This is a genomic window from Cerasicoccus frondis, from assembly GCA_031296915.1.
Classification (GTDB): domain Bacteria; phylum Verrucomicrobiota; class Verrucomicrobiia; order Opitutales; family Cerasicoccaceae; genus Cerasicoccus; species Cerasicoccus frondis.
Genome location: JAVDPC010000037.1, coordinates 1 through 50,494 on the forward strand (window position 1 = coordinate 1; position 50,494 = coordinate 50,494).

Sequence of the window (50,494 nt, forward strand, 5' to 3'; positions counted from 1 at the left end):
CCTGCGACGCTCAAGCCGCCTTGCTGGACACGAAAAATCACTGCGGCCTGATCGGCCAATCTAGATGAAAAGTGCTCCAGCGGGACGCTGGTGGATTGTCGCAGTGAGGTGAAATCTGGATTTGCGGGCGCGTTGGGAATTGCGCTTGCGGGCGGCTGCGGTTGGAATTTGGGTGGAGCATGCACCTTTACTTTATGGGAATTTGCGGGACGGCGATGGGAAACGTCGCCCTGATGATGCGAGAGCTCGGCCATGAGGTCAGCGGCAGCGACACCGGTATTTACCCGCCCATGAGCGACTTGCTCCGCGATGCGGGCGTCGAGATTTTAGATGGCTGGGACCCCGAACGCCTCGCCGCGCTGAAGCCCGATCAGGTGGTTGTGGGCAACGCCATTTCCCGGGGGAATCCCGAGATCGAATGGCTGCTCGCCACACGGGCTTTGCCGATTGTGTCGCTACCCGCGCTGCTCTCAGAAACGACCCTTTCGACGCGGCAACCGATCGTGATCACCGGCACGCATGGCAAGACGACCACTTCTGCGCTGACGGCCTACATCCTGCGCGAGCACCGCGCCGAGCCGGGTTGGCTGGTGGGCGGCGTGCCACGGGATCTGCCCAACGGCGCTCATGCTGGCGAGTCGGGCCGCCCGTTTGTGATCGAGGGCGACGAGTATGACTCGGCCTTTTTCGACAAGCGTAGCAAGTTCGTGCATTACCAGCCGCGCATTTTGGCGGTCAACAACCTGGAGTTCGATCATGGCGATATTTTCCGGGACTTGGCGGACATCCAGCGCAGCTTCAGCCACGTGATCCGGCTCGTGCCGCGCAACGGCTTCATCTTGTATAATGGCGACGAGGAAAACCTGCGAGCGCTGCTGCCAGTGGACTGGTGCGCGTGCTACTCGGTCGGCGTGGGCAAGGGGTGTGATCTGCGGATCGAAAACTTCAGCGAGGACGTCAACGGCGCCTCATTCACCCTGCGCTGGCGGGGCACAATCTGGCAAAAAATTCAGTGGCCAATGCATGGGCTTTACAACGCCCGCAACGCGGCGATTGCACTGTTGGCGGCGGGGCTGGCGATGAAGCCGGATGACCCGTTTTGCCCGCTCAACGTGGGCGTGCTGGCGAATTATCAAGGCGTCAAACGGCGGCAGGAGTGTCTGCGTAGTGATGAGCAACTCGTTGTTTTGGAAGACTTTGGACATCACCCAACGGCGGTTGCGCAGGTGCTGGAGTCGCTGCGGCGGCGTTACCCGGAGCACCGGATCACGGCGTGCTTTGAGCCGCGCAGCAATACCGGAGCGACCAATGTTTTCCAGGATCGCTTTACGGACGCCCTGGCGCTGGCGGACGCGGTTTACCTGGGGCCGGTGTTTCGCGGTGAGCGCTATGCCGAAGACCGCCGCCTGAACACCGCCGCCATGGCCGACGAGCTCAACCAGCGCGGCGTGTGCAGTGGGGCGTTTGCGGACTTCGATTCGCTGCTGGCGGAATTATTTGAGGCCACACGCACGAAAAACGACCGTCCACGCTGCGTCGTCTTCTTTTCCAATGGCGGATTTGGCGGTATTCATCGCCGTTTCGCAGATGAAATGAGCACATTTAACATTCCCGTAACATAAATGGCATATTGACACTTGATCTGTTACGATTGTTACAAAAGCGTGCGTGTCTGTTACAAAAATCCCAAGATGAAATCCTACGCTAACATTTTCGCAGCAGCCTTGTTCATGGCGGCGCCTCTTTTTGCCGAGGAGACGCCCGTCCCGGAATTATCCGGGGTGATCCCGCTTTCTGAGCTGGTCAGGCAGGGCGTAATCACGCAGGCGCAAGCCGATCAAATCCAGGGCGCCGCGGTGGGCATCGAGCCGCGCGTGGTGTCGAAGTCGCACGTGAAGAAGCTGACTGTATCCGGGTATGGCCAGTTCGCCTTTGCATATGCGACGGGCCATGACGACGCCCTGCCGAACCCGGCCGCGAACAGCGAATTCTACCTGCCGAACTTCATTTTTGGCGTGTCGGCGGATATCGGATCGGGCTTCAGCACGACGATTCAAGCCAACATGGGCGACGGTTTTGCCGCGCGCAACTACCTGGAAAAAGCCTACGTGGAAAAGGAGTTCGAGGACTACGGCAATGTGCAGGCCGGTTTTAAGAAGGCGCACTTTGGCTTCGAGCAATACACCAGCTCGCGCTATATTCCGGCGCCCAATCGCTCGATCGCGACGAACTACTTCACCGGCGGCTTCAGCCGCAGTGGCGCGGGCACCTTTGCCGCGAGCAACACGGGCCTCGGCACGACGCGTCTGGGCCTCGGCGCCCGCCGACTGGGCGTTTACTGGGCGGGCGAAGTGCCGCAGGTGAAGGGCTTTGAATATTTTGCCGAAGTGACGCAGGGCTACCAGAATTTCGCGGCTCCCTCCAACACCGCTTCCCAAAACCACATGGGCTACTCCGGCGGCGTGCAGTATGGCGACAAGTTTTCGAACGGCAAATATGAGTTTGGCGTGAACGGCACCTACATGCCCGAGGGCAACAGCTGGAACAGCAGCTCAGGCCCCCGGATCACGCAGTCCAACTCCATTGGCGCGGTCAACCCCTTTGCGAAGCTGGACTACGGCAATTTCCGCGTGATGGGTGAGTTTTTTGCAGCCAGTGTGGAAAACGGCAAAGCGTCGTTCGTTAATGGACCGGGATCAATCTCCGGCTTGAACAGCGGCGACACGACGCCTTGGGGCGGCACGCTTTACCTGACCTATCTCTGGGGCAAGCTTGAGCCGGTTTTCCGTTTTTCAGCCGTGGATTCCAATGGCGGCGGGGTGAACCCGAGCGTGGTGAAAGCTGGTGTGGCCTTCGGTGGCGCGCAGCCTGGCACGACGACGCTCACGTCCAACGGGCAGGGCTTCTTCGATGCGGCGCAGTCTTACTATGTCGGCCTGAACTATTACTTCCTGGGCACGGACGCCAAGATCGGCGCGGGCTGGGAGCACATCCAGTTCGGCGGTCGTTTCAACGGCACGAGCTTTGGCGGCGCCGACGCGAGCGAAGATGTTATCCGCATCGCGGCGCAGGTGGTTTTCTAGGCCACTGCCGAGTCTGAATTTTCGCAAACTCCGCAGCTTACGTTGCGGAGTTTTTTTATGCCGTAATTTTGTATCATTTTTTATTGAGTCAGCGTGGGGGGCATCCTTTTAATCGACGGACTCCTACGGACCATACATGAAGAACGAGATACCCAAACTGCCGCGCTTCGACCGAAATCATCCGCTTGTTTCTGTGGATCCAACCACGGTCAGCCAGATCGAAGATTGCGCCAACAACGGGCAGTTCATGGATGGCCACGCGCTACTGCAGGAGCTGCCCTCGCCGGTGTTTTGGGAGCAGTCCGATGCACGGTTGTCGGGCTCGTTCATCATCGGGCGACTGGGGGGAGACCGGCTGAGCGACTTGATCGACATCACCACCTACCGGCGGCATGCGGAGGACTCGCGCGCGATCATCCGCATGAACCACATTTGGGCTGACCGCAAGGGCGCGTTTGCCGCGTATTGTAAGCTCCGGGAGGTCGATCCGCTGCAATACGAGGGCGAGGACCGGGCCCGGATTTACCGCGCCCTGTGCTGGCGGAGTTTGGCGTTTAACGACGTTGCCCAGGCCGAAGCTTTGGTGGATCTGGCCTACGAAGCCGATCCGGCGGACGAACGGCATTGGTACGCCAAAGCCTGTATTTCCCACGCCGATGAACAATACGAGCGCACGCTGGAGGAGTCCCAACGCGCCCTGGAGGCTGATGCGCTTTATTTGCCCGCGCGTCATCTGATGGCGACCGCCTATGAGCGTCTGGAAAAGCCCGAGCTGATGGAGTCCGTGCTGCGCGAGGGGCTGAAATTGCACCAGGACGGCCAGCTCGCGATTCGTCTGCTGCGCTTTGTGCGGGAGCTGGATCGCCACGAGGAGGCGCTGGAGCTGGCGCAACAAGTCGACGCCTGGATGCCGCTTCAGGACAAGAATTTCACGCAGTGGCTGCACGGCGAATATGCCGATGTTTACTACGATTTGGGCCGCTATGAGGAGGCGCGCGAGCACGCCGCCCAGGGCAATGAGCATTATTATCAGAAGTTCGCCGAGCGGCTGGGGGCAATGTCCGCGCCGCCGCGCAAAAAGCGATTGCCGGTGGCTTCGGTCCGTCAACTCCGGCGCACCTGCGGCCCGGCGACCTTGGCCAGCATTGCCCGGTATTGGGGCCAGGCAGTGGAGCAATCTGCGATCATCGAGGAGATCTGGCACGATGGCACCTTTGATTGGAAGGAGCGTCGCTGGGCCGAGGACCAGGGGTTTGTGGTCCGCGAATTTCGCGTGACGTGGGAGAGCGCGCAGCAACTCATCGATGCGGGCTATCCGTTTGCGGTGATGACGGCGGGCGCGGATTTTTCCCACCTGCAGGCGATCATTGGCTACGACGCCTTGCGCGAATGCGTCGAGGTCCGCGAGCCTGGCTCGTTCACGCATGTGGATTACATCCAGGAAAAATTCTTTGAAAACAATGCTTGGGTGGGCCCGCGCGGGTTGGTCTTTGCGCCGCCGGAAGAGGCCGACGCCCTCCGGGCGCTGGAGCTGCCCGATGAGGCGCTATACGACCTGTGTTACGCCCTCAACCGCGCCCTGGAGCAGCACGACCGCGGGCGCGCCGTCCAGCTGTTTGCCCAACTGGAAGAGCAGGCGCCGGAGTCCTTCCTCACGCATTCGGCCAGCCGCCTGCTTGCGAATTACGACGCCGACACGCCGCGCGGTCTGGCGGCGGTGCGCGCGCTGCGCAAGGAGTTTCCCGACGCAACGCGTCTGCAGTTATCCGAGCTTTACTACATGCAGAATGAGTGCTCGTGGGCGGAGCGTGTCGAGTTCCTGCAGGCGCTGACCAAGGGCGAAGAGGTCCACCCGACGGTGCGCATGGAGCTCGGTCGTTTGCTAATGGACGACGTGCGTCGCTCGGCCGAAGCGGAAAAAGTCCTTTGGAAATGCCACAGTGAGCACCACGGTTCGTCGGCCGTGATGCAAAGCCTGGCGGACTTGCTCTGGGGGCGCCGCGCGCGTGAAACCGCGTTTCATGCCTACCGGTTCGCCTTTACGCAGGATTATTTGCACGAAGGCCGGGCGCGGTCATTTTTTCAGGCGGCGCGCTTTTTCAAGCGGGGCGAGGAAGCCCTGGAGTTGCTCAAGCAGCGGGTGGAGCGACATGGAAATTCCTCCGGCGAGCCTGCGGTGACGCTGGCCGACATGCTGCGCCTGCTCGATCGTGATGGCGAGGCCATGAGTGTGCTGGAAGACGCCGTGGCCAAGCGCCCGGATGACGCCGATTTGCTGGCCTCGTTTGCCTCGCGCTGCATCGACCGAAACCAGCTTGATCGCGCGGCGCAGCTGTTAGACCGCGCCAAAGGAAAGATTCACGAGATCGGCTGGCTGGAGCTGTCGGCGCGCTTGGCGTCCACCCGCGGCGATCACGAAGATGCGCTCAAGCTTTATGCGGACGCCGTTTCGCGCGATGAGCGCAACGTCAACCTGCAGCGCGCCTACCTCGCCACGATGCACCGCATCGACGGCAAGCAGCAGGTCATCGATTACCTGGACGAGCTGTGTGAACGCTTCCCCTACCACAACGACCTGAACGAGCTGTTCATCAGCTGGCTCAAGGAAACGGACCACGTGAAGGGCGAGGCCGTGTGCCGCCGTCTGTTAGAATTCCACCCGAACAACCACTGGGCGCGGCGGGAGCTGGCGATTGCGCTGGAATTTCAGGGAAAGATTGCCGACGCCATCGTCGTTGCCGAGGAAGCACGGGACAAGGACCGCCTCGCTTCGTCGTCCTACAATGTGTTGGGCGACCTTTACGAAAAGGACGCACGCTTTGCGGACGCCATGGGCGCCTTTCGTCACGCCATCGAATTGGAGGCGGATAACCGGTTCGCCATTGGCCGCTTGGGCGATCTGGCCATTAACCTGGGGCAGGCGCCGGAGACGGTGGAGTTTGTCTGGGAGCAGATCAAAACGCAGACGCTGTTCGGCGACGGCATTTTGGAATTCCGCGCTTATGCCCGGCAAATCCTTCCGCCGGAGGACGTGTTGGCTCGGCTGGAAGATGCGCTCAGCGAGCGCGAAGACTTCTGGCACTGCCATGCGGCGCTGTGCTACCAACTGATCGATATGGGGCGCCTGGATGAAGCGCTCGCCGCTGCGGAGCGTTGTTGCGAACGCTTTCCGCTGGTGCCGGGATCGTTTGGCAACCTGGCCCGGATTGCGAGCGTGCAGGGCAACGCCACGCGTGAAATTGAAGCGCTTGAAAAGGCGCTGGAGATCAACCCGCACTGGGTCGACATGGTTGAGCACCTGGCTGACGCCTACAACACCGCCCATCGCGGAGACGATGAGCTCGCGCTGCTGGAGCGGTCTTTGCGTCTCATGCCCACGGCGCACACGTTGTATGGTTACCTGGCGGCGTGGCATGCGCGAAGGGGCAATACCCAGGCTGCGATTGAGCAGGTGGAAAAAGCGCTCTCGCTTGAACCGACATACCAGTATGGCTGGTCGAGCCTCAACGATTGGGGCGCGCACGACGAATGCGTCCGCAAGGCGCGGGAGTTGACGGAAGAGCGTCCGGGCCAGGCAAATACCTGGCAGATGTTGGCCAATGTGTTGAACCGCGAAGAAGACCGGGCAGAGCGCGAAAAAGCGTTGCAACAAGCGCTCGAGCTGGAGCCCTGGAATATGAACATCGTCGACGACCTGGCGATGCATTTTGCCGAAGTGGGGGATTATGAGCGGGCCATGGCCGTCGCCACGCCAGAGACGCATCGGGACGCCATGCCGTACAACATGATTGGGCGTCAGGCTTGGGTGCTTTGGGAGAGCGGCAAGCGCACCGAGGCGATCGCGAAGATGCGTGAGGTGGTTACGCAAAACCCGAGCTATTGGTGGGGCACGTCCCGACTGGCCGAATGGCTTTCCACGGACAAGCGGGGCGAAGAGGCGCTCGAAGTCGCCCAGGCGATGACCGCGCGGTGGCCCAACAATTACGTATCCTGGGGTTACCTGGGCAAGGTGCGGGGCGAACTCGACCAGACCGAGGAGGCCGTCGCCGCGCTCAAGCAAGCGCTGACGATGGAGCCCAATTACTCCTGGGGCTGGGATACGCTGGAGTCCTACGCCAAGGCCGAGGAGACCGAGGCGCTCGCGCTGGAAATGGCCGAGCGTTGCCCGGGTGAATCGCGCCCCTGGATGATGCTTGCCCGTGCGATGGATGAGCAAAACCGGATCAATGAATGTCTTGAGGCCATTGACCAGGCCTTGCTTCGCGACGCTCGGCTCACCGACGCCATTGACTACAAGGCGGTGCTGCTGACGCGCGCTGGCAAGTTTGACGAAGCCCGCGAGGCTTGTGTGCCGCCCGCATTTGGGGAGGACACGCCTTTTAATTTGCTGGGGCGGCGCGCCTGGGTGCTCGCACAAGAGGGCAAGCTGGAAGACGCCCTCAAGGAAATGCGGGAGATTTGGAACAACTATCCCAACTACTACTGGGGCGGCGAACGCGTGCTGGAATGGCTGCGCGAGCTGGAGCGCTGGGGCGATCTCAGCCGGGAGTCCAACGTCTTTTTTGAACGCTTTCCAGACGACTCGGTGGGCAAGGGCTACGGCGCGATTGCCGCGCAGGAGAAGGAGGCATACGGCGAAGCCAAACGCTTGTTGCGCGAGGCGCTGGAGATCGACGAAGACTATACTTTTGCCGCGAACCGGCTGTTTTTCCTGCACTTCGACTCCGAAGAAACCGTGAAGGCCGAGGAGGTCGCCAACCGTTTCAGCGACGCCTTGGGCGAAGCGCGCGGCATGCTCTTTCAAGCGCTGATCGAAACGCAGCGCAAGCGCTGGAAAGATCTTAAGCAGCAGTTGCCCAAGCTCGCCGTGGAAGAGGACATTCCGCAGGAGCACTTGCGCTACCTTTACGATGCCATGCGTCGGCGCTCCAAAGGCGGCATGCTCATTAAGGCGTTTTCCCGGCGGGCGACCGAAGGCGATATATCGGAGCCTGCGCTGCGGTTGTTGATCGAGGTGAAAGTCGAGCTGAAGCAGCTTGGTTTAGCTTCATTGATCGAGCCGCAGAGTGAAGCATTACAGACTGCCGCGATGCAGGCGCTGTTCTACCACGTGAATGACAGTAATTTAACGTATCGCCAATTCCGCAGGCTGTTCAAAAAGTTTAAGGATCTGGCGGAGCGGGATGGCGTGGCCTGGGGGAATATCGGGCAGTGCTTCGTGGGGCATCGTCGTTACCGGGACGCCGTTGCGTGGATGAGTAATTGGCGTGAACGAGAGATCGAGCTTTGGATGTTGAACAACCTGCTCTTCGCCTACGTAGCGCTTAAAGATTGGCAGTCGGCGGATGAATTAGCGCAGGCGCAGATCCAGAATCGCTCGATTCAATTTGGCTCCGATCACCCGTTTGGCTACCTCGCCTTCCGTTGCGCGCAGGCTGGCAATGTCGATCAGGCCAAGGCGTTGCAGCGCTGCATGTCGGACCCTGATTCCGATTTCTTCCGCTGCCTGACCTGGACGGGGGCCAACGCCCTGATAGCCGTGCATGGTGAAGGATCACGCAAAGAGAAGCGTTCGCAGGCGCGACCCATGCTCAAGGAATTGTTCGATATATCGGCTGATCATCGCTGGTCTCGGGATGAGGCCGCGAACATGATGAGTCTCCTGTTGGATTCTCTGAAACAGCTGGAGCCGAAAACGCGATCTGTCTTCGATGGTTATTACCCGGCGATGATTCGTTTTCGCAGCTTTCTGAAGAAAATAAACTACACCGGATAAACCTTACTTTGCGATGCAAAGTATTTCCGCGTGGCTTTACCGGAGGCAGTCTCGACCGAGAAGCCACAGGGCGTCGGCCAACCGATTTAAATATTGTAAGAGCAGGGGGCGCACAACGCCGCCTTTGGATTGCAAAGTAACAACCATGCGCTCGGCGCGGCGACAGGTGGTGCGCGCTTGGTCAAAGAAGGCCTGAGCAGCGTTTTCCCCAGGCAGTATCCAGCCTTCGAATCCGCCGGCTTCGCTTTCGAGCGAAGTAATCAGCTCGTCGATTCGGGCCAGGTTTTCCTTGGTTATAGGATGTTTGGATTTTTCCTGATAGCGCTGTTGGTCGGCGTTGTCGGTGGCCAGCTCGGCCATGAGGCTGATCAGCTCGTGTTGGGTAGCGAGAATAAACTCACGTGCTCGGCTGCCGGCTGCATGAGCGCGGCAGAGCCCGAGCGCGGAGTTTAACTCATCCACCGTTCCATAGGAGACGACTCGCGGGTGGTCTTTCGCCACTCGCCTTCCAAAGACCAATGATGTGGTTCCCTGGTCGCCTCTTTTGGTTGCGATGGACATCTCTTTCTTACTACTGCTACTACTACTGTTATACTACTACTACTTTATTCGGGGATATCTTCGAGGGGAAGACGGCTAGAAAATTATAATTCTTCAACGGCTACTTCGAGGCGCTTTCCGTCGATGGTGAGCGCGTATTGGCGGGCGTTGGCGGAAGGCGCTACAGCGGGTTTGGCGGGCGCCGGTTCACTTGGCGCGGCTGCCTGAGTTGTCGCTGGGGGTGCAGTTTCCTTGGGCTGGTTTTTGTTTTTATAATGCGTGGCGAGCTGCGCGGGGAACATTGCCTGGATGACGCAGTGTTCGTCGTCGTCGGGGATGCCGGCGTCTTGCAGTTGCTTGCGCAGATCAGCCATCATGGTGTGGTTGGAGCCGGGGGCGTCGACTGGGCGGCAGGTAATGGGGTCCTTGCCCGCTTGCTTGGCGGCCAGCTTTTGAATCTCGGGATTCACCGGCGCGGGGGTGACGCCGTAATAGCCAAGTGCGATGTCCGCCGCCTGCGGGGAAATTTGTTTCCAGCGGCCGAACTTCACGTTGAGGAACGCCTGCATGCCGACGATCTGTGAGGTCGGCGTGACGAGTGGAATCCAGCCCAACGCTTCGCGGACAACGGGGATTTCGGCGAAGACTTCATCGAACTTGTCCTCCATCTTTTGCTGCTTTAGCTGGTCGCGGAAATTGGACAACATGCCGCCAGGCACTTGGTAAAGCAAGGTGTCGCTGTCGACGATTTCGTTGGCGTGCGAAGTGAAGGCGGACAGTTCTTTATACACGCCGTTGAGGTGCGCGCGGATGCGGCCCAGGCGTTCGTAATCTTCCTTGGAAAAGTCCGGGCAGCGCGCATGTTCTTTCAGCAGCGCGAGCATGCGCACAGTGTCAGGCTGGCCGGTGCCATTGGCGAAGGGAACCACGGAGCAGTCGATGGCGTCGACGCCGGCGTCGACTGCTGCTAGGTAAGTCGGCGCGCCAAGGCCGGCGGTGTCGTGTGTGTGAATCCACACCGGAATTTTGATCTGCTTTTTCAGGCCTTTGATGATTGCCTGGGCGTGGATGGGCGGGATGAGGCCGGCCATGTCCTTGATGACGATGGCGTCACAGCCCATTTCCTCCAGCTGGCAACCAAGCTCGATGAACTTAGCCGTCGTGTGGACGGGGCTGGTGGTGTAGCAAATCGTACCATGCGCCTGCTTGCCCGCAGCCTTGGTGGCCTGGATCGCGGTCTGCATGTTGCGCGGGTCGTTCAGCGCGTCAAAGATGCGGAAGATGTCCATGCCGTGCTTGGCGGACATGTTGATGAACGCCGTGACGACCTCATCGGGAAAGTGCGCGTATTGGACAATGTTTTGCCCGCGCAGCAGCATCATGTGCGGGGTCTTCGGGCAGGCTTTTTTCAGGGCGTCAAGGCGGTCGAAGGGAAACTCATCCAGAAAACGGAGTCCGGAGTCGATGGTGGCGCCGCCCCAGGTCTCGAGCGCGCCAAAACCGATGGCGTCGAGGTCCTCGCAAACCGGCAGCATCTGCTCGGTCTTCATGCGTGTTGCGGCGAGGCTTTGGTGGCCGTCGCGCAAGACGTTGTTGTTAAAGATTACTTTTTCCATCGCGGTAGGTGTATTAGGAAATCGAATATTAAGCGCCGCGATGATTCAAGTAAATTATAAAGAAAAATGCGCGTATTACGGGTGCTTATTAGCTACTTAACCAACGCCATGGCACGAGCAGCGTGACGATGGAGCTGAGCGGCATGAGGATTGCGGCGAGCAGCGGATGCATGGCGCCCGCCAGACACAGCGAAACCGCGATGACATTGTAAACGATCGCCAGGGCGAAGATCGCGCTGACTGCTTGCTTCCGCTGATGGGCGACGCGCAGGAGGTTTGGCAGGCAACTGATGCTGCGGCCAAAGAAGAAAAAGTCCGCCGAGGCTTCGAGCAAACTGCGGTCGACAATCGGCGCGCCGCGGCAGATCGCGCGGTCGAACGCCAGGCGATCATTGGCGCCGTCGCCGATCATCATGGCGGAGTCGGGCGCGTACTGGCCAATCCAGTCTGCCTTTTGATCGGGCGTGCATTGAGCGCGCGCCCGTGGGGAATCGATGCCGAGCAGGTGCGCGATGCGACCAACGCTGTCTTGCGCGTCGCCGCTGAGGATTGCGATGTCGTACTGCTTCCGTTTCAACCAGTCAATGGCCTCGCGGGCGTCGTCGCGGATGTCTTCCTCGAATTCAAAAGCGGTGATGATTGTCCCGTTGCAGCGGAACTCCACGGTGCTTACTTTGCGTTGCAAAGTTTCTGGCTGATCGTTTGTCGGATGCCAGCCGGGCTTGCCCAAGCTCCAGTGCTCGCCAGTGTCCGAGCAGAAATAAACGCCTTGTCCGACAACTTCTTTGACGGCGTGGGATGCGCCTTGCAACTGCAGCGAGGGATAACGCAACAGCAGACTTTCGCGAATGGAGCGCGCCACGGGGTGCAGGTTGTTTTCCACCAGTTGATACAGCGAAAGCGCGGCGTTTGCACTAAGCCGATCCAGGATGTAGGCGTTGAGGAGGCGCGGTGTTTCCAGCGTCAGCGTTCCAGTTTTATCAAAAACGATAGTGCGCACCTGGCGCAACCGCTCCCAGATGCTGTGGTTGCGAACAAAGAGCCCGTCGCGTCTTAACTTTGTCTGGCAAAGTTCATCCGTCATGGGCAGCGCAACGCCGAGTGCGCAGGGGCAGGATACGATGAGGACTGAGATGAAGACCTGTAGCGCGTTGATCATACCGCCGCCCGCGATGAGCCAACCCAGACCGCCAAGAACGGCAATGCCCAAGACTAGCCCGATGTAAATTGTGAGCACGCGTTGCAGGCGCTTGGTGTGGAAGTTATCTTGTGGCGCTTCCAACAGACGGGCGAGAAGGCTGTCTTTCCAAGACTCTTCGGCGGTCATCGCCACGGCAGCCAGGCCAACGTTGATCGCGCCAGCGGGGGCGGTTTGTTGCGCCTTCCAGGCGACCGGTTCAGGTTCGCCATTGATCCATTCGAGGCTGAGGGATGCGTCGGTGTGCAGGCGTGAGCTGACGGGGTTTAACTCGCCGGGGGCCACCATATACGCGTCACCGCGTTTGACGTTTTCAATGGGCTTGCGGGCTCCGTCTTCGGCGCCACCGTAGATCGTGACGTATTGGTTCTCAGCGTGGCGCTTGTTGAGGTGCTGGCGATTTTTCTCCAGAGCAAACTCTTGTAGCCAGCGCCCCACCAGCATCAGGAAGACGAACGTGGCGACGAAATCGAAATAGATCAAGTTAGCGGCGCCAGCCAGCCATCCGAGCATGGAGCCGAGGTAGGCCACGCCCAAGCCCAGTGCAATGGGGAAGTCGATTGACAATACTTTGTGTCGCAAAGCTTGCGTAGCGCGCTTGAAGAAATAACTGCCGCCAAAGGTCAGGCTGAGTGTCGCAAAGAGCGCGCCGAGCAGGTTAAACAAAGGCGCGAGAAAGTAATCAGGCTCCATGCCGAGATAACCCGGCAGCGTGAACAGCATGGTGTTGAGCAGAAAGAATCCGCAGATGCCGATGCGGTAGGCGACATCACGCGAGACGTTGGCTTTCTCGCTCTTGTCTGGCTCGGGGACGATTTCATAGCCCAGCTTTTGTAGCTCGCGGGCGAAGTTAGCCGCGTCGAATTGACCAACGTCCCAGCGCGGGCGGATGGCGCCACGACGGGCGTCAATGTGGATCGTGCGCGCGCCGGGCTGAGCGGCGAAGATTGCTTCGATCAACCACACGCAGCCCACGCAGGAAATGCCGCGCACGCCAAAGCTGGCTTCGACACATTGCCCCGTCGCCTCGCTTTCGACTTGAGTGATCGCTTCACTGAGCCAGGTCGTGTCCACGTTTCGAAACGCACGTGAGCCGACCGGCGGCGTGGCTTGGCCGCCCTTTAAATCATAGAATCGCGTGAAGCCCACATCGTGCAGCAGTTGATACACATAGGCGCAACCATGGCAGCAAAAGCGCTCGCTGTCCTTTGGGCTGAAGGGCGTGCCGCAGTGGTCGCAATGCGTTTTGCTGGTGGTGGCCATGTTGATTATTCTGCGTGGTTACTTTGCATTGCAGAGTTTTCGAGCGGCACGGTTTCAGTCGGGTTCTTCTTGGCGATGATGATGAGCGTGGTCCATGCTGCGATGAGCACGATGAACGCGAGTGTCACGGGGATCCAAAGTGACAGCTTGAATTTCTTGGCTTTATTTGGCTGCTTCATGCTCTTGGAAAAGTCTGGGGTCGGGGCCGAGGAATTCGGTTTCGCGGGTGATGATGGCTTCGCCGTCCGCGCTGAGCAGTTCGATGGTCACGGGAAACTTGCCCTGATAGTCCGCCTTGCTGATGGTGACAACGATGGGTTGGACAACTTCCCCCATGGCTTCAACGGGCACGGGTTTATCGGCGCCATCCACGGTTACGTTGTGGCCAGGCGCAGCGGCGATGATGGTGTAGGTTTGCTCGCTGTCCTGCTTGTTGATGATGCGCACCATGTATTGGTTGCGCAGGCCGGTGTCGGTGATGAAGTAGGGCGAGCCGGTCATGCGGACCACGTTCATATTGGCGCTCTTGAGCTTCGTGGCGGAGAAGGCCATGGCCGCGAGTCCAAGCAACATGAGGAAGCCATAGAGGAATAAGCGAGGGCGGATGATGCGCGTCTTTTTACCGCCAAGGCCGTTCATGGAGTCGTAGCGAACGAGGCCTTTTTCGCGGCCAAGTTTGCTCATGATGGCGTCGCAGGCGTCGATGCAGTTTGCGCAGCCGATACACTCGATCTGTAAGCCTTGGCGAATGTCGATGCCGGTGGGGCAGACTTGCACGCAACGACGGCAGTCAATGCAGTCGCCGATGTCGGTTTTCTTCGCTGGGCCGCGTGGTTCGCCTCGATTTTCATCGTAGCCGATAACAATGGAGTCGTCGTCGATGAGTGCTGATTGCAGGCGGCCATAAGGGCAGATAACGAGGCAGAGTTGCTCGCGGAACCAGGAAAAATTAAAGTAAATGACGGCCGTGGCAATGAGCACAAACAGGAAGGAGCTCCAGTGCTCCAGTGGGCTGTGCGTCATCCACGAATAGAGCTGCCGGATCGAAACAAAATACGACAGGAAAATGTGCGCGATGAGTAATGATACGCCGATAAACAGCGTGTGCTTGATGACGCGCAGCGTGACCTTGTGCGAATCAAAATCCTTTTGGTCGAGTTTTTTGCGCGCGTGATGGTCGCCTTCGATGAGGCGCTCGATGCGCCGGTAAACGTGCTCCAGGAAAACGGTTTGCGGGCAGGCCCAGCCGCACCAGATGCGGCCGAAAAGCGCTGTGACCACATAGAGCGAGAAGCCAAGGCCGGTGATGAAAAAGAACGCCATCCACATGTCCTGCGCAGCAAAGGTCAGGCCGAACAAATGGAAGCGCCGCTGGGCGACATCGAGGAACACTGCCGGGTAGCCATTGATGGGAATCCATGGCAGTGCGATGTAAACCAGTATCAGCAGGACGGCGGTTACTCTGCGAAGCAAAGTAAACTTGCCGCTCACGTCCGCCGGGTGCAGGAAGAAGCGCGAGCCGTCCTGATTGATCGTCGTGACGGACTCGCGAATCGGCTTCTTGTTGCTGGCGGTTGCGGCCATTGATTCGATTAGTTTTGGCCGGCTTGGCGAAGTGTGGCTTCGTCGTTCTTACTCATCACGTAGGCGACGACTTCGGTGATCTGCTTTTGGCCAAGCACTGGACCCCAGGCCTGCATGCCCTTGTCGGGAACGCCGTCGAACACGGTGATGTAGATCTCGGAAGGCTTGGCTCCGTGGACCCATTCGCCGTCCACTAGGTTGAAGCCGATGCCGCCCTTGAGATCGGCTCCGTGGCAGGGAATGCAATTGGACTGGAAGATCTTTTCGCCTGCGCTGACAAACGTGGCGTTCTGGCTCATGTCCCAGAACAGGTCATTGTTCGTTACGTCGATGGAGTTCGCGAGCCTGATGGCGTCGATCTTTTTCATCTCGGACTCAACGCGCTCGGCGTTACTTTGCGATCCAGAGTAATACTGTGTTACGAGGAAATAACCGGCTGCAAAGATGATGGCGCCATAGAGCGTGATGAGCCACCAGCGCGGCAGGCGTTGGTCATACTCCTGAATGCCGTCGTAGGTATGATCCTTGAGGATCACGCCTTCGGGCAGGTCTTCCTGTTTTACGTTGGATGTGTCGTGGCTCATGCTCTTGGTTCAGCTTCCTGGTTGTCATCCTCGAGGGGAAGATTGCCCATGTGTTGAACGAAATCCTTCTTGAAGCAAAGGGCGCGGACCGTGATGGCGATGAACACGCCAAAGGTCAGCCAGAAGGAAAGAACGGGGACGATGTTGGTCCAGTTGTCGTAAACGATTCGCTTGAACATAACGGTGCTGGGTTAGTTGTTGGCTGGGGTTGCGGTGGCGACAGTATCAAAGGGAAGGGCGGCGTCCTCGTCCTGCTCCTGTTTTTGCTTGGAGTCCTTGATTTCGTAGGCGCCGAGTTTTTGCAGGTAAGCGACCAGGGCGACGATTTGCTTTTCCTTTTCGACGAAGACGCCGCTCTCGGCGAGGTCATCGACGATTTCCTGCGCCTGCATATTGTATTCGGCCATGACTTCTTCTTCGGACAAACCGATGTCGTAAGGGACGCCGAGCATGCGCATGGCGTTGATCTTGGACATGAGCGTGCCGGTCTTGGCGTCCTTGAATTGCAGCCACTCGTAGTTTGGCATGTTGGAGCCGTCGGAGACTTGGCGCGGGTTGACGAGGTGCAGGTAGTGCCAGTCGTTCGAGCGCTTGCCCACGCGCATGAGCTCGGAACCTTCCTGGATCGGCCCGCCTTCGCGGGCGAGATCCGGCCCCGTGCGTTTGGAGCCCCATTGGAACGGGTGGTCGTAAATGGATTCGCCGAGGCGTGAGTAGCCCTGGCCCTTCTCGGGACCATAGCGGAGGATGTCAGGCGTCATCGTGCGGATCATCTGCGAGTGGCAGTTGTAGCAACCTTCGCTGATGTAGATGTCGCGGCCGGTGAGCTCGAGTGAGGTGTAAGGAATTTGCAGGCGCCCTTCGATGTTGCCCGCGCGCTGCATGGTGACGGTGGGGATGATCTGCACCATGCCGCCGATGGCCGCCGCAATGATGGTCAGCACGGTAAACGTGAGGCCGTGCTCGAGGAGTTGGTCATACCACTCGCTCCATTTGGCGCCGCTGAATTCGAAGTGCGAAATCGCGGCCAGCGTGAAGACGCCGGTGAAGAAAATGCCGACGAGGAAGACCGGACCTTTGCCGAAGATCAACATCGCGCCGGAGCCGAGGATCAGCACGCTGTAGATGACTGGCGGATTCAGGTAGCCGCGGAACTTCGTGGCGCTGCCGGTCATTTCCTCCATTGAGGATTCGACTTCGACCGTGCCGTTGACGGGCTTGCCGCTCTTCATGGTTTTCCACAAATTGAAGGCCATCATGAAGAACCCGGTCAGGTAGAGGCCGCCGCCAATCAGGCGGAAGAGCATCATCGGGCGAATGGCTTGCAGGGTGTCGAGGAAGTTCGGATACTTCAGCAGCGTGCCTTGCTCGATGGTGTCGTTAAGCATGAGGCCCTGCGTGATGCCGCTCACCCACATGGCCGCGACGTAAAGGAGGATGCCGACCATGCCCAGCCAGAAGTGGAGGTTGGCCATGCCCTGCGAATAAAGCTTTGTATTCCAAAGTCTCGGCGCGAGCCAGTAAAACATACCGGCGGCCATGAAGCCGTTCCAGCCGAGCGTGCCGCCGTGCACGTGACCGATGGTCCAGTCCGAATAGTGCGAGAGCGCGTTGACGGACTTGATCGACATCAGCGGGCCTTCGAAGGTGGCCATGCCGTAGAACGTAACGCCCGCCGCGAAGAACTTAATAACCGGGTCGGTGCGAAGCTTGTCCCACGCGCCACGCAGTGTCAGCAGGCCGTTGAGCATGCCGCCCCAAGACGGCGCCCAGAGCATCAGGCTGAAGAGCATGCCCAGCGTTTGGAGCCAGCCGGGGAGGGCGGTGTTGAGCAAGTGGTGCGGGCCGGCCCAGATGTAAATGAACACCAGCGACCAGAAGTGAATGACGGACAAACGGTAGGAGTAAACCGGGCGTCCGGCCGCCTTCGGCACGAAGTAATACATGATGCCAAGGATCGGCGTCGTTAAGAAGAACGCCACGGCGTTGTGCCCATACCACCATTGGACAAGGGCGTCTTGCACGCCGCCAAAGATCGGGTAGCTGTGCAGGAAACTGGTCGGCAGCGAGAGGTGGTTGACCACGTAGAGCATCGTCACGGTGACGATCGTTGCGATGTAAAACCAGATCGCGACGTAGAGGCTCTTTTCGTTGCGCTTGGCGAGCGTCCAGAAAAAGTTCGCCGCAAACACGAGCCAGATGACGGCGACCATGATGTTGATCGGCCAGATGAGCTCGGCGTATTCCTTACCGCGGCTGTAGCCGAAGGGCAGGGTGATCGCCGCGCAGACGATGATGAACTGCCAGCCCCAGAAGTGAATCTTCGTCAGCAGGTCGTTGCCCAAGCGGCAGCGACAGAGGCGTTGCGTGGAGTAGTAAATGCCGGCAAACATCATGTTGCCCACGAAGGCGAAGATGGCCGCGTTGGTGTGTAGGGGCCGCAGACGCCCGAAGGTCAGCCACTCCATATTGAAATTCATCTGGAAGAAGTTGAGCTGCGAGGCGATCAGCACGCCTGCGCCCAGGCCGACGAGCGACCAGATGACGGATGCAATGAGGAACCAGCGAACCGATTGGTCGTCGTATTCGATGGTCGTGGTGTTGGTAGTGCGGATGTTGGTGCTCACTGGTGATTGGCCTCCACGGGTTTTTCGGCGGCAAAGGGGCGCAGGGATTCCTGCTCCAGGCTGCGGTGTGTTTCCGTTTTCCGATCCCGCCAAAACATTAGCAGGAACGAGCCGGCGAGAAGCGTGCTCAAAAACACGGTTAGAAAGAGAATTTCCATGCGGTAAATTAATTCAGGGTGAAGGGGCAGTCGTCTTTGCCGATACGGTTCGGGCAGCGGAAGATTTCCTGCCCAAAGATCCAGGCGAGCGACTCGTTGATGAGTTTCAGGGCGGCTTCGCGGTCGAAGTCGTTGAATTCGCGCTGGGAGTCCCAGTTGTCGTTCATGATCTCGTGAAACGCGCGGATGCCGGCTTCGTGGAGTTCCAGGCACACGTAGCCGCGCAGGCGATTGGTCTGGCAGGCGCAGGTGACGCCGAGGACGTCGGTCATGGTCAGGCGGGTTTTGTGGCTCGGGCAATGGCACTGCGCCTTCTCGCCGCTGATGCGCTCCAGTATGCGGTCAAACGTCCCTTCCAGAAAAGCCACGGGGACGGAGCCTTCGCACTCAGCATGAGCGGGCGGAGGCGGTAAGTCACACTCCGTCAACCAGTTCTCAATGATGTGGTCCCGGTTGTCGCGGAGGTAGCTGACGAGTCGTCGATTCATGGGTTGATTTTCTCATACCCGCATCTAAATTGTCTCCGCATATCCTGACCATTGTTGCGCAATTCTTCGCATCTCGCTCAGTATGAAAATGGCTAATAGCGTTGATAACCCCGAGACTTCCGTCGGCACATCGCCGGAGCATGCTCGCCGGGCGGTGGCGTTGATTGAGGAAACGCAGATTTATCAGGATTATCAAAAGGCTTTCCGCAAGGCTACGGGCCTGCCGTTGGGCATCCGCCCGGTGCAATCCTACGAGAACGCGCTGGCGGGACAGGTGGACGAAAACGACTTCTGCAAACTGATGGGGCGCACCAACGTCGGTTGCGCCAATTGCCTGAAGATGCAGGAGCAGCTTGAGCGGGAGGCTGGCCTGGAGCCCAAGAGCCTGCATTGCTTTGCCGGGCTCTGTGACACCGCAGTGCCGATCCGCGTGGGCGACCAACTGATCGCCTTCCTCCAGACCGGCCAGATCCTGCTCCACCAGCCCAACGAACAGGAGTTCACGCAGACCACGAGGCAGATTTTGAAATGGGGCAGCGAGGTCAACCTGAAGCATTTGGAGGAAGCGTATTTCAACACCAAGGTGCTCGACCGCGAGCAATACAACGCCATGATATCCCTGCTTTCCACCTTTGCCGAGCACCTGGCGACGATCAGTAACAGCATCGCCGTCGACGAGAGTGAGGCGGACCCGATGCTCGTCGTGAACGCCAAGAAATACATCCAGGAGCGCTATCAGGATCAGCTTTCACTCGATGACGCGGCGCGCGCGGTCAACGCCAGCACCAAGCATTTTTGCAAAGTCTTCAAGCAGGCGACTGGCATCACGTTTACCGACTACCTGTCCCGCGTGCGGGTGGAGAAGGCCAAGGCCATGCTGGCCAATCCGCACCTGCGGGTGAGTGAGATCGCCTTCGATGTCGGTTTCGAATCCATCTCGCAATTCAACCGCAGCTTTAAGCGCGTCACCGGCCAAACACCCACGGACTACCGTCGGCTCAAAGCGCGGGCGAGTTAGCGACTTTGGCGTCGGATTAAATCATCATTGAGCTGGCGCGCCTGCGTCCCTTCAATGCGGCCATGGATTTAATCGACAGCCACTGTCATTTCGAGAAGTTTGCCCAGCGCGGTTTGGTGGACGACATCATCGCCCGTGCGGCCGAGCTCGGCGTGAACCGCTTCATCAACATCGGCACCTCGCTGGACGACTGGGCGCTCTACCGCGACCTCGCGCGCAAGCATCCGGGCAAACTTTTTTGGACCGCAGGCCTGCATCCGTGCCATGTGGACGCAGGTTGGCGCGACCACGTGATGGCGCTTTCCATGTATTTTGCGGATGATCCCGCGCCCGTGGCGTTGGGCGAAATCGGCCTCGATAACTTCCACCTGCCCAAGTATCCCGACGAGGCCGCCGAGCTGAAAAAGCATCAGGCCAACGCCTTTCGCGCACAACTGGAGCTGGCGTTTCAATTTGATGCGCCGATTGTGGTTCACTCGCGCAATGCGTTTGACGAAACCATGGCGATCCTCGAGGACATGAAGTTTCCGGGCGAGAAAGTCGTCTTTCATTGTTTCGCTGAAGGCCCCGAGGAAATGAAGCGTCTCAACGCCTACGGAGGGCGCGGTTCGTTTACCGGTGTGGTGACTTACAAGAGTGCGGAAAATGTCCGCCAGGCAGTGGTCGAGCAGGGCATTGGCCGCGTGATGGTCGAGACCGATGCGCCGTATCTGGCGCCGGTTCCGCATCGCGGCAAGGAATGTGAGCCCGGCTACACGCGCTACACTGCAGAGAAGTGCGCGGAGCTGCTCGGCGTATCGCTGGAGGAATTCGCAGCGACCGCCACGGCGAACACCGAGGCGTTTTTCGGGCTCAAATAATTTGCCCGCTGCACTGGACGATCTGCCTCAGGCGCGTAAGTTACCCGCGTGGAAACGCTCTTCATTTGCCGAAAATGCTCGAAGCCCAAAGCGGGTTCCGTGACGGGCAAGCCGCGCAGTGGCAAAAAGCTGTATCAGAAGCTCGCGGCGCGCGATGATCTACCCTTCCGCGTGCGCCCGTGCAAGTGCCTTGGCCAGTGTAAAAAAGGCCCCAACGGACTCTGCCTCCCGGGTAAGATCCGGTTGAATCACTTATCGGTTAAGGCGGTGAAAGCGATGCGTGGGTAAGCCTTACTCGTAGCTAAACTCGCCACCAAACAAATCCGTGCTCTCGGTCAATGGGCCGTTGGAGGTGTCGATGAACTTAGCATCCTTGCTGAGGAGCTGGCCATAGAGCTCGGGGCGGCGGTCCTTTAAATAATGATAAGCCGGGGCGGGGTGGGTGCGCCCGTAGTAGGCGGGCACGCAGTCGCAAACGAGGAGTGTGTCCTGCTCGTTGTGCGCGGCCACGAGGATCTCGCCATGCGGCGAACAAACCATGGAGTTGCCGCGGTAGTGCCAGCTGTCGCCGTCGCGCGTTTCGTAGCCGCAGCGGTTCACGTAGGCGAAAAACAGGTTGTTCGAATACGCGTGTGCGGGGAACTGCACCTTGGCCACGTCGGGGTAGGGCACGCTGCTCATGCGGCCGTCGGGCAGGCGGTAATACGTGTCCGCTGCCGTGGGGCCGACGATCAACTTCGCACCCTTGAGCGCCAAAATGCGCATCAGCTCGGGGAATTCGCACTCGTAGCAATTGACCACGCCGACCGGGAAGCCCGCGATCTTGTGGACCGGATATTCGCTGTCGCCAATGTCCCAATTGTCGCGCTCCTGCTGACCGTAAAGGTGGCACTTTTTATAACTGTCGAGCAGCGCGCCATGCTCGTCGATGACGGCGATGCTGTCGTAATAATACGCGCGGTCTTCGCGGTCGACGCGTTCGCCGTAGCTGACGATCACGCCGATCTTGTGCTTCTTGGCGATCTCCCGAATACGCGTAATGCTGGGCCCGTCGCAGGTCTCGGCGGTGGCGTGCGCGGTCTCGGGGTTGTGCGTGTAGCCCTGCAAATAAAGCTCGGGAAAAGAGACTGCCTGCGCGTGATAATGCTTGGCCTTTTCGACGGCCAGCTCGAGCCGCGCGAGGTTTTGCTCGGTGGCGTTGTCGCCGCATGCACCCTGCGCTTGGTAGATGGCCAAACGGATGCCCGCGCCCTTGGGCGGCAACTCGTCGTAGATCGACGTGCGCACTTGCAGCTTGCGGTAGGAAGCCTCAACGGTCGGCCCGAAGTGGGGCGTGCCGTCGTTCACGAGAAAGGAGGACTCATCAGCCATGCTGGTGACTATGGCTGCGGCGAAGAGGGCCGTCGATTTTATTTAGCCAGGATGGACGCGGATGAAACACGGATGCCAGCGAGGCGTGTTGAGACTCACGCAAAGACGCAAAGTCGCAAAGGCCACTCCTCTGATCATTTAACCACGGAGGACACAGAGGAACGGAGGGTTTTAAAGCTCCCAAGCTTCGTGACCTTCGTGGTTCGCCAATTCAAAGCTTCCCGCTCTTTCCGATCTTCCTGTTTAAAATCACGCCTCGCTGGTCTTTGTGCTCTCCGTGCCTTCGTGAGAGACATCTGCGCCTCGTTGGCATCCGCGTGAAATCCGCGTTCATCCGCGGCTTATAAAAAAACGCCCGGCTGGTTCACCGGGCGTTTTGGGAAAACTAGAATCGCTGCGTCTTACTCGCCGTCGATCTTGGCTTCGAGGTAGTCGAACAGATCGGCTTCGCTCACGCGGACTTGCTCCGTGGTGTCGCGGTCGCGGAGGGTCACGGTGCCATCCTTTTCGATGGTGTCGAAGTCGACGGTGATGCCGAACGGCGTGCCGATTTCGTCCTGGCGACGGTAGCGCTTGCCGATGGCGCCGGACTCGTCCCAGAAGACGGGCCAGCGGCGCTGAAGCTTCTTGTAAAGCGCGCGGGCGGCTTCGACGAGCTCGGGCTTGTTCTTGAGCAGCGGGAAGACGGCGGCCTTGTAAGGCGCGATGCGCGGGTGGAACTTCATCACGACGCGCTTCTCGGGCTTGCCCTTGTCGTTGGGGACTTCGTCCTCGGTGTAGGCGGCGGCCAATACGGCCAGCAGCGTGCGGTCGACGCCGAGGGACGGCTCGATGACGTGCGGGACGTATTTGAACGGCTCCTGGCCAGCTTGCTTGCGGCCTTCGTCGAAGTATTCCATGGACTTCTTGGAGAACTCCTGGTGCTGCTTGAGGTCGTAGTCGGATCGACAAGCGATGCCCCAGAGCTCTTGCTCACCATGCGGGAAGTGAAACATGAGGTCCGTCGTGGCTTGCGAGTAGAACGCCAGTTTATCCTCGGGATGGATGTCCTCGGTAACCTGGTCGCGCGGGATGCCGATGGAGACGAGCCAGTCGATGCAGGCGTCGATCCAGTCGCGGTGCAGTTGCCGCCAATCGGCGTCGGGCGCGATGAAGTATTCGATCTCCATCTGCTCGAACTCGCGGGAGCGGAAGATGAAGTTGCGCGGCGTAATCTCGTTGCGGAACGCCTTACCAATCTGGGCAATGCCAAACGGCACCTTCACGCGGGCGGTGTCGACGATGTTATTGAAATTATTAAAGATGCCTTGGGCAGTCTCGGGGCGCAGGTAGCTGACGGCAGAGCTGTCCGCCAACGGGCCGACCTTGGTCTCGAACATCAGGTTGAAGTCGCGCGGCTCGGTGAGCGTGCCGGGTTTGGTTGCATCTGGACCAGTGATCTTGGCTCTGTCTTCTTCGGTGGACTCTGTGAATTCAATGGGTGCTGATGTTCCAACATTGTTCTTCTTTTGCCTTTTGCCAGCGATTTTTAAGGCAGTTTCTTCAACTTCGCCTTCGCGAGCAGCAAACCAGCCTAGCTTGGTAATATTTTCTTCAGTTTCATCCGCACCAAATGGCCAAATATAAACTTCAAAATAGAACAGCTGGTCGGCGCGGTAGCGGAGCTTGGACTCCTTGCAGTCGACCATCGGGTCGGAGAAGCCGCCCACGTGGCCACTGGCTTCCCAGGTGCGCGGGTGCATGATGATGGAGCTGTCCAGGCCGACGATGTCATCACGGCGGTGCACGAAATCCTTCCACCAGGTTTGCTTGATGTTGTTGCGCAGCTCGACGCCAAGGGGACCGTAGTCAAAAAAGCCTTGGTAGCCGCCGTAAATATCGGACGACTGGAAAATAAAGCCGCGACGCTTGCATAGGCTGACAAGCGTTTCCATGCTGGGAGTCTGGTGGGTTTCCGTGGACATAAGAGACAGGTTTGAAAGGGTTTTCCGCCCTTGGGGCAAAGAAATTCCGGCTTTCGGCGCATTTTTCAGCGATTTTGCTGCGCTGGATGACCTCGGGTTATTCGGAAAGGCGGGCTTGGGCCTGCGAACTGTATTATTAAACAGGAAGATCGGGAAGAACGGGAAGAGAAGATTGAAACGCGGTAAATAAACTCGCTGCGACACTGACGCATGTTGGTTAATTTAGTTTTTCTGTCCATCTTCCCCATCAAATTTACATCTGCTCAGGCTTCCCGTTCTTCCTGTTAAAAAAATCCCGCGTTGAGCCTCTTAAAACGCCATTTTTGCAAAAAAACGTTGCCCCGATGTAAAAATACCGGTTGAGCAATGGCTTACGAAGTGATACTTTGCTCTTGCCTAACCATTCTTTGAACGCGTTTTATACTGATTTATGAAATCTACTTCCAAGCTTGTCCTTGCTTCTCTCACCCTGGGTGTTGCAGCACTTTTCACCGGTTGCGGTGACTCCATGCCGTCCGACGCCCACGCGCTGTATAAGCGTAACAACCAGGGCTTCAATGCTATGGGCATCGTCGAATCCTCCCCTGAAAGCTATCAGGAGGTTTCCCAGATATCCTCAGTTGCCTATAGCGACCAGTTGGCGAAGCGTAAGAACATCTCCGGCGACAACCTTTCCTTCTTCTGGGGCACGTTCGTCTACGCGGACTACTAAGCCCAGCCGGGCGCAAGCACCCGTATGGGCGAGTCTGTGAGCAACAATTCGCCCGTCAGCAATGTGGCGCGCTTTCTGCCCGAGGCAGCGGCGCGCCAACCTGATTTCCCCGCCCTCCGGCTTCCGTGCCGACGTGGCGGGGTGCTTGCGTACGACACGCTGACCTTTGCTGAGCTGGAAACCGCCGCTTGCGCCGCCGCGCAGATTTTCACGAAAAAGGGCATCCGCCGCGGCAGTCGCGTGCTGCTGATGGTGAAGCCCGGGCGCGACCTGATTCTGTCCGTCTTTGCGCTGTTCAAGATGGGCGCTGCGCCGGTGGTGATCGACCCGGGCATGGGCCGCAAGCACTTCCTGGCCTGCGTGCGCCGCACGCTGCCGGACGCCATGGTGGGCATCCCGTTGGCGCAGCTTTTAAGCCGGGTTTTTCGCAAGGATTTTCAGTCGGTCAACGTGCGGGTAACCGTTGGAAACCAAGGCTTTGCCAAACGAATTGCCGCGCTGGGCCAGGCGACGTTCGAGCCCGCGCAGACGACCGCCGACGAGCTCGCGGCGATCCTCTTTACCAGTGGCTCCACGGGGCCGCCCAAGGGCGTGCGCTACGAGCACGGCATGTTTGAGGCGCAGGTGCGGATGATTCGCGCGCATTACGGCATCGAGCCCGGCGGCGTAGATTTGCCGATGCTGCCCGTCTTTGCGCTGTTTAATCCCGCGATGGGCCTGACCACCGTCGTGCCCGAGATGAATCCCAGCAAACCGTCGACCGTCGACCCCGTAAAAATCGTCCAGGCGATTCACCAAAACGAGGTCACCAACAGCTTTGGCTCGCCGGTTTTGTGGAACCGCATTGCCACGCATTGCGAGGCAAGTGGCGTTTCGCTGCCGTCGCTGAAGTGCATTTTGATGGCTGGCGCTGCGGTGCCGCCGTCTTTGATCCGCCGGATGAAGCAGCTCGCGCCCAACTGCGAGATTCACACGCCCTACGGCGCCACTGAGGTGCTGCCCGTGGCGTCCAACTTCGGCGCCCGGATTTTAAACGAAACCCTCGAGCTGACCGAGCAGGGGCGCGGCGTCTGCGTCGGTGAGTTGCTGCCCGAGGTGCAGGCGCAGATCATTGCGATCCACGATGGGCCCATCGCCATGCTGGCCGCCGCGCAGCCGCTACCCGCAGGCGAAATCGGCGAAATCCTCGTCACCGGCCCAAGTGTGACCAAGGCCTACGACGGACTCGCTGCCGCCACGGCGGCAGCGAAGATCCATCAGAATGCGGAATCTTCGAATGCGGATTGCGGATTGGGGAGTGCGGATTTAACAGATGGATTAGACAATTCCGCATTCCGCAATCCGCATTCCGCAATCGTCTGGCATCGCATGGGGGACCTGGGCTACTTCGACGAGCAGGGGCGCCTGTGGTTTTGCGGGCGCATGGCGGAGCGCGTGGAGACGCCGGGGGGGCTGATGTTTACCGAGTGCGTGGAGGCGATTTTTAATCAGCACCCGCGTGTGTTCCGCAGCGCGTTGGTCGGCCTGGGTGAGCGTCCGAGCCAGACGCCATGCGTGGTCATCGAGCCGCATCCCCGGGAATGGCCCGCGAGCTGGGTGACGCAAAAAGCCTTTGCTGACGAGCTGTTGGAGCTTGCCGCCCAAAGCGAGCTCACTCGCGGCATTACGGAAATCCGCTTTAAGCGGAAGTTCCCGGTCGACGTGCGCCACAACGCGAAAATCCACCGCCTTGACCTGGCGCGGGAATTTGCGGGCTGAGGCCAGAGGAAGGAGTTCCGTTTGGCGGGTTCGCGGCTTTATGCCGCGATCTGCGTTGCCCAGGCGTGATCTACTGCAACACCATGCTCTTTCCCGCTTCCGGCCAATGCTTTGTTTTACTCCAACCTGTAGCTGTGTTTTGCTAAAGTGACACGGTCACCTTTTAAATATGACCAGGTCAGTATGAAATAGTGACCGTGTCACTAAAAAGAAATGACCATGTCACTTGAGTAAATGGCTTTGGTGGATTGGTGCAATATACACCCCCGCGCGGGCTCTGTGTGCTGGAGGGCGCCGAGTAAGCGGACACTACTTTGTCGTTGCTCGTTGCGGATGGTGGTTCTAGCTGTTGACGCATGCGTTACCACGCCCTGCTTTTTCTGGTGTTGACCGGGCTTTTGGTCGGCTGCGCCAGTAAACCTTACGAACTGGAGGTCATGCGCGCGCCTGCAGTTTATGAGGACGGCGAGATTGACCGTCTCAGCGTGGAGCGTCCCAAGGACGCTAATGCCTATCCCGGCATGCTTTACGCCACCAATCGCATGCCAACCCAAGATGCGAAGGATCGGCGTGATTTCGGTTCGGAATTCTATGGCGGCAATGCAGATGGAGTCGTCCGCGTGGGCGTGGCGCATGTGCAAGTAACCGACTCGACGCTCGACTGGGAGGCCGTCCGCCGGATGAGCACCAGCGCCACGCGCGACAAGGAGTTGGTCATTCATATTGAAAGCGTCGACGAGCTGGGCGTCTTGTCCAATACGCGCCACCCGTTTGTGAAGAACCCGACGCCGGATACGCCCGACGCGGATGCGGCTTTTGCTGACCTGATCAACCGCCAGTTGGCGCAGTCCTCGGAGAAGGAAATCCTTGTCTTCGTCCACGGCTACAAAACGCCGTTTGACGACCCGGTGCTCGTGGCGACGGAGTTCTGGCACTTCATGGGCTACGACGGCGTGACGATCGCCTACTCCTGGCCGTCGACGCCAAGCTGGATTGCTTACCTGCGCGACATCGAGTCGTCGGGCAACAGCGCGCGCGAGTTTCGCCTCTTCCTGCAATTTTTGGCCGACCACACCGATGTGGAAAAGATCAATGTGCTTGCCTACAGCGCCGGCACCCGCATGGCGGCCGAGACCCTGCACAACATCGCCATCGATTGCAGTGCGCCGCATTTGGGCCACGTGATCCTGGTCAGCGGTGACGTGAGCGCAGCCAAGGTCGGCGCCCTTTTGGCCGATGATGCGCTGGATAAGGTGGACACGTTTACGATTTATAATTCCACGGGGGATATGGCGCTGGGCTTCAGTGACTGGCTTTTCGACCGCAACCGGATCGGCAGCTCGCATGACGCGCTCGCTCAGCTGCCGGAAGCGCTGGACTTCGTGCGGAGCACGCCGAAGCTGCAACTGATCAATGTGTCCGACGCCGAAGACGCCACCAAGGGCAACGGCCATGGCTACTTCCGCAACAGCCCGTGGACCAGCAGCGACATCCTGGCCTCGCTTGATTTCCACCTGACCCCTGCCGAGCGCGGCCTCATTTGGAATGACGACACGGGTGAGTGGAACTTCCCGCCGAATTATTTGGAAACGCTGCGGGAGAGCATTCGGCAAAAGTGGGAAAATGAAAACTTAGGGCGCACTTTTCATTGATAAATTCCTGTTTACGCGCCCGTCGAAATACCCATACCTAGCAGCATGAAAATCCTGGTCACCGGGAGCGGAGGTTTCCTGGGTTCGCGTATTGCGGGCCTGCTGCTAGAAAAGGGCTATGAGGTGCGTGGCTACGGTCGTTCGCCGCAGTCGAAGAATGCTGCGCGCGGAGTGGACGTGGTGCAGGGCGGCCTGGGCGATGCTGATGCCGTTTCCCAGGCAGTCAAGGGCTGTGACGCCGTCTTCCATGTGGCCGCGAAAGCGGGGGTGTGGGGCCGGGAGGAAGAGTTCTACGAGGCGAATGTCACGGGCGCGCGCAATGTGCTCAAGGCCTGTCAGCAGCACGGCGTCGAGCGTTTGGTTTACACGAGCACGCCAAGCGTGACGTTTTCCGGTGAAGCCTTCGAGGGCGCCAATGAATCCCTGCCGCTCAACCCGAGCAACGAGCTGAGCCCCTACGCGCGGACGAAGGCCATTGCTGAGGGGGAACTGCTCGCCGCGCATGGCGAGGCGGGGGTCCGCATCTGCGCGCTGCGCCCGCATTTGATCTGGGGCGTGGGCGATCCGCACCTCGTGCCGCGCGTGGTGGCCAAGGCGAAAACCGGCCGACTGCGCATCGTGGGGGAGGGCGGCAATCGCGTTGACCTGACCCATGTGGACAACGCCGCCGCCGCGCATTTACTGGCCTTCGACGCGCTGAACCACGGCACATGTGGCGGGCGGGCGTATTTCTTATCCGACGGTGAGCCGGTGGTCCTCTGGGACTGGATTAACGACCTGTTGCGCCGCGTGGGCGTGCCCCCGATTGAGAAGAAAATATCCGCCAAAGCCGCGACTCAGATCGGCGGCGTGTGTGAGTGGGGTTGGGGCGCTTTCGGGCTCAAGGGGGAGCCGCCGATGACGCGCTTTGTCGCGACAGAGCTGTCCAAAAGCCATTGGTTTTCCATCGACGCTGCGCGTCGGGATTTCGGTTATAAGCCGAAGGTCGACCTGGATAAAGCGTTGCAGGATGTGGTTGCGGATTTGCAATCGCGCTGCTGATTGATGAGAGTGCTGAGCATGCCCGAACCTGTTTTCGAATTTCGCAGCGAAGTCTTTTTTGATGAGCTTGACGCCTTGTGGGTGCTGCATCACAGCCGCTACCTCATGCATCTGGAGCGCGCGCAACAGGCGTTTTTCCAGCACCTGCTCGGTGTGCCGGACTTCAACGCACGGCGCGATGAGGACATCTATGTAGTCGTGCGCAATCTGGAGATTGACTACAAAACGCCGGTGCGCAACCCGGGCCCAGTGCTGATCCGCTACCGCGTGCAGCGCGTGCGTGCGGCTGGCGTCGCAATGGCGTTCGAGTTTTTGTCCGGCGATGGCGAGACGCTTTATTGCTCCGGTGTGCGGACGGTGTGCAAACTTTCGGGGAAGGCGCATCAACCGGCGGAGTGGAGCCCAGGCTTTCGCGCGGCGCTGGATCAGTGGGTTGGCTAGGTGATTCTTTAGCCGCAGGTGGACGCGGATTTGACGCGGATCTTAGGGGCAGGATGATAGACTCACGCAAAGACGCAAAGGCGCAAAGGCCACTCCTCTGATCATTTAACCACGGAGGACACTGAGGAACGGAGGGTTTTTAAAGCTCCCAAACTCCGTGACCTTCGTGGTTCGCCAATTCAATTACCAAAGCTTCCCGCTCTTTCCGATCTTCCTGTTTAAAATCACGCCTCGCTGGCCTTTGCGTCTTTGCGTCTTTGCGTGAGTCTCAACTCGTCTCGCTGGCATCCGCGTCTATCTGCGGCTAAAAAATCGCCTTGCCCGGGAGCGCCTTGTGAATTGATTGCTTGATGGTCGGTTTTTGCTGTTTCGCGACTGTCAAAAACGGCGCCGAAACGTCTACTGTATTTCCCTGATTTTTAGGACTTTACAGACTCGACGGGTGGTAGAAATCGCGCTGTGAATAACTTGGCGGTAACTAAAAATATCTCTTCCTTGTCGGAGAGGTCAATTTCGTGGCATTCTGGTGACGTTCACCCCTTTGCGTTGCCATGCGCCTGAATCGCTGTTTATCTGTTTTTGACCCGCATTCCTACATCTAGTGGTATTTTTGTAAAAATCACCCTAGATATAGTGGTAGTTGTTGACATGTTTTCAAAACTGACTCACCGTTCACTTCATCGTCGCTTTAGGGCCACTTGGCTGCGGCGAGCTGCTTTTTTCGCTAAATCTTCAACCTGAATAACTTCCGCATAACTGCCATGCCGACCGCCGAGACCACGACCGTCACCATCGGAAACAAAACCTTCGTTTTAGACAAAGAAAAGGCCGAGCAGGCCTTCGCCGCCAAGAAAATTATCAATGGCCGCGACACGATGTTTTTCAACATCCTGCCCCTCAAATACCAGTGGGCTTACGACTTATATAAGACCATGAAGTCCAACCACTGGGAGCCGGAAGACGTTCCCATGCAGAAGGACGTGGAGCAGTGGCGCGACACTGGCGGCAGCATTTCCGACATCGACCGCTGGATCATCAAAATGGCCATTGGCTACTTTTCGGCCGCGGAAGGCATTGTCGGCGACAACATCCAGCACGTCACGCGCGACTTGGTTACCGCGCCCGAGCTGAAGCTCGTGCTGGGCCGCCATGCGCACGAGGAAAACATCCACGCCGACAGTCTCGTTTACATGATCTCTTCGCTGGGCATCAACCCGCACGATTGCGAGGCGATGTTCTCGGACATCCCCACGATTCAGAAGAAGACGGACTTCGTGGTCAGCAACTCGCGCTCCTTGCGCCGCGACATCGACCTCACCAAGACCGAGAACAAGCAGGCGCTCGCGAAAAACTGTTTCCTCTTCGGTCAAGTCATGGAAGGCACGCAGTTCTATGGCCTCTTTGGCATGGTGCTGAGCCTGTATCGTCAGAACAAGTTCCCCGGCATCGGCCAGATGTTCCGCTACACGCTGCGCGACGAGTCGAACCACATTGAAGTGTTCCGCAACCTGCTGATGGACCTCGTCGACGAAAATCCCGACGTGTGGACGCCGGAGTTCAAGGCGGACCTCGTAGAAACCATGAAGGAAGGCATCGCGCTGGAGAAGGAGTTTATCCGCGACTGCCTGCCCGTGAATTCTGTGGGTCTGTCGGCTGATGAGTTTGTGCAATACATTGACTACATTGCGGACCGCCGCCTCGAAAGCTGCGGGCTCAAGCCGCTCAATCCGGGCATCAGCAACCCGTTCCCCTGGCTGGCCGAAATGATGGACATCCAGAAGGAGCAGAACTTCTTCGAAGGCCGCGTCACCGAATACCAAAAGGCCAGTTCGCTGGACGCAGTCGATGACGACGAACTTTAAATCAATTGCCTCGGGCGCCTTGGAAACGCCCATCAAAGTGGCATGGTGGTAAATGGAAAGGATGGGGCCGCGGTTGCGAAACCGCGGCCTTTTCCCCCCTCCACTTCGTGGGGGAGTTCGGCGTTGCGAGTGGTGAGTTTCGAGTATTTGAAACGCCGCTTGCCGCCCTTTCTCTCTCCACGCTCCTAAGCTCACAACTCGCAACTACGTGAAACAACCACTGCTCAAACTCGACACCCAGTCTGCTCCTGACACCGCAGACGAGGCAACGCTGCATGCGGAACTGGCGGCGTTTGCGGAGTTTGGCGCGGAGACGCAAGTTGAGGGGTGGCATGGTGATGACGGCCTGGAGCTGCCGGTTTACATCAATGAATTTTGGACTGCCAAGCAGCGTCAGGCTAATCCGTTGCACGAGGTGTCTTACCGTGCGTGCTTCAAGCCGCAGTTGCCGCGCTTTTTTATTGAACGTCTGACGGCGCCGGGCGATGTGGTGTTCGATCCCTTCATGGGCCGTGGCACGACTTTGATCGAGGCGGCCTTGATGGGGCGCATCCCGTGGGGCAGTGATGTGAGTCCGCTGGCTGAGCGTTTGACCGCGCCGCGACTGAACCCGCCTGCCGCCCGGGATGTCGAGCAACGGCTGTTGCTGATCAAGAAACTTTGCGATGCAAAGTCTGTTAGCGACGTTGCTGATGAAGACCTGCTGACGTTCTACCATCCGGAGACGTTGCACTGCCTGACGGTGCTGCGGGACTACTTGCAGAGTCGTGAAGAAGCCGGGGTGTCGGACAGCGTCGATGCGTGGATACGCCTGGTGGCGACGAATCGTTTGACCGGGCATTCCAGTGGTTTCTTTTCCGTGTATACGTTGCCGCCGAATCAGGCAGTGACCGCAGATCGTCAGCGTCTGATTAATCAGAAACGCGAGCAAACGCCGCCGTTCCGCGACATCTTCTATATTATACAGAAGAAGAGCAAGCAACTGACCAAGGCCTTGACCGAAGTTGACATGGCGATGCTGGACTCTGTGCAAGAGCAGGCGCAAATCGTCAGCGCTTCGGCGGATGCGATTGTGGATTGCTTTTCGGCGGAATCCGTTTCGCTGGTGGTCACGTCGCCGCCGTTTCTGGATGTTGTCCAATACGCGACGGATAATTGGCTGCGTTGCTGGTTCAACGGCATCGATGCCGACTCAGTGCCGATCTGGCAATGCCGTCAGGTTGATCAGTGGACCGAATGCATGACCGCCAGCTTGTCCGCAGTGGGGCGCTTGCTCAAGCCGGGCGGGTGGGTCGCGTTTGAGGTCGGTGAAGTGCGCGGCGGAAAGATAAAATTGGAAAACTTTGCGGTGCGCGCGGGCATCGCCGCCGGGCTCGAACCAGTCCTGATTTTGATCAACGAGCAGGACTTTACGAAGACCGCAAACTGCTGGGGCGTGTCCAATAATACCCGCGGCACCAACACCAATCGAATAGTACTTTTCCGTAAATCGGCCAGTAACAGGCAGTTAACGGGAGAGTAACGGTTGGGCGCCGAAACGCTGCGAAAAAACGCCGTGGACAACATTTTTCACAATAAAGCTTTTGACAAACCCAACTACTACATCTTGTATGGTTTGCGCCACACACCGCTACATCTAGTGCAACGAGAAGAAGAAGTCGACATGCGCATAAGTTCCAACAACTTCTGTTTGAGCTGTCCCATTCGGAGTGCTGTCCTCTTCGATCATTCGTTCACTGCGCCACTCTAGCGCCACATCTCTCTTTCGCCGCAGAGCTTTGCTGTCTACTGCTGCTTTAAATACATTTAGCTTATCTAACCTAGTTTTAATTGCAAACTGTCCGTCTGTCTTATGATCACCAATTACTCTTTCGATGAAGATATCGCCCTGAAGCGCATTGTCGCGATGCCCGTTGACCAAAAGCAGCGCTTCAATTGGCGCGAGGTCGTTCTCGAAGACATCAAGAACCCTGATGTCAAGGTGGAGCTCGCTGGCGAAGAACGCGAATTCGAGCTCGCCGAAGTTGCCGAAATCATTGGCAACGCCCTGACCGACCTCATGCTTTCGCGCGAGGAAAACGAAATTTTCACCGACCAGAACCAAGCCTTCGTTGCGCAGATCGCCAAGGAGGTCAGCGAAAACATTGCCCGTCAAATCCAAGGCAAGGGTGAGATCACCCTGACGGATCTCGACATCAACCTCATCATTGAAAAGGCGCTGATTGAGCACGATGCGCATGACGTGGCGCGCAGCCTCGTCGCCCAGCGTCGCAATGGCGGCCTTTTCGGCGGCGAAGAGCCAGAGCCTATCAACGTGCGCTTGATCCGCCGCAACCGTCAGGTGGTGCCGTGGGATGCGAACAAGGTTGAAGTCGCCGTGCGCAAGTCTTTCCTGTCGCAGCAGCTTGATTCCGCGCCAGCGGTCTCCGTGTCGCGTGGCGTCACCGAGCGCGTGCGTAATCTGGGCGAGTCCTTCATTCACATCGAGCAGGTGCAAGACATCGTGCAGGAGGAGCTCATGCGCCAAAACCACTTCAAGGTGGCGGAGGCCTACATCCTTTACCGTGCGCATCGTCGCCGCCTGCGTGATCAGCACGCGGAAGAAACGGCGGACGACTCGCGCCAGGATTCCATGATCATGCTCACTGCCAAGGATGGCAGCACTGAGTTCTGGGATCCGGCCGAGCTTCGCAAGCGCATCGACTTTGCGTCCATCGGCCTCGACCTGTGCCTGACCAAGGAGCACATCGAGTCCGAGCTGCGCCGTTCGCTCTATGCGGAAATGACCCGCGAAGACCTGAAGAGCACGATCATCCTCAACGCCAAGAGCCTCATCGAAAAGGACGCCGACTTCTCGAAGTTTGCCGGCCGTATCCTGATCAGCTATATCTATGAAGAAGTGCTTGGCTGGGACATCGTTCGCGATGGCATCGAAGGCCTGAAGGGCGCGCATCGTTTGTATTTCAAGACCTGCCTGAAGCGCGGCGTCGAACTGGAGCGTTTGGATAAGCGCCTGCTTGGTTACGACTTGGACCGCTTGGCGGATGCGCTTGACCCATCGGCAGACCTCGACTTCGACTACCTGGGCATTTCCACGATGTATGACCGTTACCTCATCGTGGACAAGTCCCGCAAGGAGCCGCGCCGCCTTGAGACGCCTCAGCTGTTCTGGATGCGCGTGTCGATGGGCCTCTTCCTCGACGAAAAGGAAGACCGCGAAGGCTGGGTCATGCGCCTTTACAATCTATATAAGAGCCGTCGTTTCTGCTCCTCCACGCCGACGCTGTTCAATGCCGGCACCACGCACAGCCAGCTTTCGTCCTGCTACCTTTACAAGGTCGACGACTCGATCGAGTCCATCATGCACCGTGGCATCGCCGAAAACGCCTTCCTCTCCAAGTGGGCGGGCGGCCTTGGCGGTTCGTGGACTGCGGTTCGCGGCACGGGCTCTTACATCAAGGGCACCAACGGCGAAAGCCAGGGCGTCATCCCGTTCCTCAAGTTGCACAACGACCAGCTCGTGGCGGTGAACCAGGGCGGCAAACGTCGCGGCTCCGGTTGTGCCTACTTGGAAACGTGGCACAACGACATCCTCGACTTCCTTGAGCTGCGTCGCAACACCGGTGACGACCGCCGCCGCACGCACGACATGAACACCGCGAACTGGATTCCGGACTTGTTCATGAAGCGCATGGAGCAGCGTGGCGATTGGACGCTTTTCCGTTCCAACGAAGCCAAGGAATTGCACGACCTTTACGGCAAGGCCTTCGAAGAAAAGTATCTCGAATGCGAAGCCAAGGTCGAAGCTGGCGAGATGTGGGGCCACACCCTGAAGGCGATTGACCTGTGGAAGTCCATGCTCCGCATGCTCTTTGAAACCGGTCACCCGTGGATCACCTTTAAGGACCCGTGCAATGTGCGTTCGCCGCAGGATCATGTGGGCGTCATCCACAGCTCGAACCTGTGCACCGAGATCACGCTCAATACTTCCGAAGACGAAACCGCCGTTTGCAACCTGGGATCCGTGGTCCTCGACAGCCACCTCGACGCCGAAGGCAACCTCGACCTCGAAAAGCTGCGCGACACGATTCAGGTCGCAGTTCGCGCCTTGGACAACGTCATTGACATCAACTTCTACCCAACGCAGGCGGCTCAGACTTCCAACAGCCGTCACCGCCCGATCGGCCTTGGCGTCATGGGCGTCCAGAATGCGCTTTACCTGAAGGACATTCCGTTCACCTCGGAAGAAGCCGTCGAGTTCAACGACGAGTTCATGGAAGCAATCGCCTACTACGCCTACGAGGCATCGAGCGACCTCGCCGCCGAGCGTGGTAGCTACTCGACCTTCCAGGGCTCCAAGTGGGATCGCGGCCTCATGCCGGCGGACACGCTGGACATGCTGGAGGAGGCGCGCGGCATCGAGATCGATGTTCCCCGTGGCGGCAAGCTCGACTGGGATTCGCTTCGCACGAAGATCAAGGCGCAAGGCATGCGCAACTCCAACGTGCTGGCGATTGCGCCGACGGCGACGATTTCCAATATCATGGGCACCAGCCCCTGCATCGAGCCTTACTACAAGAACTTCTATGTGAAGAGCAACTTGGGCGGCGACTTCGTGGTGCTGAATCACCACCTCGTTCGCGACCTCAAGAAGCGTGGCTTGTGGACCTCGGAAGTGCTCGACCAGCTCAAGTATTTCGACGGCGAACTCGAAAACATCGATGGCATTCCGCAGGAGCTTAAGGACAAATATACGACCGCCTTTGGCATCGACTTCAACTGGTTCATCGACGCAGCGGCCCGCCGCCAGAAGTGGATCGACCAGTCGCAGAGCGTGAACCTCTTCCTGGCCAAGCCGGACCTGAAAGCGCTCTCGCACATGTATCGCGCCGCTTGGCGCAAGGGCCTCAAGACCACTTACTACCTGCGCACCCTCGGCGCCTCGAATATCGAGAAGGCCACCGTCAGCGTGAAGAAGGAAGTGCGCGGCGTCGCTGGCAAGAGCGATGAGGCTGACGCCGAAGCGCCGAAGAAGACTTACACTGAAGAGGAAGTAAAGGCCTGCAGCCTCGATGCCCTCATGAACGGCGGTGAGTGTGAAGCCTGCCAATAAGAATTCTCAGCTGGAAAGAAAAACAGACTGACGCAAGACAAGACTGACAAGACTGGTAAAGGGCGGCTCCGGGAAACCGGAGCCGTTTCCTTTTCTCTGGAACAAAGATAAGCTTTGCGTTACAAAGTAACTTTGTAATGCAAAGTATGGCCTTAAGTCGAGAGCTGCCTACGCCCACTGGTTGCTTGGCATCGTTCAAAGTGCCGGGGGCGACGTCGGTGCTTTGGGGCATCCAGCGTCTGCCTGCGCACAACTATAGCGCCTGGGCGCAGGGCTTTCCTTACTTTGGAGACGCGGCGGAATTGCTGGATCAGTGGGGGCTCTATTCTCGCTCTATAGTTCTGCGGAAGCTCAGTGTTCATGCTGGTTTGCGGCTGGGGGACCGGTTGTTTCATCGTGCTGTTCGGGAGAGCGGCGAGCCGTGTGTTATGCTGGCTGATGTTAGTTTGAATCTCCTGCATACATTATCGAAAGGTGGCGTTAATGTTCGTTAAAAAAATATGCTGAAAAGCGGCCAAAGACGTCGTTTTACCCCCAGTATTCGCTAATTTCTGGTCAAACACCGCGTCGGTTGGCTAGCGAAAATGATCTGAGGTTGTGGGCTTAGTTCGTCTGAGGCACAATAGTTAAATAATTTAGGGACTTATCGATAATTCGAATCACCCCGGATCGTTTACTTCATCATGAAAGCGTTATTCATCGGCGTACTGATTGCAGCAGCCTTCCTGTCGTGGAAGGCGCGTGGCGAGGTTGATCAAAATGGCAACCAACAAAGCGATGTTTGGGAAATGCAGTATGATGCCGCCGGCCTTTCGGCAACGGACGATGCGGATGGCGATGGCATGTCCAACCAGGCAGAGGCGGAAGCGGGCACCGATCCATTCGATCCGAATTCGCGCTTTCAGTTTCAGCGGGCCGCCACAGAGGGACAAATGCTGACCCTCGACTGGATGGGGGTAATGGGTAAGCGATACGAACTCGAGTATTCACCCACTTTGGGTGAGGACTGGACTGTGCATTCAACTTATGCTGGAGAAGATGCCGCGCAGGAAGCCTTGGTGGATTTTTCCGTTTCCCCTGGCTTTTATCGCTTGGTTGTTTCGGATGTGGATTCCGACGGAGACGGCGTGTTGGACTGGGAAGAAATCGAGCTGGGTTTCGACCCCACGACGGGTAATACGCAGCGCTTCAGCGCGGGTGATTTGTCCCGTATTGAAGCAGCCCTTTCGGCAGGCAACACCATATCCATTACTGCGTTGCAAACTGAGGTCTCAGAGGACTGGGCGCCGCCCGCCTATCTGCTGCTTCAGCGGACCGGTGGGCTGAACGCGATTACGGTGAACCTGTCCTTCAGCGGAAGCGCAACAATGGGCTCGGACTATGAAACACTGGCTGCCTCGGTAGCGTTTGGCATGGGTCAGCTCGCTGCTTGGATACCGATCCATGTGCTTGCGGATGCGCAGTCTGAAAGCGATGAAGCGATCACGGTGACGTTGGCGTCCGGTGCTGATTATGCCGTCGGCTCGCCGTCGGTGGCGACGATTACGATTCTGGACGATGCCGCAGATTCCCCCACCGCGCGTGAGGCCTCGCGCTTTCTTGCGCAAGCGACGTATGGCCCGACTAATGACCTGATCGCCGAAGTGCAAACGGTGGGCATTGACGCTTGGGTTGAGGATCAGTTCACCATGCCCATCGGTGAGCACGAACCGCTGCTGATGGTATATGACTGGGATTTGTTTGGCGGCGCCATCGGCGGTCCGTATTCGTTTCATAAAATGCTGGCTTGGTGGCAGCAGGCCATGCATGCGCCAGATCCATTGCGTCAGCGCATTGCATTTGCGTTGAGCGAAATCCTCGTGATCTCTGACACCAATGGCGGGCTCGATGGCAATGCAATCGGCATGCTCAATTACTACGACATGTTGCTTGAGCATTCGTTTGGCAACTATCGCGAATTGCTGGAGGCAGTCACGTATCACCCTTGCATGGGCGTCTATTTGAGCCATCGCGGAAACCTGCCTGCCGATCCGTCCATCAACCGTTTCCCGGATGAGAATTACGCTCGCGAAGTCATGCAGTTGTTCTCGATTGGCTTGTGGATGCTCAATGACGATGGCACGCGTCAGTTGGATGGAACCGGTGAGCCAATTCCAACCTACGACAATGATGACATTACGAATTTGGCCAGCGTCTTCACCGGAATGAGCTGGGGGCAGGGCGATACCGAAGTTTGGTGGGAGTTTTACTGGCCGGACACCGAGGACGAATCCTGGCAATACTATACGACTCCGATGACTTTGTGGGAAGGGCCTTACTCCATCTGGAACAGCGAGCTGGGCCAGAGTGAGCTTCATTATTATCACGAGCAGGGGGCCAAGACGGTGCTTGGGGTGGATTTGCCTGCGAACGATTCGGAAAGCCCCGATCCGGATTATGCGGCTAACGACATCGACCGGGCGTTGGACGTAATTTTTAATCATCCAAACGTCGGCCCATTCATTGGGCGATTGTTGATTCAGCGCCTTGTCACGTCCAACCCGTCCAATGACTACGTGGCGCGGGTGACGGAGGCGTTCAATGGCGGCGGGCCGCACAACCCGTCTGAAATTCGCGGCGATATGAAGGCCGTCATCCGGGCGATTCTGCTGGACCCGGAGGCGCGCGACGCCGACATGCTGGATGATCCCGAGCACGGTATGCTGCGCGAAAATTACTTGAGGTATGTGTCCCTGGCGCGCGCGTTTAACGCGAGTTCGCCGAGTGGCGAATACCCGATCTTTTGGGTGAATGGACAATTCGGCCAGCAGCCGCTTTCTTCGCCGAGCGTCTTTAATTTCTTTCAGCCGGATTACCAGCCGTTGGGCGACATTCGCAACGCGGGGCTGGTGTCTCCGGAGTTTCAAATTTTGACGGCGGTTACCGGCATTACGATTCCGAATCAGTTGCGCACCGGCATCGAAAATCGTTTGAATTGGCCGCAAGACGCCGCCGATTACGTAACGTTGGACATCTCGCCAGCGCTGGCTTTGGTCGATGACACCGATGCGCTGTTGGCTTACCTCGACACGCTGCTAACGTTTGGCAACATGAGCCCAGCACTCTATGATTCGTTGAAGTTCATGCTGAGTCGACCGGAATACGCCAGCGCTTCTGATGAGTTCATCGTGGAGTCCGCAATCTACCTGATTGTCTCATCCGCCGACGCCGCAGTGATGCGTTAACTCTCTATTGCAAAGTAACTTTATAACGCAAAGTAAGTATGAAAGGAAATCCGCAGTTATCGCGCCGTCAGTTTTTTGGACAAGCCAGTTGTGCGGCGGTTGGCTCCACTGCGCTTTTTTCGACCTTGCTTAATTTGCGGATGGCCAGCACGGCCGCTGCGCAAACCGTAACGCCGGGCACGGATTATCGCGCGCTGGTTTGTTTGTTCCTGGCGGGCGGCGCCGACTCGTTCAATTTTTTGGCGCCTTCGGGGACTGATGAATACAACGAATACGCGGGCGTGCGCGCTGACCTCGCTCTGCCACAAGGCGATCTCTTGCCCTTGAACATTGCCAATTCGATTGGCAAAGAGCTGGGCGTGCATCCGGGGATGAGCGAGCTGCGCGATCTGTTCAATTCGGGCAACCTGGCCTGGGTGACGAATGTCGGCACGCTGATTGAGCCGACCACGCTAAGCCAATATGAGAACGATCTGGTCAAGCTTCCGCTGGGGCTCTACTCGCATGCTGATCAAATCAAGCAGTGGCAAACTTCCGTGCCGCAAAGCGGCGATGCGATCGGTTGGGGCGGACGAACAGCAGACCTGCTGCATTCACTCAATGACAATAGCCGCATATCCATGAACATTTCTGTGGCGGGCAGTAATGTTTGGCAAAATGGGAATGAGACCTTTCAGTATTCCATCGGTTCGGATGGTTCGCAAGGGCTCGACACCTATGACTACTGGTGGGGCGGCTATCCGGCGCGCGGCGCGGCCATCGACAGCCAGATGGACATCGAATACCAAAATCTTTTTCAGAAGACTTTTGCGAAATCGACGAAGAATGCCCTCGAAGCGCATGAAGAATTTTCCGCCGCCACGGAAGGCATTGAGCTGACTACGGTCTTTCCCGAAACCTACCTGGGAGCCCAACTGCAAATGGTCGCTCGCACCATTGCCGCGCATGCGGCGCTCGGCATGCGGCGCCAGACTTTCTTTGTGCAGTTTGGCGGTTGGGATCACCACGATGAAGTCCTTGAGAATATGGCGGAGATGGCGCCGGTGATCAGCCAGGCGGTGGGCGCGTTTTACGCAGCGATGGAAGAGATCAACGAGCAGAATAACGTCACGCTGTTTACGGCTTCGGATTTCGGGCGCACGCTCACGTCCAACGGCGAAGGGTCGGATCACGCTTGGGGCGGCAATCACTTGGTCTGCGGCGGCGCGGTCAATGGCGCAAACATTTACGGAACGTATCCCGATCTATACACGGGCAATCCGCAAGACACCGGTCGCGGTCGCCTGATCCCGACAACCTCGGTTGACGAGTATTTTGCTGAATTGGCGCTTTGGTTTGGGGTGAGCCCTTCGGACTTATCGACGGTCTTGCCGAACGTCACGAATTTCTACAATCCTGGCATAACCGGCCCACTGGGCATGATGGGGTAATGGCAACGTTACTTTGCAATGCAAAGTTAATGGAGGCGCGCTAATCCAATGGAACCGAAACGGATTGGTTGGTGGCTAGGTTTAGTGATTGCCTTAGGGCTGACGTATTGGCTCACGCGGCCTAGTTCGCCAAGCTCAACGCCGCTCAATGTGGAATTGCCGACTGGGGCGGAAGCGACCGAGCAGGTGGAGTCGATGGAGGTCGTTACGACAACGCTTCAGTCGCAGTCGCCTTATCAGCCGCCGATGAATCCCGTTGCAGCGAAGTTGAATGCGCCGGAGTTTACGGCCGAAGATGATGTCGCCAATGTGCATCAACTCCTCGATCAGATGTTTGGCGTCTGGAAAGGCCAACGCCGACCGATGAGCTTGAACGTGGAGTTCACCCGTGCGTTGTTGGGGGCGAATCCGGTGCGTATGCCTTTCGTGCCTGTGGATCATCCGGCGATCATTGATGGCGAGTTGACGGACCGCTGGGGCAATCCGTATGTGTTCCATCTGCTTTCCCTGGATCGCATCGAAGTGCGTTCGGCGGGTGAGGATGAGCGGCTGTACACGATGGACGATGTTTTGTATTCGCCATGGCGCAACCCGCCGGAGCCCGTGATGCCTTGACATTGCCATGACCCCCAGCGTCTGCATGGTTTTCGCTATGACGCACATCGCACTTTTTCGGGGGATCAATGTCGGCGGTAAAAACATACTGCCGATGAAGGCGCTGCGTTCGTTGCTCGAGTCGCTGGGCGCCGCAGCAGTGCGCACTTACATTCAAAGTGGCAACGTCCTCTTCGAAGGGAAGGAAGATGGCTCCTGGAGTGAGAAAATTACCGAGGCGGTGCAGGAGCATCATGGGTTTTCTCCGCAAGTTCTCCTCTTGTCCTTGGCGGATCTGGAAAAAGTCATTGCGCAGAATCCATATCCCGAGGCCGTGGCGGACCCGAAACGCCTCCAGGTCGGTTTTCTGGCGGCGGCGCCGACTGCGCCCAATCTGGAGAAATTGGAAACCTTGCGTATCGACTCCGAGCGCTGCGCAATCATCGGCAAGGCGTTCTACCTGCATGCGCCCGATGGCATTGGGAAGTCCAAGATCGCCGCCGGAGCAGAGAAGGCCATTGGCGTTCCCATGACCGTGCGAAATTGGAACACCGTGCTCCAGATACGCGCATTGGCCGAAACGGGTTAAATTTTCGAAGCTTCTTATTGAAACTCAGGCTCAACAACCTCAGCTTTGGCGCCATGAAGTTTTTCCATGCACGAAACTGCCAAGCCATTGGGTTGTTGGCGCTGTCCATTTTGGGGTTCACCGGCTGTAGCCACACTCAGCCGGGCTCTGCTGACGTATCGACAGTGACCGGCCCGGAATACGTGGTTTACGACGCCAGTTCCGGCGCGCCGATCGAGTGGTCGGCGCTGGAGTCTGAGGCATTTGGCGCTGACGTGATTCTAGTCGGCGAGCAGCACACAAATGAAATTGGGCACGATCTGGAGCATCGCCTGGTGGACGACTTGCTGGCGCAATATCCGCGGTCGGCCATTGCGCTGGAGATGTTTGAGCGCAATGAACAGGCATTTGTTGACCTGTATCTGGATGACAAGATCGAGGTCGCCACGTTGGTTGATATCACGAAGTCCGCCGACTGGGCCAGCAAGGGAAGCTGGGGCGAGTTTTATCAGCCGATGGTCGATTCCGTAAAAAAGTATCGCGGCAATGGCGCATCCTTGGTTGCCGCCAATTCGCCACGTGAGTACGCCCGGTTGGCGCGTTTGGAGAGCTATGCGACGATGGAATCCGCCGTGACGGCGCATCAGCCGGTGCTGGCGATAGCGCCAGATGAAGCCGTGGATGACCAAGCCTACCATGATCGCTTTGTGGGCATGATGACGGGGCATGGACACGGTGAAGGCGCGCCGACCATCGACGCCGAGTCCTACCTGCGCGCCCAGCGTGTGTGGGACGCCACCATGGCGGACGCGGTGGTCAACGCCGCCCAACATCACGACAAGGTTCTGCTTGTGGTGGGTGAGTTCCATATTGCCGATCAAGGTGGGACCTTGCAACGGGTTCGGCACCACGCGCCCGAGTTAACGGTCGCCACCATCAGCATCATTAGGCGTGAAGACGTGACTGCCTGGAACGCCGAAGACGCCGCCCGCGCGGATTTCGTTATCTACACGCGCTGAGTGACGCCTTGTTAACGTTCGCAAAAAAAATTGCGGAATGCCGCTTGTGTCATTTTTCATTTAGGTGTAGTGGATTGTCCATGATACACCGAATCATGGCCGTAGTCTGGCTTTACCTATTGTTGCTAAGTGTCAGCTATGGATTGTTACAACCACCACCCGCCGACCGCTTTCTAGTTTCTCTTTCAACTTATGCGCGGACCTATAAGAATCTAGAAAGTGTCAGTGTTCATGAGGGGATGCAGAGCATTCTTGATGCATCAAAGGAGCTTGATGCCAGTTGGAGCGTCTACGAGCCGATACTGAGAAAGTCTGACCCGCAAAAAGCTGATGCGCTCGATGCGCGAGTGGCTATGTTGTTATTTGGAAACATCGCCGTTTTATACGACCCCGAGGTTTCTGATGATGAAAATCTTTTTTCGCGTGCCGAGGTCCGCAAGGCGTATGAACGAATTCCTACTGAGTACCTGAGACAGCTGGAAACTGAGTTAAGGCGGAATTATCCTGACGTGAACTTAACCTGGGGGGATCGTTGGATTTTTCCTATTAGCGAGCCGTTGCTTCTGGCTGACGCCATTTCCTACACCTTGCTAGATGCAGTTGAGCTTCATACTGGTGTTCGAATACCGCAGGATGATTCAGGCGCCGATAGGTCAACTCGCCAAGATCTGGAAAAATAATTTGCGCATCGGCAAGAACCGGATTCGATGTCAGGGCATGGCGGGGCTATCCTATCAGCAAATCCAAGAATCGCTCGCGGCGCAGCCCTTGTTTGAAAACAAGACCTGGCGTTTGTCGCCCGAACCCTGGCGTCTCACGCGCAAGCAAATCAGCACGCTTGAGCAGATCGGCCAGGCGTGCCTGGACTTCTACCTGGCGCTTGATAACCTGTATCGCCGTTGCGCCGAGGATAAAAACCTCCTGCGCAACAAGGAGCTCACCGCGCCCTGGGTGTGCAGTTACTTGGACCGCGGCAAGCCCCGCCGCCTGATTGAGCACGCCCGGCTCAAGCGTTTCAAGGGGCAGGTGCCGTTGGTCTTGCGCCCGGATCTCCTGCAAACCGAGGATGGTTTTGCGCTGACAGAGATGGACAGCGTGCCCGGCGGGCTGGGCCTGACGGCGTTCCTCAACCGACTCTACGGCATGAACGAGCGCGCCTTTGCGCCGGACATCGTCGGTGGCGTTGGGCAAGTCGAGGAAGACTGGCATCGCTGCCTGGCGGCCACAACCCCGGGCAAGGAAAACCCGCTCATCGCGGTCATTGTCAGCGACGAGGCGGCAGTCTATCGCCCGGAGTTTGACTACCTGACGGCGCGCCTGCGCGAGCGTGGGTTCCGCATCCACGCGCGCCACCCGGATGACCTGATGCCGATGGGCGACAGCCTCTGCATTCCGGTGGAAGGCAATCCGGAGGAGGTCGATGTGATTTACCGCTTTTGGGAGCTCTTTGACGTGGGCAATGTGTCCACAGCGCAAGACATTTTGCGGGTGGCGGAAGACGGCGGCGTCGTGGTCTCCCCCCCCATGAAGGCTTACCAGGAAGAGAAGCTCAACCTCGCGCTGCTGCATCATCCAGTGCTGGATGATTACTGGCGCGAAAACCTGCCGCGCCGTTCCTACAAGACCTTGAAAAAAGTGGTGCCGCATTCCTGGATTATTGATCCGGTCGAGCTGCCGCCCAACGCCGTCCTCGATGCGCCATGGGTCGACGGCAAGCCGATTCGGGAATGGGAGCAACTCGCCGAAGCGAGCCAGAAGGAGCGAAATTTAATCATCAAGGCTTCTGGCTTTCACGAATCCGCCTGGGGCGCACGGAGTGTGACGCTTGGCAGCGACAGCTCGAAAACCGATTGGCAGGAAGCGATCGAGGAGGCCGTGGATCTCGCCGACGAAACGCTGCACATTTTGCAGGATTACCGGAAGCCGATGCGGCTCAAGCATCCGGTCTTTTCCGAAGACGGCGAAGCAGTCTATGAAATGGAAGGCCGCTTGCGGTTGACGCCTTATTTCCTCGTGGAGGGCGATCAGGCCAAGCTCTCGGCCTGCCTCGCGACCTTCTGCCCGGCGGATAAAAAAATCATCCACGGCATGAAGGACGCGGCGATGCTGCCCTGCCGGGTGGTGGATTGATCAGGCGGCCCGTTCTCGTATAACGGCGGGCAAACATTGCGCCTTTTTAATCTCCCTGTTCGCGCTTGCACCCTTCAGCGTGCAGACGTTGCTTGGCGCGGGGGTTATCTCAGGAAAAAACCGGCGACTTTGCCGTCTTTGACCCACATTTCGGCGACGAGGTCGTGCTCGGGCTTGTTGGTAAATGCAAGCTTCCAGAAGTAGCCTTGAATGTCGTCCGGGCGGGTAATGTCGCCCCAGTAGGTCTTGGTGTAACCGCCCACCATTGCTTTCGATACCTGGTCATGCACCCGCTGCAGCGTTTCTTTCTTCATCGCGTTTTGCATTGTCTCGTCGCAAACGCTGTTGAAGCTTTCCGAGTCGTTCTGCTCGATCGCGGTCAGCAGCGTGTTGAGCATCTGGTCGACCGAGGCGGGGGCCTCAGCGGCCTGGGCGCTTACGGTGAAAATGAGCAGGGCGAACAGTGGGCTTAAAATAGATTTCATGGCGTCATCGTACACGACTAAGCAGCCGTATGGGAATCTTTAGTTATGGTAATTTCTGGGGCCGGCCTTACGCGCCCGCTGCTTTCACCAACTGCGTAAATTCGCGGAATCGCGGGTGGGTCGAGTCGCCAAAGAGCGAGTAAAACACCGTTTCGGTTGGCAAGATGTGCGCGCCGGCGTGGCGCAAAGTCTCGAGCGCCGGGCCACGGTCTTCGTTGCGGCGCTGGACGACTGCGTCGCTGAGCAGGGTGACGTCAAATTGCTCCGCCATGGCCTGGACCGCAGTTTGGTAAATGCAGATCGACGTTTCGAGTCCGGTCAGGAGCAGGTGCTGGACATTGCGGTCCTTGAGCCAGGTGATGATGCCCTCGGCGCCCAGTCCGGAAAACGCGGTTTTGCTGAAAATCGGCGCTTCCGGCGCGGCTTCACGGACCATCGGTCGCGTGGCGCCCAGCTTTTCCGGCACATGCTCGGTGATCGCTACCGGAATGTTGAGCAGTTGGGCGGCGCCAGCGGCCAGCACTGCGCGGCGCGCGGCGGCAGGCCCGTCGGGCATCACGTTGATAAAGGCGGATTGCCAATCGACCAGCAGGAGGGCGACGGGCAAGGGCGGCATGGCGTTATCGGCAGTCACGCTTAACCTGATTAGATGCCGCGCATCCACCGGTCAATGGGATTTGACCGCTTGCGCCGCCATCATCGATCCGCCAAAGGCTACTGACCGCTGCGGGTGATGATGATCGGATTGGTCGGGTAGGGGTTGCAGTAGCGTGAGCCGACACTGCTGAAACTCACATTCCAATTCCCGGACTGGTAACTCGCGTTGAAGCCGGGCTGCTTGACGGGTTTGCTCGGCGTCGTGCAGACCCCGCCATTGCCGGATACGACGACCACTGTGCGCGGTGGCGGCGTATAAAAATACCTCGGGTAATCGTAGCCAACTCTCAGGTAAGAGCTGTTTTCGGCGCGCTCTTCCGCTGCGGCGGCACGTTCCTCGGCGGCGGCAACGCGACGCTCCAGGTCGGCGATTCGCTGCTCTTCGCGACGCTGCTTGATCTCTTCGGCGCGGGCTTCGGCCAAGGCGATGGTGGCGTCGTATTCCGCCGCGATATCGGCGTCAGGAAAATCTTTGCGGAGCTGGTTCCAATGGCCGAGGATGGACTTCACGTCGTTTTCGGTGATGGGGGTGGAATCCAGTTTCAAATAATCCAGCCACATGCGGCCCTTGTCCAGGCGCTCGGCCAGGTCTTCCGCGCGGCGTTCGGCCCAATACACGGCCATCTCTTCCTTGGCGGTGGCCTCGCGCGCCAGTTGCGCCTCGTTCTTGAGGTTGAACGAGACGACTTGGCCGTTTTCCAGCGTCACGTCGCCTGCGGCAAACATGAGGCGTTCGCGGTCGCCCAAATCCAGGACGCCCATCGGCGAACCCAATTCTTCAATGACAACCGCTCGCGCATCCCCCACCTGCACGGCGGCAAGCGAGCCGGACATAGTTACGAGCGCAATGACTGCCAGAGAACGTTTCATGGGATAAAGCATACCTAAATTAGCAAATTTTGCAATCTTCGATATTGGCGCTTGAGGACCAGTCGCGCCTGAGCAAAAGTCCACCGCAATGAGCGAATCGCCACCGCAACACTCTGGTCACCGCGCCCGCCTGCGTGAACGCTTCATGCGCAGTGGGTTAGATAGCTTTGCCGACCATGAGGCGGTGGAATTATTGCTCACGTTGTGCATTCCCCGGCGTGATGTGAAGCCGCTGGCCAAGGCCCTGCTCAAGCGATTTGGCTCGCTCAAGGGCATCCTCGATGCGCCGCTGGACGAACTTCAGTCGATGGAAGGCATGGGCGCGGTAACGCCCGTTGCGCTGCGCATCATCAAGGAAACCATGCTGCTTTACCTCCGCCAGCGGGCCGAGGAAAAGCCCATGCTCGACAGTGTCGACGCCTTGATCGATCTCTTTCGCGCCCGTTTGGGCGAGCTCAAGCACGAGGTGTTTGAAGTGGCTTACCTCGACCATTCCTACCAACTGATGCGCAATGGCATCGAGCGGTTGGAGGAAGGGCTCGCCAATCGCGCGACGGTCTATCCACAAAAGGTCGCCCGCGCTGCGCTGCAGCGACATGCGGTGTATGTCGTCATTGCGCACAACCACCCGACCGGCGAGCTCGAGCCATCGCAACAGGACCTGCGCCTGACCAACGCGATCAAAGCCGCCTGCGACGCGGTGGGCATTAATTTGCTCGATCACATCATCGCCACCAGCGACGGCGCCACGTCGTTCCTCGACCGCGAGCTGCTGTGAGCCAGGACTGCGAGACAAGGCCCGCGGTTGGAAAATGAATGGCCTCCTAGTTCCTGAGACGCGTCATTTAGGAATGCAATAAAAGGTAGCGCCCGTTATCCCTAGCGGGCAGTTGCGTCCTTTTGGGGGTGGCGCGGATCGTCTCGATCCGCAAGCAGCGCCAATGAGAAGCATGAGTTCAATGAAGCTGTTGGGCGCAACCAGCACATTCGGAACCTTCGATCTTTTGCCTCAATCCTTGCGGAGCGGGGACGCTCCGCGCCACCTTGCCAGCACGATGAAACTGCCCGTTAGGGATAACGGGCGCTACCTTTCAAGTAGGCCGAAACTCGGCGCGCTTACACCAGCAGCGGTTCTGGCTGGGGCGCGTTTTCGAGGTCGGCCTGTTTACCTTCGACCAGCGGGTAGGCGTAGCGGCGGCCCTCGAAGTTGCGGAAGATGATTTCCTCTTCGGTGACTTCCTGAATGTATTCCGGGTTGATCGGCACTTTGCCGCCGCCGCCGGGGGCGTCGATGACAAACTGCGGCACGGCGTAGCCCGTCGTGTGGCCGCGCAGGTGCTGGATGATCTCAATGCCCTTGCGCACATCGGCGCGCAGGTGACGGCTGCCGGTGATCAAGTCGCACTGGTAAAGGTAATACGGGCGCACGCGCATCATCAGCAGGCGGTGCACGAGGGACTTCATGGTCTGCGGGTCGTCGTTGACGTCCTTGAGCAGCACGGACTGGTTGCCGATCGGCACGCCAGCGAAACTGAGGCGCTCGGTGGCGCGGTAAAGCTCCTCCGTGCATTCGCGCGGGTGGTTGACGTGGATGGACATCCAGATCGGCCCGTGCTTTTTGAAAATTTCACACAGCTCGTCGTCGATACGCTGCGGCAGGAAGACCGGGATGCGCGAGCCGATGCGGACAAACTCCACGTGCGGTATCGCCTTCAAGCGGCCGAGCAGGTAGTCGAGCTTGCGGTTGCCGAGTAGCAGCGGGTCGCCGCCGGAGAGCAGCACATCGCGCACCTCGGGGTGCTCTTCGATGTATTTCAGGCCGCTTTCAAACTCGGGGTGAAAATTGTAATCCTGCGCGTTGGACACCAGTCGGCTGCGGGTGCAGTAGCGACAATACGAGGCGCAGCGGTCGGTGACGAGGAACAGCACGCGGTCGGGGTAACGGTGGACGAGGCCTTTGACGGGCATGTCGCCGTCTTCGCCCACGGGGTCGAGCAACTCCTCGGGGGAGGTCTTCATCTCGCCGCCATGCGGGATGATCTGCCGCCGGATCGGGCAGTTGGGGTCGTTGACGTCGATCAGGTTGAAAAAGTAGGGGGTAATCGCCAGCGCCAGCTTCTGGTTGGAAAAGTAGCACGCCGCCTTCTCCTCGGGGGTCAGCTCCAAATATTGTTCGAGCTGCTCGACCTTGGTGATGCGGTTCTTGAGCTGCCACTTCCAGTTGAGCCAGTTTTCGGCGGGGACGTCCGCCCAGTGGCCCTGGCCCTTGTGCCAGTGCGCGAGGTTGTCATTCGGTTGCATGGTAGCGTAACACCGTGTGTCAAAAACGGCAGAATGCAAATAAGAATTTAAATATTTAAATTCATCTATACGTTTGCCAACGGCATGAAAGCCGCTTTATTGTGCGCCTTTAATTTGAGCCATGCCAGACATCGAAGACGAGTTAGCCAAGCAACTGTGGGCGATTGGAGACATCACCCGCCTGCGCATCCTGCGCCTGTTGCCGGACAAGGCCGACTGCGAGCATGGCAATAATGTATCCCAAATTGCGGAAAAATTAAAACTCTCGCAGCCGACCATTTCCCATCACTTGCGCGTTTTGCGGCAGGCTGGCATCGTGCAGCACGAGAAAATGTGCCGCGATTGCTACTACTGGGTCGACCGCGACGCCGCGCGCGAAGTCATCGAGCGCATGGAAAAGCTGCTGCTGGAATCCGAACCCGCAGTGAAGGCCTAGAGCACTTTTCATCTAGATTGGCCGATCAGGCCGCAGTGATTTTTCGTGTCCAGCAAGGCGGCTTGAGCGTC

40 protein-coding genes are annotated in these 50,494 nt (G+C 58.3%); 23 read left to right on the plus strand and 17 right to left on the minus strand.

Annotated features, from left to right (window positions below; translation table 11 throughout):
- Positions 1–185 (minus strand): hypothetical protein (locus tag RBB63_RS20840; protein ID WP_309387129.1); only part of this gene is annotated, 185 nt, incomplete at its 3' end.
- Here RBB63_RS20840 and RBB63_RS20845 point away from each other — a divergent pair.
- From RBB63_RS20845 to RBB63_RS20855, 3 genes are all read left to right on the plus strand, one after another.
- Positions 180–1,622, plus strand: coding sequence for a UDP-N-acetylmuramate--L-alanine ligase (locus RBB63_RS20845; RefSeq protein ID WP_309387130.1), 1,443 nt, complete (start codon positions 180–182; stop codon positions 1,620–1,622). The genes RBB63_RS20840 and RBB63_RS20845 overlap by 6 nt on opposite strands.
- Before the next feature lie 69 nt (positions 1,623–1,691).
- Complete coding sequence (locus RBB63_RS20850) at positions 1,692–3,083, plus strand: porin (protein WP_309387131.1); 1,392 nt, start codon at positions 1,692–1,694, stop codon at positions 3,081–3,083.
- Positions 3,084–3,219: 136 nt separating this feature from the next.
- Positions 3,220–8,859: a C39 family peptidase gene (locus RBB63_RS20855; protein WP_309387132.1), complete on the plus strand. Its 5,640-nt coding sequence runs from the start codon at positions 3,220–3,222 to the stop codon at positions 8,857–8,859.
- Positions 8,860–8,895: 36 nt separating this feature from the next.
- Here the strand turns inward: RBB63_RS20855 and RBB63_RS20860 are convergent, their stop codons facing one another.
- The 10 genes from RBB63_RS20860 to RBB63_RS20905 form a co-directional block, all read right to left on the minus strand.
- A complete protein-coding gene (locus RBB63_RS20860; RefSeq protein WP_309387133.1) occupies positions 8,896–9,420 on the minus strand; it encodes a cob(I)yrinic acid a,c-diamide adenosyltransferase in 525 nt (174 codons plus the stop codon).
- A gap of 83 nt (positions 9,421–9,503) precedes the next feature.
- Positions 9,504–11,015 carry a pyruvate carboxylase subunit B gene (locus tag RBB63_RS20865; RefSeq protein WP_309387134.1) on the minus strand — a complete coding sequence of 504 codons (1,512 nt, stop codon included), beginning with the start codon at positions 11,013–11,015 and terminating at the stop codon, positions 9,504–9,506.
- 88 nt (positions 11,016–11,103) lie between these two features.
- Positions 11,104–13,476: a heavy metal translocating P-type ATPase metal-binding domain-containing protein gene (locus RBB63_RS20870; protein ID WP_309387135.1), complete on the minus strand. Its 2,373-nt coding sequence runs from the start codon at positions 13,474–13,476 to the stop codon at positions 11,104–11,106.
- 5 nt (positions 13,477–13,481) lie between these two features.
- Positions 13,482–13,655 carry a hypothetical protein gene (locus RBB63_RS20875; protein WP_309387136.1) on the minus strand — a complete coding sequence of 58 codons (174 nt, stop codon included), beginning with the start codon at positions 13,653–13,655 and terminating at the stop codon, positions 13,482–13,484.
- Positions 13,639–15,060: a cytochrome c oxidase accessory protein CcoG gene (gene ccoG / locus RBB63_RS20880; protein WP_309387137.1), complete on the minus strand. Its 1,422-nt coding sequence runs from the start codon at positions 15,058–15,060 to the stop codon at positions 13,639–13,641. The genes RBB63_RS20875 and ccoG overlap by 17 nt, the downstream gene beginning before the upstream one ends.
- 8 nt (positions 15,061–15,068) lie before the next feature.
- Positions 15,069–15,644 carry a cbb3-type cytochrome c oxidase N-terminal domain-containing protein gene (locus RBB63_RS20885; protein WP_309387138.1) on the minus strand — a complete coding sequence of 192 codons (576 nt, stop codon included), beginning with the start codon at positions 15,642–15,644 and terminating at the stop codon, positions 15,069–15,071.
- Positions 15,641–15,823, minus strand: a complete 183-nt coding sequence (locus RBB63_RS20890) for a hypothetical protein (protein ID WP_309387139.1) — start codon at positions 15,821–15,823, stop codon at positions 15,641–15,643. Before RBB63_RS20890 ends, RBB63_RS20885 begins: the two co-directional genes overlap by 4 nt.
- 12 nt (positions 15,824–15,835) lie before the next feature.
- Positions 15,836–18,271 carry a cytochrome-c oxidase, cbb3-type subunit I gene (gene ccoN / locus RBB63_RS20895; protein ID WP_309387140.1) on the minus strand — a complete coding sequence of 812 codons (2,436 nt, stop codon included), beginning with the start codon at positions 18,269–18,271 and terminating at the stop codon, positions 15,836–15,838.
- Complete coding sequence (locus tag RBB63_RS20900; protein ID WP_309387141.1) at positions 18,268–18,429, minus strand: hypothetical protein; 162 nt, start codon at positions 18,427–18,429, stop codon at positions 18,268–18,270. Before RBB63_RS20900 ends, ccoN begins: the two co-directional genes overlap by 4 nt.
- Positions 18,430–18,437: 8 nt before the next feature.
- Entirely contained in the window at positions 18,438–18,917 is a 480-nt protein-coding gene (locus RBB63_RS20905; protein WP_309387142.1) for a hypothetical protein, read from the minus strand.
- Positions 18,918–19,005: 88 nt separating this feature from the next.
- On the opposite strand from RBB63_RS20905, the gene RBB63_RS20910 reads away from it, so the two are divergent.
- The 3 genes from RBB63_RS20910 (at position 19,006) to RBB63_RS20920 (ending at position 21,083) form a co-directional block, all read left to right on the plus strand.
- Entirely contained in the window at positions 19,006–19,935 is a 930-nt protein-coding gene (locus RBB63_RS20910) for a PocR ligand-binding domain-containing protein (RefSeq protein ID WP_309387143.1), read from the plus strand.
- Positions 19,936–19,997: 62 nt separating this feature from the next.
- A complete protein-coding gene (locus tag RBB63_RS20915) occupies positions 19,998–20,795 on the plus strand; it encodes a TatD family hydrolase (protein ID WP_309387144.1) in 798 nt (265 codons plus the stop codon).
- A 48-nt stretch (positions 20,796–20,843) separates the two neighbouring features.
- Positions 20,844–21,083 carry a (2Fe-2S) ferredoxin domain-containing protein gene (locus RBB63_RS20920; protein WP_309387145.1) on the plus strand — a complete coding sequence of 80 codons (240 nt, stop codon included), beginning with the start codon at positions 20,844–20,846 and terminating at the stop codon, positions 21,081–21,083.
- A gap of 3 nt (positions 21,084–21,086) precedes the next feature.
- Here the strand turns inward: RBB63_RS20920 and RBB63_RS20925 are convergent, their stop codons facing one another.
- Together RBB63_RS20925 and RBB63_RS20930 are read right to left on the minus strand one after the other, a co-directional pair.
- Positions 21,087–22,166 carry a nitrilase-related carbon-nitrogen hydrolase gene (locus RBB63_RS20925; RefSeq protein WP_309387146.1) on the minus strand — a complete coding sequence of 360 codons (1,080 nt, stop codon included), beginning with the start codon at positions 22,164–22,166 and terminating at the stop codon, positions 21,087–21,089.
- Between the two features lie 401 nt (positions 22,167–22,567).
- Positions 22,568–24,130 carry a glycine--tRNA ligase gene (locus RBB63_RS20930; protein WP_309387147.1) on the minus strand — a complete coding sequence of 521 codons (1,563 nt, stop codon included), beginning with the start codon at positions 24,128–24,130 and terminating at the stop codon, positions 22,568–22,570.
- Positions 24,131–24,560: 430 nt separating this feature from the next.
- On the opposite strand from RBB63_RS20930, the gene RBB63_RS20935 reads away from it, so the two are divergent.
- The 15 genes from RBB63_RS20935 (at position 24,561) to RBB63_RS21005 (ending at position 45,674) form a co-directional block, all read left to right on the plus strand.
- Positions 24,561–24,842 (plus strand): hypothetical protein, encoded by a 282-nt coding sequence (locus RBB63_RS20935; RefSeq protein ID WP_309387148.1) that lies wholly within the window; start codon positions 24,561–24,563, stop codon positions 24,840–24,842.
- A 36-nt stretch (positions 24,843–24,878) separates the two neighbouring features.
- Complete coding sequence (locus tag RBB63_RS20940; protein ID WP_309387149.1) at positions 24,879–26,600, plus strand: fatty acid CoA ligase family protein; 1,722 nt, start codon at positions 24,879–24,881, stop codon at positions 26,598–26,600.
- A gap of 356 nt (positions 26,601–26,956) precedes the next feature.
- The gene (locus tag RBB63_RS20945) at positions 26,957–28,252 is read left to right on the plus strand and encodes an alpha/beta hydrolase (protein WP_309387150.1); all 1,296 of its coding nucleotides are present in this window, start codon (positions 26,957–26,959) and stop codon (positions 28,250–28,252) included.
- Between the two features lie 45 nt (positions 28,253–28,297).
- Positions 28,298–29,293, plus strand: a complete 996-nt coding sequence (locus RBB63_RS20950) for an NAD-dependent epimerase/dehydratase family protein (protein WP_309387151.1) — start codon at positions 28,298–28,300, stop codon at positions 29,291–29,293.
- A gap of 18 nt (positions 29,294–29,311) precedes the next feature.
- The gene (locus RBB63_RS20955) at positions 29,312–29,734 is read left to right on the plus strand and encodes an acyl-CoA thioesterase (protein ID WP_309387152.1); all 423 of its coding nucleotides are present in this window, start codon (positions 29,312–29,314) and stop codon (positions 29,732–29,734) included.
- A gap of 761 nt (positions 29,735–30,495) precedes the next feature.
- A complete protein-coding gene (locus RBB63_RS20960; RefSeq protein ID WP_309387153.1) occupies positions 30,496–31,596 on the plus strand; it encodes a ribonucleotide-diphosphate reductase subunit beta in 1,101 nt (366 codons plus the stop codon).
- A gap of 208 nt (positions 31,597–31,804) precedes the next feature.
- Positions 31,805–33,118 (plus strand): DNA methyltransferase, encoded by a 1,314-nt coding sequence (locus RBB63_RS20965; protein ID WP_309387154.1) that lies wholly within the window; start codon positions 31,805–31,807, stop codon positions 33,116–33,118.
- A gap of 330 nt (positions 33,119–33,448) precedes the next feature.
- Positions 33,449–36,709, plus strand: a complete 3,261-nt coding sequence (locus tag RBB63_RS20970; protein WP_309387155.1) for a ribonucleoside-diphosphate reductase subunit alpha — start codon at positions 33,449–33,451, stop codon at positions 36,707–36,709.
- A gap of 683 nt (positions 36,710–37,392) precedes the next feature.
- Entirely contained in the window at positions 37,393–39,933 is a 2,541-nt protein-coding gene (locus RBB63_RS20975) for a DUF1800 family protein (RefSeq protein ID WP_309387156.1), read from the plus strand.
- Between the two features lie 38 nt (positions 39,934–39,971).
- Positions 39,972–41,363, plus strand: a complete 1,392-nt coding sequence (locus tag RBB63_RS20980; RefSeq protein WP_309387157.1) for a DUF1501 domain-containing protein — start codon at positions 39,972–39,974, stop codon at positions 41,361–41,363.
- Positions 41,364–41,411: 48 nt separating this feature from the next.
- A complete protein-coding gene (locus tag RBB63_RS20985; RefSeq protein WP_309387158.1) occupies positions 41,412–41,978 on the plus strand; it encodes a hypothetical protein in 567 nt (188 codons plus the stop codon).
- Positions 41,979–42,015: 37 nt separating this feature from the next.
- Positions 42,016–42,546 carry a DUF1697 domain-containing protein gene (locus tag RBB63_RS20990; protein WP_309387159.1) on the plus strand — a complete coding sequence of 177 codons (531 nt, stop codon included), beginning with the start codon at positions 42,016–42,018 and terminating at the stop codon, positions 42,544–42,546.
- A 53-nt stretch (positions 42,547–42,599) separates the two neighbouring features.
- Complete coding sequence (locus tag RBB63_RS20995) at positions 42,600–43,544, plus strand: ChaN family lipoprotein (RefSeq protein WP_309387160.1); 945 nt, start codon at positions 42,600–42,602, stop codon at positions 43,542–43,544.
- Positions 43,545–43,639: 95 nt separating this feature from the next.
- Complete coding sequence (locus tag RBB63_RS21000; RefSeq protein ID WP_309387161.1) at positions 43,640–44,224, plus strand: hypothetical protein; 585 nt, start codon at positions 43,640–43,642, stop codon at positions 44,222–44,224.
- Complete coding sequence (locus RBB63_RS21005; protein ID WP_309387163.1) at positions 44,139–45,674, plus strand: hypothetical protein; 1,536 nt, start codon at positions 44,139–44,141, stop codon at positions 45,672–45,674. The genes RBB63_RS21000 and RBB63_RS21005 overlap by 86 nt, the downstream gene beginning before the upstream one ends.
- Positions 45,675–45,778: 104 nt before the next feature.
- On the opposite strand, the gene RBB63_RS21010 is transcribed toward RBB63_RS21005, so the two are convergent.
- From RBB63_RS21010 to RBB63_RS21020, 3 genes are all read right to left on the minus strand, one after another.
- Positions 45,779–46,159 carry a hypothetical protein gene (locus RBB63_RS21010; protein WP_309387165.1) on the minus strand — a complete coding sequence of 127 codons (381 nt, stop codon included), beginning with the start codon at positions 46,157–46,159 and terminating at the stop codon, positions 45,779–45,781.
- Positions 46,160–46,226: 67 nt separating this feature from the next.
- Complete coding sequence (locus RBB63_RS21015; protein WP_309387168.1) at positions 46,227–46,775, minus strand: isochorismatase family protein; 549 nt, start codon at positions 46,773–46,775, stop codon at positions 46,227–46,229.
- Between the two features lie 98 nt (positions 46,776–46,873).
- Positions 46,874–47,686 (minus strand): hypothetical protein, encoded by an 813-nt coding sequence (locus tag RBB63_RS21020; protein WP_309387169.1) that lies wholly within the window; start codon positions 47,684–47,686, stop codon positions 46,874–46,876.
- Positions 47,687–47,774: 88 nt separating this feature from the next.
- On the opposite strand from RBB63_RS21020, the gene RBB63_RS21025 reads away from it, so the two are divergent.
- Positions 47,775–48,464 (plus strand): JAB domain-containing protein, encoded by a 690-nt coding sequence (locus RBB63_RS21025; RefSeq protein ID WP_309387170.1) that lies wholly within the window; start codon positions 47,775–47,777, stop codon positions 48,462–48,464.
- 338 nt (positions 48,465–48,802) lie between these two features.
- On the opposite strand, the gene RBB63_RS21030 is transcribed toward RBB63_RS21025, so the two are convergent.
- The gene (locus RBB63_RS21030) at positions 48,803–49,987 is read right to left on the minus strand and encodes a KamA family radical SAM protein (RefSeq protein ID WP_309387171.1); all 1,185 of its coding nucleotides are present in this window, start codon (positions 49,985–49,987) and stop codon (positions 48,803–48,805) included.
- A gap of 121 nt (positions 49,988–50,108) precedes the next feature.
- Between RBB63_RS21030 and RBB63_RS21035 the strand changes: the two genes are divergently transcribed.
- Positions 50,109–50,423 (plus strand): ArsR/SmtB family transcription factor, encoded by a 315-nt coding sequence (locus tag RBB63_RS21035; protein WP_309387172.1) that lies wholly within the window; start codon positions 50,109–50,111, stop codon positions 50,421–50,423.
- Positions 50,424–50,494 lie beyond the last annotated feature (71 nt).

Excerpts from the sequence above, each read along its gene's own strand:
- RBB63_RS20845 (WP_309387130.1), top strand. The coding sequence starts at position 180 with ATGCACCTTTACTTTATGGGAATTTGCGGGACGGCGATGGGAAACGTC.
- RBB63_RS20850 (WP_309387131.1), top strand. The coding sequence starts at position 1,692 with ATGAAATCCTACGCTAACATTTTCGCAGCAGCCTTGTTCATGGCGGCG.
- RBB63_RS20855 (WP_309387132.1), top strand. The coding sequence starts at position 3,220 with ATGAAGAACGAGATACCCAAACTGCCGCGCTTCGACCGAAATCATCCG.
- RBB63_RS20860 (WP_309387133.1), bottom strand. The coding sequence starts at position 9,420 with ATGTCCATCGCAACCAAAAGAGGCGACCAGGGAACCACATCATTGGTC.
- RBB63_RS20865 (WP_309387134.1), bottom strand. The coding sequence starts at position 11,015 with ATGGAAAAAGTAATCTTTAACAACAACGTCTTGCGCGACGGCCACCAA.
- RBB63_RS20870 (WP_309387135.1), bottom strand. The coding sequence starts at position 13,476 with ATGGCCACCACCAGCAAAACGCATTGCGACCACTGCGGCACGCCCTTC.
- RBB63_RS20875 (WP_309387136.1), bottom strand. The coding sequence starts at position 13,655 with ATGAAGCAGCCAAATAAAGCCAAGAAATTCAAGCTGTCACTTTGGATC.
- ccoG (WP_309387137.1), bottom strand. The coding sequence starts at position 15,060 with ATGGCCGCAACCGCCAGCAACAAGAAGCCGATTCGCGAGTCCGTCACG.
- RBB63_RS20885 (WP_309387138.1), bottom strand. The coding sequence starts at position 15,644 with ATGAGCCACGACACATCCAACGTAAAACAGGAAGACCTGCCCGAAGGC.
- RBB63_RS20890 (WP_309387139.1), bottom strand. The coding sequence starts at position 15,823 with ATGTTCAAGCGAATCGTTTACGACAACTGGACCAACATCGTCCCCGTT.
- RBB63_RS20900 (WP_309387141.1), bottom strand. The coding sequence starts at position 18,429 with ATGGAAATTCTCTTTCTAACCGTGTTTTTGAGCACGCTTCTCGCCGGC.
- RBB63_RS20905 (WP_309387142.1), bottom strand. The coding sequence starts at position 18,917 with ATGAATCGACGACTCGTCAGCTACCTCCGCGACAACCGGGACCACATC.
- RBB63_RS20910 (WP_309387143.1), top strand. The coding sequence starts at position 19,006 with ATGGCTAATAGCGTTGATAACCCCGAGACTTCCGTCGGCACATCGCCG.
- RBB63_RS20915 (WP_309387144.1), top strand. The coding sequence starts at position 19,998 with ATGGATTTAATCGACAGCCACTGTCATTTCGAGAAGTTTGCCCAGCGC.
- RBB63_RS20925 (WP_309387146.1), bottom strand. The coding sequence starts at position 22,166 with ATGGCTGATGAGTCCTCCTTTCTCGTGAACGACGGCACGCCCCACTTC.
- RBB63_RS20930 (WP_309387147.1), bottom strand. The coding sequence starts at position 24,130 with ATGTCCACGGAAACCCACCAGACTCCCAGCATGGAAACGCTTGTCAGC.
- RBB63_RS20935 (WP_309387148.1), top strand. The coding sequence starts at position 24,561 with ATGAAATCTACTTCCAAGCTTGTCCTTGCTTCTCTCACCCTGGGTGTT.
- RBB63_RS20945 (WP_309387150.1), top strand. The coding sequence starts at position 26,957 with ATGCGTTACCACGCCCTGCTTTTTCTGGTGTTGACCGGGCTTTTGGTC.
- RBB63_RS20950 (WP_309387151.1), top strand. The coding sequence starts at position 28,298 with ATGAAAATCCTGGTCACCGGGAGCGGAGGTTTCCTGGGTTCGCGTATT.
- RBB63_RS20955 (WP_309387152.1), top strand. The coding sequence starts at position 29,312 with ATGCCCGAACCTGTTTTCGAATTTCGCAGCGAAGTCTTTTTTGATGAG.
- RBB63_RS20960 (WP_309387153.1), top strand. The coding sequence starts at position 30,496 with ATGCCGACCGCCGAGACCACGACCGTCACCATCGGAAACAAAACCTTC.
- RBB63_RS20970 (WP_309387155.1), top strand. The coding sequence starts at position 33,449 with ATGATCACCAATTACTCTTTCGATGAAGATATCGCCCTGAAGCGCATT.
- RBB63_RS20975 (WP_309387156.1), top strand. The coding sequence starts at position 37,393 with ATGAAAGCGTTATTCATCGGCGTACTGATTGCAGCAGCCTTCCTGTCG.
- RBB63_RS20980 (WP_309387157.1), top strand. The coding sequence starts at position 39,972 with ATGAAAGGAAATCCGCAGTTATCGCGCCGTCAGTTTTTTGGACAAGCC.
- RBB63_RS20985 (WP_309387158.1), top strand. The coding sequence starts at position 41,412 with ATGGAACCGAAACGGATTGGTTGGTGGCTAGGTTTAGTGATTGCCTTA.
- RBB63_RS20990 (WP_309387159.1), top strand. The coding sequence starts at position 42,016 with ATGACGCACATCGCACTTTTTCGGGGGATCAATGTCGGCGGTAAAAAC.
- RBB63_RS20995 (WP_309387160.1), top strand. The coding sequence starts at position 42,600 with ATGAAGTTTTTCCATGCACGAAACTGCCAAGCCATTGGGTTGTTGGCG.
- RBB63_RS21000 (WP_309387161.1), top strand. The coding sequence starts at position 43,640 with ATGGCCGTAGTCTGGCTTTACCTATTGTTGCTAAGTGTCAGCTATGGA.
- RBB63_RS21005 (WP_309387163.1), top strand. The coding sequence starts at position 44,139 with ATGCAGTTGAGCTTCATACTGGTGTTCGAATACCGCAGGATGATTCAG.
- RBB63_RS21010 (WP_309387165.1), bottom strand. The coding sequence starts at position 46,159 with ATGAAATCTATTTTAAGCCCACTGTTCGCCCTGCTCATTTTCACCGTA.
- RBB63_RS21015 (WP_309387168.1), bottom strand. The coding sequence starts at position 46,775 with ATGCCGCCCTTGCCCGTCGCCCTCCTGCTGGTCGATTGGCAATCCGCC.
- RBB63_RS21020 (WP_309387169.1), bottom strand. The coding sequence starts at position 47,686 with ATGAAACGTTCTCTGGCAGTCATTGCGCTCGTAACTATGTCCGGCTCG.
- RBB63_RS21025 (WP_309387170.1), top strand. The coding sequence starts at position 47,775 with ATGAGCGAATCGCCACCGCAACACTCTGGTCACCGCGCCCGCCTGCGT.
- RBB63_RS21030 (WP_309387171.1), bottom strand. The coding sequence starts at position 49,987 with ATGCAACCGAATGACAACCTCGCGCACTGGCACAAGGGCCAGGGCCAC.
- RBB63_RS21035 (WP_309387172.1), top strand. The coding sequence starts at position 50,109 with ATGCCAGACATCGAAGACGAGTTAGCCAAGCAACTGTGGGCGATTGGA.